Source organism: Oceanobacter sp. 3_MG-2023, from assembly GCF_030688925.1.
Classification (GTDB): domain Bacteria; phylum Pseudomonadota; class Gammaproteobacteria; order Pseudomonadales; family Oceanobacteraceae; genus Oceanobacter.
Window position 1 is genome coordinate 1 of record NZ_JAUYVX010000003.1, and the last position, 57671, is coordinate 57671.

Genomic DNA, 57671 nt, shown 5'->3' on the forward strand with positions numbered 1-57671 from the left:
CCCATAACACCCGCCCACAACACCAGACCACAACACCTGCCCAAAACACCAGCCCAAAACACCAGCCCAAAACACCAGCCCAAAACACCAGCCCAAAACACGGTAATACCAGACTTCTGGCAATCAAAGCCTTTGCCATTCCTGCCTATCTTATTGATTTATAAAGGGTAACAACCCTTATGACAGGATAGGATAAGGCATCGGAACAGCCGCTCCATTGTTCCTGTCAGGCTGACAAACAGACGCATAAACAAGATACCTGGGTGAAAACGATCACTGAGTTCTTGAAATGGCCATAAACTTTACTCAATGCCCTGAGACAAAGACCGCCGTTGCTTGGTATACCTCCCGCTCAACACCCAGCTGAATCACCGGACACCACCGGCAAGCAAGAGGACAACACGTGACCAGACACTCCATTTCCTGGCCTGGACTGAATCTGCAAATCCTGATCGCCGCCGTCGCAGGCCTGATCCTTGGCTACTGGCTGAATGGCATGGACGACGCATCTGCCCTGCGCAGTAACATCCTGTATGCCGCCAATGTGATGGGCAGACTGTTTATTGATTTGCTCAAAATGATCCTGATTCCGCTGATATTTACCTCCATTGTGGTTGGTGTGGCCAACCTGCAGGCCCATCGTCATGGTGGCCAGGTCTGGCGCTACACCCTGGGATTTTTTGCTCTCTCCATGGTCTGCGCCATGGTACTGGCGCTGGTCGTTACCGACTGGGTTCAACCCGGCAGTCATCTGCAACTCGCCATGTTTGCCGACAGCATGGAAAATTTTGAAGCCAAACAGTTAAGTGCCGGCGAATTTTTTGCCCAATTTCTCCATAGCCTGTTTATGAACCCGATGGCTGCCCTGGCGGATGGAAAAATCCTGCCCGTAGTGGTGTTTGCACTGTTACTGGGGATTGCACTGGTCAAATCCGGCGAGCAAAAAATGCACATTCTGGTGGTATTGCAAGAATTACTGGCGCTGTTAATGCGCATGATCCAATGGATCATGCTGCTGGCTCCATTCGGCGTGTTTGCCTTGTTAACCAAGCTGTTGGCCACCCAGGATCTGAGCCTGCTGGCCAGCATGGGCGAATTTATTGTCCTGGTGTTTGCGATTACCCTGATCCACGGTGCCGTAATCTTGCCTGGCCTGCTGTGGCTCTTTACCCGTCAATCACCACAGTGGTTATGGCGGGGAGCGCGCCCGGCCCTGATCACTGCTTTTGCCACCAGCTCCAGTGCTGCCACGCTGCCGATCAGTCTGCGCTGCAGCGAAGAAAATCTGGGCGTCAGCAAAGACGTGGCCGGATTTGTCTTGCCGGTTGGCGCCACCATGAACATGGACGGCACAGCCCTGTATGAGGCCGCTGCAGCACTGTTTATCGCCTATCTGATCGGCATCGACCTGTCAGTCGGCCAGCAGATCATTGTGATGCTGACGGCCATGATTGCTTCCATGGGCGCGCCAGGCATTCCCAGTGCCGGCATGGTTACCATGGTCATGGTGTTGCAATCTGTGGGGCTGCCAGCCGAAGCCATTGCCATATTGCTCCCCATCGATCGTATTCTCGATACTGTCCGCACCGCCGTGAATGTTGAGGGGGATATTGTTGCCAGTATTGTGGTGGATCAGGCGCTAAAAAACCGGAGTGATAACGCAGGTTAAGCTGTCGGAAAAACCGGTATCTCTGCTCAATTAGTTATCGTCACCGTCATGATGAAGCAACATCGGCATGACACCTTGGTAAGTTATGATCACCACTGGCTGACTTTGCTATGGTTAAACGCAGTGCCAAAATTCTGCTCGGCATTTTTTTTATCATCGCCGGTATCATTGTGACGCCTCTTCCCCTCCCTTTTGGCCTCGTCATGATCGTTATCGGCCTGTCATTACTCGTCAGCACTGTGCCACGCGTGCGGGAATGGCTACGCCAACAACGCCATCGTTATCGGGAATTTTCTGGCCGACTGAATGCCATCAAAAGCAAGTTGCCCGGCTTTGCCCGCAAGCTGATTGAAGACACCGATCCAGGGCCTCACTGACACAGCAGGCCGTTATCAGCTGTGATATTCTGCCGCCATGCTGAATCTCAAACGCGACCAAATCAATCCTCCGGATGAAAGCCTCGATACCCTGCAAGCACTGCTTTCCAGTCAATTGCAGGATGGCCAGTGTCACACCGAATACCAACTGATCCACTGGCTCAAACAGCCAGTGCCCGGCGTTTTCCAGCCGGATGCCCTGGCCGATTCCCTGACTCTGTTTCGTTGCCACTTTCTGGTGATGCATTGCTTGTATCGTTTACGCCTGGAATGGCTGGCACAACAGGCTGGCTGGCTGAATATCGAACCACTTGGCGTGCAATTACAGCCTTGGGATACTGAGCAGGCCAGCGATAACCAGCACGTCTGTGAAGCCGATCCGCTGGCCCGCTATTATCTTGATCTCACCCACCTCAGTACCGATCGCGATACCGTCGACAAGCTCTTGCGGGGCATCTGGCAGCAAACCCTGACACCTGATCAGCGCCGCAGCGACCTGCGCTTGCTGGAGTTACAGGAAGGTGCCAACGAATCGGATATCCGTCGGCAATATCGCCGTCTCGCCATGCGCCACCATCCGGACCGGGGTGGTGATGTCAGTCATTTCCAGGCGCTGCTGGCGGCGTATCAACGGCTGACGGTTTGACACTTTCTTCTAGAACCGCAACCAATATCCGTCTTGTTGGCCAGAACAGGCTATCTTCGGCAAGGGGTCACTAGCGACGGCGCAACCGCCAGAAGGTCTGGCACAGAAGAAACAATATCGGCAGTCACCAACACATCAGGATGCCAAGGAACGTCACTCGAATGCCGTAGTCACAAGGGGGACGAATTTGAAAAGGACTCGTCATTTCGCTGCATTCGTCGCCTTGCCCTGAACAACGGCAACACTCGCGCAGAGCCGTGCAGGATTAAATCGATGTCCCCACAATTCCATACCCCGCTTTCACAGAACAAGGGCGTTCCATGAAGTATCTCGTACTACTTGCCGGCCTGTTGATAACGATGGCAACCCGGGCAGAGCTGGTTATCTTGCAATACCATCACGTTTCCACCAGCACACCGGCTGCCACCAGTATCAGCCCGGCGGATTTCAAACGGCATTTGCTATTGTTGGCGTCACTGAACAAAACCATTGTCGATTTGCCAAGCGCCATTCAGACCTTGCGCCAAGGTGGCACTCTGCCGGACAACGCCGTTGCCATTACCTTTGATGATGCCTACGAATCTATTTATCACAACGCCTTCCCGTTACTGGCCCAACGTCGCTGGCCTTTCACTGTTTTTGTGAACCCGGGAACGATCGATGCAGAACACGAGGGGATCATGCCCTGGCAACAGTTGCGCGAGATGCAACAGCAAGGGGCGACCATTGCCAATCACACCCAGGACCACCCTTATCTGATTCAGCGCCCGGATAACCTGACGCTGGATGCATGGCTGACCCAGCAAGTCGATAACGCCGAACAACGAATCAAGCAGGAAATGGGGCAATCCAACCGCTTGCTGGCCTACCCTTATGGTGAGTATTCACTGGCAATCGCGGAGTGGCTCCAAGATCACGATTACCTGGCATTTGGGCAACATTCCGGGGCTGTATCCAGCCAATCATTCTGGCAAGCGATTCCACGCTACCCGGTCGCGGGTGCCTATGCCGACCCTGATACGCTCAATAACAAACTCCAGACCCTGGCATTACCCGTTGCCAGCAACTCTCTGGTCGACCCGGCACTGGGGAGCGATAACCCGCCAGAGCTGCGGCTAACCCTGCACTCCCAGGATCTTGATCCTGACCATTTGCGCTGTTTTGCCAGCGGTGAAGGCCAGATTGATCACCAGGTCGATGTCACTGGCACCACCATCACCCTGACAACCCAAGCCACCCAACCCATTACCCAGGGCCGCAGCCGCTACAACTGCACCGCCCCCAGCCTCAGCAAACCCAGCTATTTTTACTGGTATTCGCAATTATGGATCAATACGAACGTAGAAAACCGTTGAGGTGGTACTGATCCAATGTTTGCTCACGCAGGCGACAATCCGCCAGATGAAATGCCATCAGACGCCGAAAACCGGGGCCATGATCAAAATGCCGGATATGGCAAAGCTCATGTACCACCACCAGTTCAATCAGCGGTTCGGGCATATGAATCAGCGCCATATTCAGATTGATATACCCCTTGCGAGACAAGCTGCCCCAGCGGGTCCGCATTTTTTTCACCCGTAGCACCGGCCTCTCAACCCCATACTGCTGAAACCGGGGCCACCAGCAATCCAGCAGATCACTGAAGGTGCTACGCGCCTGCTGCTTGAGCCAGTCATCCATCAGCGCCTGCCGCTGCCCTGCGGGCATGGCAGGCACAAGCAGCTGGTCATCACACACTTGCGGGATGGCCACATCAGTCTCCACCAGCGTCAGGGTGCGCCCCAGGTACTTCAGCACACCTTCATTGCGACTCTGGTTTTCTTTCCACTCTCGACGACGCTGAATCAGCCAGGCTTGATGACCGTCGAGAAAACGGTTTACCTGGGCTTTACTGGCACCCAACGGAATACGCAGGTCGATTTCACCGGCCGGGTTCAGCACCAGTCGTAAACTTTTGCGTTTCATCGCCTGAATATGGAGTACAACATCCTCTCCATCCAGCGGAACAAGCAATTGTTGTTTGTAGCCTTTCATAAGCCTGCTAGCATTGGCTCCGACTTCAGGAGCACCCAAATGAATGATCTAAATAATATCCCAGCCATGACCGAGAACGAACTGGAAACTCTCGGGGTATTGCTGGAAGACGAAGCAGAACGCCAGGACAGTTTCGATTTTTTCGCCGTCCACGGCCTGATTACCTCGTTTTTGGCAGGGCCGATTGAGTTCGATATCCAGCGAGTCTGGGACTGTGCCTTTGACGAAAAACTGGGCTTCAGCAGCGCTGAAAAAGCCACCGTCACCGAGCTGCTTGGCAAAATGACTGCGGAAATCCAGGGCTGGCTCGATTCCGGCCAGGATTTCCCTGTACCTTGTGAGTTGACTCTGTCGGATGAAGAAGACGAGCCACCCATCGAAGGTTGGGCGATTGGTTTTATGACCGGTGTCATGCTGCACGAAGAGGACTGGTACCAGCGCGATGAAGAAAACGTCGCCGAGAGCCTGTTCCCGATCATGTACGCTTCTGGCCTGTTCGCAGACGAAGAAGAAATGGCCGACATCGATGATGACATCGAGCTGTCCGACCAGGTCTGTGGCGGTATTCCAGCAGCCGTCATCGACCTGTATCTGTTTTTCCATAGCCAGGGCTGAACCACAGGCAGCGTTATGCACCTGAGCCTGCCAGAACACAAAAAACCCGAAGCCTTTGCAGGCTTCGGGTTTTTCTTTGTCGCTTGGCAGCAGTCCGGCTCAGGTATTATCCCTGAGCCACACCTCAACCCGGCGATTTTTCATTTTCCCTTCTGCCCGATTCACAGAAGCAACCGGTAAATACTCACCATACCCAACCGAGAGTTCAGGATAAATGCCGTTACGCACCAGTTCACGACGTACCGCCATGGCCCTCAGTTTGGACAACAGCTTGGAGCGTTTCTCGGTGCGTTTCTTGTCACCAAAGCCGATCAGCATCACTTCGGCATCGTTGCGGCCTTTCTGCTGCAGATAATTAACCAGCCGCTCAATATCCTTCAGCGCTTTATTGTCCAGCGATGCGCTCCCGGCCCGAAAACGGAAATTAATCGTCAAACGCTTGGCGTCATTGGTTATTTCACGAAAATCAGACGGTAACTCACTATAGAACTCCGGCACGACTTCTTTCAGTTCCTGTGAAATAAAACCAGAATCCGCGACCACCTGCTGTGCTTCATTGAGCTGAACAAAGCTCATAAACTCAACGACATACGGATTTTCCGGCACATCATCCGTGTACATGAACAAACGCCGGGACAGGGCATAATCTTCAGTGGCAACGGTCAGCTTGTTGGGTTTCAGTGCCTTGGCGCTGCCATCCGATACGGCCAGCAATTTGGCAGCACGGACCGATGACAAACCGACAAAACCGATTCCGTTATCATCCGCAGAGACCTCATCAGACAATACCGCATTGGATTCAAAACGCTTGGCCGATGCAATCAACGGCGTATTACCCAGCACCATGGATTTAAAACTGTCCCAGGTACCCGAGTTTTCATCACGGGCATACACATGAATGGCGCCAGGACGGCCGCCCACCTGCGACCAGTCGGTATAGCCTCCGGAGAAAATCTCGGAGATTTCATCAACACTGAGTTCACTGACCGGATTGGATGGGTGCACCACAATCGCCAAACCATCAATGCCGATGATATGTTCTGCCGATGGCCTGCTCATATCAGCGATGTGTTTTAACAGGCTGGCTTCCTTGGCCTTGATCGGACGGGATGAGGCGGCAATTTCTGATGAACCACTCGCAATCCCCTTGAAGCCGGTACCGGAACCATGTGCGGCGACGTCTATCGTCAAACGGGTACCAAGATCAGGCAAAAAACCACTGACCACTTTTTCATTATTAAACCGGGTATTACGAATTTGAACGTCTGTCGCCCCTTTTTCTTCCAGGTATTTTTTAGCCAGATTAGGTCCAAGTTCATCACCAATGGTATTGGAGCCCTGGATACCAAACAGACGTACTTCACCATTTTTTGGCAGGCCAGTGAAAGGAGATAAAATCCCGGCATTGGCGCTTGAAAAACCCAGAATGGCAAGCAGAGTCAAACAAACACGAATCGTAGTCATAATTCTGATTTCTGGTCGAGAGTTCGGCGCGAGTCTATGAATATTAAGTGACACTTTAGTTACAAAGTTGCCAACCTGACAGATCATTGCATGATGATATCGGCAGGAAATTGCGCACTTCCCGATCTGGTGGGGTCTTTTGGGGTACAGCTGTTGGTGATTTGCGGCTTGTCCTATGGAATCAGGATTATGTCGCTGTTGCTCCGGGCCAGCCACCCGGACCAGCAGACGCGATCCAGCAGACCTGATGATGCATCAATCATCATCAGGTCATGATCAGTGTTGCCCGGCACATTGTGGCGACTCAGGTACAGCCGTCTGTGCCTGCCATTCCTGTGGCGAATACAAATGCAGCGCCAGAGCATGTACCGGATTTTGCAAAATATCAGCCACCAGGCCATACACCAGCTGATGCCGGGCCACCGGGCGCTTGCCCTCAAAAGCGTCGGATACCATCACCAGTTTGTAGTGGGACGTCGCCGCCGGGCCTGCGTGCATATGGCTTTCGTTCATCAATTCGAGATGAGATGGCGACAGTGATGCCATCTGCTCAACGATATACTCTTCTGGATACTCTTCAGGCTTCATAAAAACTCCGGTTACTCGCTCGGTAATGTCTGCGTATAATCCGCCGCCCCGAGGCATAACTCAAGCCCAGCCCTCTCTCCCGAGTGACCCGGAGCACTGCATGCACGAAAACGATAGTAACAACACCCAGAACCTGATCGACAGATATTATCAGGAAGAACAAGAGCGCCGTTTGCAAGAAAAAACCCAAGCTGAAATCAGCGTCAAGATCGAGCCAGCCGATCTTGCCATGCTGAATATGATTGCCCGTCGCTTCAACAAAAGCCGCGATGAAATCAGCCGCGACATCATGTCGACGGCGCTGATCGACCTGTTCAGCCATCTTGACGCTGGTGAACGCAAGTTACTGGCCCGCGATGCCGATGAGGCCACGCGCCAGCTGGCAGAAGAAATTGCCGAAGAAAACGGCGTAACCGACGTGGATATCCGTCAGGGGCAATGGACCACGCATGAGAAACACTTCGTCAAACTGGAGCGTAAACGTGCCCGCGAGCAAGAAAAGCAGCAAGAATTATTAGCCAATGCCGAGCAAGTTCTGGCACAACAGCCAGTCGATACGCTTTCTGCAGAGGGTACGAACCCCTCCGATGAAGCAGAAGCAACATCAGTGTTTGCAGAAGCCTAGCGATTCCAGGGCGGCGCTTTCAGCGCCGCGCTATCACTCTATTTGCGCCAGAGACGCAATTCACGAAATTCTCCGGGGCCTGCTTCCATCCACAGCACCTCGGCCTGATCTGAAAAAACAAACTTATTGCCAACCAGGAAACCGGCGCGACGACGACCAGAAACCGTTGCCGAGGCCTGACGGCCCTGACGTTTGGCACTTCGAGCGAAATCTTCTTGCAAGACATCCATACATTGTCTCCAACTTGACCAATTCCACAGGAATTTTTCGACCACAGTCAGGTTATCGAGCAAATATGACATTCAAATAACGCCCAATTGCTCTCGGGCGGTTGCTCTCACCGGGCCGATCGATACAATGTGCCGCCCTAATTTATTCAGGTCAACCGGATTACACACAATGGCAGTCCAATGGTTCCCAGGGCATATGAACAAAGCCCGCAAGAAGATCAGTGAAGCCATGCCGGATATCGATCTGGTGATCGAGGTCATGGATGCACGTTTGCCGTTCTCCAGCACCAATCCCATGGTGGACGAGCTGTGTCGCAACAAGCCCGTTATCAAGCTGCTGAACAAGCAGGACCTGGCCGATCCTGATATCACCCGGGCCTGGGTCGACTATTTCAGCCAACAGGAAAACACCCAGGCATTGCCATTGGTTGCCGAAGACAAGTCGCAACTCAAGCGGCTGTTGGCCTTGTGTCAAAAAATGGGCCGTGTGCGTTCCGGACGTAACCAGGCCATGCGCCTGATGGTGATGGGTATCCCCAACGTCGGTAAATCCACTCTGATCAATGGCCTCGCAGGACGCTATATTGCCCGTACCGGCAATGAGCCGGCAGTGACCAAGTCCAATCAGTTGATTGATTTGAAAAACGGCATGGTGCTCTCTGATACGCCGGGGATTCTCTGGCCCAAGTTTGAAAATGAAAACAGTGGTTATCGCCTGGCTGCCAGTGGTGCCGTCAAGGATACTGCCATCGAATATCAGGATATTGCCAACCACACGCTGGGATTTTTATTGCTGCAATACCCTGACCTGCTGATGCAACGCTACAAGCTCAAGGAAAAACCCGCGTCAGCAGCCGAGGCACTGGAACACATTGGTCGCAAGCGTGGTTGTTTACGTCCGGGTGGCGTGATTGATTTGCACAAGGCAGCAGAGCTGGTACTACACGAATTACGTTCCGGTAAATTGGGGCGTATTTCTCTCGAAACACCGGAGATGGTCGCCATCGAACAAGCCGCAATCGAAGCTCGCCAACGCGAAGAACAGGAACGGCAAGAAGAAGCACAACGCTTGCAGCAAGAGCAGCGCCAGCGTCGGCCCCGTCCGACATCCCATCCAGACGATGACGCGGAGTCGTAAGCCGTCACAAAGGAAAGGGGCTGGCGACTTGATCAATACCAAGCCAACCAAACCGATACAGCCGCGCCCGGCGCCGTGATTGATCGGCTCCCCGCCCGACTGAGCCAAGGGGCTAAAAGAGGTTCAACGGCAGTTTGAGATAGGACACACCGTTATCTTCTGCATCGGGCAGTGCCCCGGCGCGAATATTAATCTGCAACGATGGCAAAATCAGCCGTGGCATCGCCAACCCCGCATCTCTCGCGGTGCGCAAGGCCACAAATGCTGCCTGACTGATACCATCCCGAATATGAATATTGTGCTGGCGCTGCTCGGCGACCGTTGCCGAACTCATCGCTGGCCGTCCATCCGGGGGATAATCATGGCACAAATACAAGCGCACCCCATCGCCCAGGGCAAACAGTCGCTGGATCGAGTGATAAAGGGTATCGCTATCCCCTCCCGGAAAGTCACAGCGCGCCGTGCCGGTATCCGGTGCAAACAGCGTATCGCCGATAAAAGCCACCTGCTCATCCACCACATAACTGACGCAGGCGGGAGTATGCCCCGGAGTTGCCAACACCCGGATCTGGTGATCACCCAGTGTCAGGGTGTCGCCATCAGCAACCAGCACGTCAAACTGGTGCCCATCCGCAACAAACGTCGCAGGCTCATTGAATATCTTGCTGAACGTTCCCTGCACCTGCTTGATAGGCTGTCCAATCACAATACTGGCCCCTGTCTGGCGGCGCAGATAATCTGCCGCCGACAAATGATCAGCATGGGCATGGGTTTCCAGCACATATACCAGGCGGCTGTTTTTCTCTGCCAGACGGTCCAGCACCGCATCGATAAAACCGGTACCGGTTCGGCCGGATTTCTGATCAAAATCCATCACCGGATCGACAATCAGCGATAGCTGCTGCTCGGTGTCTTCCAACCAATGGGTATAAGTAGATGTATCCTGATGGTAGAAACTCTGGATTTGCATGGCAACCTCCGCCTTATCTTGATCATTTCAAAACAACCCAACTATATTAGAATATTCTTATTTAGCAATATTTAATATACACTGTATCAGGTGACTTCCAGCAGCCTGATGAGATTGCGGTTATGCCTTCTTCTTTCGACACTCAACGCCAACCCGCCGTCCGTCTGCTCAAGGCGCTCGCCAATGAACATCGGCTGGCCATTCTCTGTTTACTCAGACAGGGGGAAATTTCCGTGGCCGACCTCGGGCGTCAGCTGCCACTCAGTCAATCGGCCCTGTCGCAGCATCTTGCCTGGCTCCGGGGAGAGCATCTGGTGGTCAGCCGCCGCGAAGCCCAGTGCGTTTTTTATTGCCTTGCTGATCACAAGGTGGTTCGCGTTATTCGTTTGTTAAACGAGCTCTACGGAGAGAATACAAACCATGTTTAGTACTCTGCGCCACTACCAACGCGAGTGGTTCTCGGCGGATCTGACAGCGGGTCTGGTCGTTGCGATTTTACTGATTCCCCAGGGCATCGCCTATGCCTTTCTGGCGGGATTGCCGCCTCAGGCGGGTTTGTACGCTGCGCTGCTGCCCTTGTTTATTTATGCCGTGCTCGGCACCAGCCCCAGCCTTGCGGTTGGCCCAGCGGCCATTGTGTCCTTGATGACACTGGAAGCCCTGCAGCAGCTGTCGACGCCGGGCGGGGCTGAGTTCAGTCAGCTGGCTGCAGCTTTGGCGGCATTAACCGGGCTGTTTTTATTGCTGTTTTATCTGATTGGTCTGGGTCGCTGGACAACGTTTATCAGCCACTCGGTTATTTCCGGCTTTTCCAGCGCGGCTGCCATAGTCATTATTATTAACCAGAGCAAATCCCTGACCGGCATGTCAGTTCCCCGGCAGGACAGCCTGGCCGATACTCTTTGGTACGTACTGCAACATCTCGGGCAGGCCATTCCTGCAGTGGTTGTATTGTCTGTAGCAGCCATTCTGTTGCTCAAGTTATGGCCGCTTCTGTGCCGGGTATTGATTGCTGAACACTGGAAAATGTTACGTGAATTACTTGGCCGCAGCGGCCCTCTGGTACTGATTGTACTGGGCATTACGCTGGTGCCGGCGCTGCATTTACCCGCAGATATTGTAGGTGATATTCCTTCCGGTTTACCGGTATTGACGCTGCCTCAACAACTGACGATTGACCAATGGCAATCCTTGATTCCTTCTGCCTTGCTGATTGCGCTTATCGGTTATCTGGAAAGCCTGTCTGTGGCCACCGCCATGGCACGACGCGTCAAAACCTCCGGGCTGGATGCCAACCGCGAACTGTTGGCGCTAGGTATTGCCAACCTCGGGGCAGCTGTTTCACAAGCCTATCCGGTGGCGGGCGGATTTGGCCGCAGCATGGTGAATCAGGCGGCCGGTGCCCGCAGCCAATTGGCAGGGCTGATCACACTGGCCGGTATCGTGCTGGTACTGGTGGTCGCCACCAGCTGGTTCACGGTGCTGCCCAAGGCGTTACTGGGTGCCATTATTGTGGTCGCGGTATTACCGCTGATCAACTTTCAGGATGGCTTGCATGCCTGGCGCTTTCAGAAAAGTGACGGCGTGGTCTGGCTGATGACATTTCTGGCGGTGTTGGCGACCAATGCAGAAATCGGTATTTCCCTTGGTATTTTACTGTCTCTGATCTTGTATTTACGCCGTTCCAGTGAGCCTCATATCGCCGAAATCGGTCGTTATAAAAACAGTGATCACTTCCGTAATATCCAGCGCCATGATGTCAGCACCTCACCACATGTATTGATGATTCGGGTTGATGAAAACCTGTATTTTGCCAACAGTCATTACCTGAATACTTTTATTATTCGTCGCCTCGAACAGTCGCCGGACATTCACCACGTTGTACTGGTAGGCAGTGCCATCAACCATATCGATTTTAACGGTTACGAAGGTCTGCTGGAGCTGCACGAGCAGCTGCAATCACTCAATATCCTGTTGCATATGGCGGAGTTCAAAGGGCCGGTGATGGACCTGTTGGAAAACACCGACTGGCTGGAACGTATCCAGCCCGGACAAGTGTTTTTTACCGCCAGTGAAGCATTAAAGGAGCTGGGCCATGTCTGACCACACCAACTCACACTCTGAATCACACCCCGAGTCACATCCGGATCGGCTGCCACCATCGTTACCAGACCATCAGGTGAATAACCCGGCGCCCCCTGACCGTCCAATCTATACGGTCTCCAGTCATCGCTCTGGCCCCCGTTTTCGGGTGCGATACCGGGAGGGTACACCGCCAGCACCGGGGTGCCGATTGTGCTCTCCCGAGCGCCAGTCATAAAGCCAGTGCCAGAATGGGCTGTTGCCAATACACGCCTTAACTTTTGTGCTGAAATGTTTATCATCCCATCACACTCTTCTGCTGGCTGTTTTTTCCATGATGATACTGATCGCTGTCGTTGGCATTGCCATTATCGCCGCACTTTCTGTCTACGCCTGGCGCCTGACCCGTCAGGTCAAACGTATTGAGGCTGAACAACAGGCCGAAGCGGCTGCCGCAGAACAACAGCTGCGTGATTACCAGCACAGCCTGGTGCAGGATGTACGCTTTCTGGCGCGAGCAGTCTTGAGCGAACAATGTGATATCACCGAAGGGGTCTTACGCTTGCACCACACCATTAAAGGCCTCGATCCCACGGTCTGGCAGCATGAGAACCTGGCCGTATTACGTATGTTTCACGAGCAAGTGGCTGATATGCCGATCCTTGATGCCTATAAAAAACTCCCTCCCAAACAACAGTTCGCCATCGACAAGCGTCGCCTGACCCTGGAAGACGAACATAAAGCGGCGATTGAACATGCGCTGAAATGGCTGGTCGAATTCCGCTTTCCCGGTTTGACCTTGCTGCATTAAGACCGGGACGCTGCCATATACGCCATCATATCGGGGAAGTATTCCGCAGCCTGAAGCGGTTCCGCCGGTGGACGGCAATCCGGGATATAACGGTCAGATTGTGATGTGCGGACAGTGGCGCTGCAGCAGAACCATCGACCAGCCTTCAACCGCTCATGACATGACTGACAATACACCCATGGATATCCAACATAACGTCAAGGAGTCTGTATGACTTTTCGCACCGCACTGATAGCCCCGCTGTTGTTGACCTGCTTACCCGTCCTGGCCGACTGGCAAGTCGACAATGATTCAGTGGTCGCCTTCCAGACCACCAAGAATATTAACAAGGTAGAAAATCATCACTTCAAACACGTGTCCGGGGCCGTTAGCAGCACCGGCGCTGCCACTATCAATATCGACCTGAGCAGTGTTGCCACCGGTATCGATATTCGTGACAGCCGCATGCAATCCATGCTGTTTGATACCAGCCGGTTTGCCACTGCCGTGCTGCAGGCCACGGTTCCTGCCAAGGTCATGACCTCGCTGGAACAGGGCAAACCAACACGCTTTACTCTGTCTGGCTCCCTGTCGTTACACGGCAAACAGGCGACGGTCACTACCGAGGTACTTGCTACTCCCGCAGCGGATGCCTCTTTGGTTGTCAGCAGCCTGGCGCCTGTCTTGATTGATGCCGCCGAGTTCGGGCTTGAGGGCGGTATCGAAGCATTACGCAATATCGCCAAACTGACATCCATTACCCAGGTCGTACCGGTAGAATTCACTCTGATCCTGAAGCCGCAGTAACCCGCCTGGCCGACCGTGTCAGGCGTATCGCTTACTGTTTGTACGCCTGACTTCAGCAACCGTGGCGCGCGATCCAAACACGCAGCCACACCGGATGAAATTTGTTAAACTATCATCCTTCTGTTTCTATTATTGCTGGTAACTGTCTTTGATTCTGGTTTTTGACTCTGGTGTTGGTGGCCTTGGTGTTGTCAGGGAGATACACCAGTTACGCCCCGACCTGACAGTGCACTATCTGATGGATACGGCAGCCTTCCCTTACGGCATCCAGAATGATCAAATCCTGACCCGGCGGATTATCGCCTTGTGTCAGCAAGCAGTGGCAGCCCTGCCGGTCAAGTTGCTGGTTATCGCCTGTAATACCGCCAGCACGTTGGCACTCGATTCATTACGGGCAGTACTGGATATTCCGGTAGTGGGTGTGGTTCCAGCCATCAAGACAGCGGCAGAGCAATCAGCCAATGGCGTGATCGGTTTGCTGGCAACACCGGCCACCATCAGTCGCTCTTATACCGACAAGCTGATAAACGATTTTGCCGCTCATTGTGATGTCAGGCGGCTGGGCAGTCGCCAACTGGTTGAATGGGCTGAAAGCCTGGTTCGTGCACCGGATCAATATCATCAAGGCTTGTCAGAGCGCATCCAACAACACCTGTCAGGCTGGATAGAACAAACACCCAGGCCCAGTCATATTGTGCTGGGCTGTACTCATTTCCCGCTGCTACGGCCGTATCTGAGTAAGCTTTGGCCAACGATTATCTGGGTTGACTCCGGTGCAGCCATTGCTCGACGAGTCAATCACTTACTCGGAGCCGCCCCTGCTGATGCCAGGCTCGGACAGCTCTATCTGTATCAAACGAATGGCATCGCCGACGCCCGATATTTGAGCCAGTTCTGGTCCGCTGCCGCGTTGCCAGAGAGTATCAACCCTGATTGGGTAAAACTGAATTTGCCAGAAACCACTGGCAATACAGTCAACATAAGCTGTACAAGCAACCCTCTTGTATGAGTATTTTTTAATTTGAGTATAGTGCTCAGGTATTTTGGAAATCTGGATAAAACATGTCAAAACTCGAACACCTTTACAGTGAGGTTCTAACCGACCTGGGAGAGGACATCACCCGTGAAGGCTTGCTGGATACGCCCAAGCGCGCAGCCAAAGCCATGCAATTTCTGACCAGTGGTTATAACGCCAGTCTCGAAGAAGTAATCAACGGCGCGGTGTTCACCAGTGATAATGACGAGATGGTCGCGGTACAGGGCATCGAGTTTTACTCATTGTGTGAACACCATATGCTGCCCTTTATCGGACGCTGTCATATCGGCTATCTACCCAACGGCAAGGTACTCGGCCTATCCAAGTTTGCCCGAATAGTAGACCTCTTTGCCCGTCGCCTGCAGATCCAGGAAAACATGACCAAACAGATTGCTGAAGCCGTCGAAGAAGTGACTGGCTGCCGTGGTGTTGGCGTCATTCTGGAAGCACAACATATGTGTATGATGATGCGCGGTGTGCAAAAACAGAATTCATCCATGCGCACATCTGTTATGAAAGGGGACTTTCGCAGCAATCCGGCCACCCGTAGCGAGTTTATGCGTTTGGTCGGGATGTAACCCGATGACTTCGTGAGCTGCCAGTCTTTTTATACAGGGTATAAAATACCTGGCACTCCGACAGACTGCTGATCAGATCTGAACGCGCTGCTCCGTAACGCTGCCCGACTCTTTACCAGAGTCCAGATGCTGGTCAGACAGCTTCATACCCACCCAACACCAGCAACCTCCCCCATAGCCATTCCCGCACCCTCTGTCATATCCGTAGACCTGCATACTTTCTGATAACCATCAGACAGCCATTTAGTAGCCGTCTAACAGCCGCTGATTGCTACTTCCAGAAACACATTATTCGGCTTTCTGTACCCAGCCAATGACCACGGTGTCACCCTCTGTAACAGCTACCAATAAAGCCATGTCTCTCCCCTATTTATCATTGCGATCCAGTATTACTGAGCGTAGATTCAAGGAAGGAAAAGGAGAAAAGAACCAACAAAAGAGGTAATGGATTATGAAAAATACCTGGTTAGTCACCACCTTGGTGTCGTTGCTTTCAGCGACCAGTCTGACGACTCATGCCCTGACGACTCCGCTTCCAGAGCGGTTACTGTCATTAAATGGCCACCATACCCTGCAACTGGCTGATTCATTATCCCGGGATTATTTTTATATCCGTGATGCCTATACCAGCGCTCTCTATCATGCCCCTTCCCGCACCGGTATACAGCGCCTTGAACTGACGGTTCAATCCGAGCGAATCAGCGGTCGTGGGGTTGGCTTGTCACTGTACGATACCATTGCCATCACGTCGGAATGGGAACAGATGGCCACACTGGAAGCACGCCTGAATGCGCTGGTCAAAATGATGGATACCCGTCTGATACAGGGTGACCGTATTGTTATTGAGTACACCCCCGGCCGTGGCTCGGAAGTAATGGTCAAGAATGAATATATGGGCATTATCCGTGGACAGGACTGGTTTCAGGCGCTGATCCAGGCCTCGATGGCACCCGCTGTTCCCGCTGTTCTTGTTGATGCTCCTGCGTTGCAAGTACAGCCACCACAAACCAGTAACAGTATCTCAGCGGTGTTTTTGTAGGGGGCTTTTTGTAAGTCTGGTTTCGAGTGTTGACCTTGATTATGTGACACGTCAACACATCGCAACCAGCAGATATAAAAAAAGCGGCTTGCGCCGCTTTTTTTATATCAAACCCGAGTAATCAGAACTTGTAACCAGCACCAACAAAGTAAACCAGCGGATCAATTTCTACATCAAGGCCATCAGCTGCACCGCCTTTGATTTTTGTATCGATATCCATTTTCCAAGCTGCAGCATTCACCAGCCAATGATCATTCAGGGCATAGTCAACACCTACGGAGTAAGTCAAACCCCAGCTGGTTTCCAGCCCTTTGGTACCAAGACCCGCATCATCTTCTTCATCAAAGAAGAAGGTATGGTTAACACCCAGGCCCACATAGGGTTGCAGTTTGGAATCGGCTCCCATTGGGTAATACTGTACAGAAACAGTAGGTGGCAAGTGTTTGGTTGTCGCAATCGTAGCGCCATCAATAGCACCACCATCACCTTCGACTTCGTGTTCAAAAGGCGTCGCTGCCAGCAGTTCCACACCGATCTGGGAGGTCACCATATAAACACCGGTCAAACCCAATTGGGTATCTGACAAGACATCCAGTTCACTGCCTGCAACAAGACCACTGCTATCGGCATTACCGTCTTTCGGAGAAACCGTCACAGCACCCGCCTTGACGATAATGTCACCCGCTTCGTAGGCCATAGCCGGGATAGCAGATACTGCAACAACAGTAGCCAGCAGAGTTTTGATCAGTTTCATTTTGCACTCCTTGATTCCGTGCTTTTGGTAGATGAGTGCAGGGTACCCGGCTTGATCTGCACAATTTTGATGCAAATCAAGCATTTAATGCCCCAAAATAAAGACACCTGACAATCTTGTGATAGGTCAATTTGTGTCAACCCTACAAGCTGTCCAACAGTGCTATGGCATGCTTCTTTCATTCAAAGGCAGCAAAAAAACGTTAGCTGAGATACAGTTAGCCATCCCTGATATTATTGTCACCGGATTCAGGCTGAAGTGTGACTACCATCGTGAGTGACACTGCCGTCTGACATGATCAGACCCTCTTCATTGAGGCTGATCCACTGGCCATCGTTTTCCTGTCCACCATTGTGAACAACATCCGGAGAAAATCATGGAGTTGACGTTTGATTGAGCAGTTTTCTGCGGCATTCGCTACCCGGATCGGAAGACGATTGCTTTCATACTTGCTATTGGCCAATTTCCTTATCGCCACCTTGTCTTATGGCTGGATGCTGATCGACGACTACCAGCATGGTACGCAACGCCTGCAAAATAACCTGGTCAAGCTGGAGGACAGTTATCACGACAGTCTTGTCATCAGCCTCTGGAATTTCAATTCCGAGCAGCTGCGCACACAGCTGAAAGGCATGCTCAACTTTGACGGCGTTGAGTACATCATGGTTGACAGTACCGACTTTGGTTACGTCGAAACTGGCCTCAAGCCAAACAAGGTTGATATTCGCCACCAATTCAATCTCTATTACGAAGATCAGGACAATAACCGCACCTTTCTGGCAACCCTGACCATTCTGGGCAGTTATGCACAGCTCTACCAACAACTGGAAACCCGCGCATTGAATATGCTGCTGGTACTGCTCTGCCAGACCATTACCATATCCCTGGTATTACTGCTGCTGATCCACCATCTGATTACCCGTCATATTCGCTCATTGTCAGAGTGGGCCAATGCCTTTTCCATTCAAACACCCGACCACCCAGTCACACTTGAGCACCGCACCACCAATACCATGCACAAGCAAGATGAGCTGGACGCCCTGGCCTCTGCCATCGAGAAAATGCGTCTGTCATTACTCAATGACATGCACCTGCGTGACCAGGCCAGAATGGAATTGGAAGATACCCACAATCACCTCAATATGGCGATTGAGAACACCACCATGGGCTTCTGCCGCTATCTGGTTCGTGAAGATCACATGGAAACCAACCGCAACTTTTGTTACCAGCTACGAACCGATCAAGAAACCCTGAACGGTATGGAAAACCCGTTACATGCTATTTTGGAACGTATGAATTCAGACACCAGTGCAGAGCAACGGGAACGTATTTACCAGTTACTGCAAGGACGGATCAAACGGGTCCAGGGCAAATTTTCCATTCTCAAATTCAATGGTCAGGAAGGTGTATTCGATATCAGCTTTCAGGCCATCCGTTTTCATAACAACCGCCCGAACGAAGTGCTGATCTGCAGCGTTGACCACACCAGTGAATATTATGCTCACAAGCAATTGCAAGATCTGAATCTGCGTATGGAAGCCTCTTTACGCCAGCAACAAGACGAATTCCAGCATATGGCAATGGTGCAAAGCAGCGACCTTGAACGCTTGCAGCGGGAATGTGATCACTTGCGCCATCAGGTAACCAACCGGCAACGACCCTCATTACTGGCACTGGTTGCTCCCACGCTGGAACAAGCCTCCCAGGCGACAGAGCCAGATCTGGCGATACCACTGGCGCTGGCAACGCGATCATTTAATGTATTGACCGGGCCAGCCAAACAATCGGTAGATCTGGTGCAGTTTATCCAGCATCACTTGTCACAATCCCGATTATCTGTCGCCCTGACCACACCGCTCTCGCTGATTATCGACGTCAAACTGGTACTGATTGAATTCCTGCTCGATCACTTGCTGGTCATGCCTGCCAAAGATAACGCCATCGATCCAGCCCTGACGCTCTCATTACAAGAGCAGGCCCTGACCCTGACGGTGGTACTTGGCAGTCATGCCGATAAACCCCTGCCACTACTCTGGACCCCGTTGTTACGGAATATTTGTGAAGAAATCGTCAATATGGAAGTCAATGGCCACATTCTCTGGAGCGATGACCAGAGCTCGGTGACGGCTGTTATTAAATTACAACTGGAAGACCTTTGATCTGTTACTCAGGCAGCCAGCCGTCAGCAACACATGAATTCTGTTGCTGAACAGCGCTGCAAAACGTACATTCCATTTCCCCATTTCCAGATAAGAGGCAGCTGTGTCCTACCCACATTTTATTGCTGTTGATGCCAGTTCCTACGAAGAAGAAGCACATCCTATTGCGATTGCCTGGTCAATGGCCGATGGCATGATCAAAACCACCCTGCTCCAGCCCGATGATGGTTGGGATGACTGGGATTACGCCCTCGAGGACATTCACGGCATCAGCCAGGATACGCTCTATCAGCGCGGCGAAACCACCTGGGCCGTCGTGCGAGAGCTGGAAAACGATCTGGAACAAACCTTCCTGATGACCGACGATCCCGAGCGCATAGAACCCTTGCTGGCCAAAATCTACGAGGCCTGCAACCGTGAACTCAGTATCGAAGTCGGTAATCATGGTGAAGACATCACCGATCAAGCCGCTCTGGCAGAAGCCACAGAACAGCTGTTTCATCACCAGCTCACCTGTGATGAACGGGTGCTGATCATGCTGCAACTATGGGCTCAACAACATGGCATGATTGAAAAGTTACCGGTACAGGATCTGGAAGAAGACTGACACAGACGTGTCAGTTCTGGTAAGCCGTATCGATCAACCGCACCGCGAGCCACCGTTATCTGGTGAATCGCAAGGCACGGTCAATCAAGTGACCACTCAGCCTATGATGATTGTTAACGCCGGAAAGACGTTAACAATGGGTCGATATTTGTAACAGCTTAATGAACGCAACACTCCTGTGCAGCAAGCGTCTTTTCCTGCTCTGGCAGGCTTTCTACCAAGCCGTCAATATCATCCGCCAGCAAGCCATTCTGGTTGATTTTGCCTTCCCACTGCTGACGCAGGGTCTGTGCAACCCGCACCATTTCTCGTAATGATGGCTCCACTTCTTCCCAGCGGCGGGTTTTCAAACCACAGTCCGGGTTGACCCACAGATGACGTAAAGGAACCACTCTTGCCGCCGCTCGCAGTATCGAGGCCATGGCACCGGCATAAGGTACATTCGGGCTATGGATGTCATAAACCCCCGGGCCAATACCATTGTGATACGGATGCTGTGCCAGACCATCCAGTAATTTACTCGCTGACCGGGCGGTTTCCAGCGTGATCACATCCGCATCCATGGCTTCAATCGCAGGCAGGATGTCATCAAAATCGGCGTAACACATATGGGTATGAATCTGGGTGTCGGCCGCCACATCGGTAGTGGCATAACGGAAACTGTTCACCGCCCAGGCCAGATAGCCAGCCCGATCAGCCTGTTTCAACGGCAGAGCCTCACGTAATGCCGGTTCATCCACCTGAATCATGCCAATACCCGCCGACTCCAGTTCGGCAATCTCAGTCCGCAACGCCGCAGCCAATTGATAAGCAGTTTGTGACAAGGGCTGGTCGTCCCGTACAAAGGACCATTTCAGCAGGGTCACAGGGCCGGTCAACATGCCTTTTACCGGGCGAGAGCTCAGACTGGCAGCATAACGGCTCCACTCGACCGTCATTGCTTGCGGGCGTTCGATATCCCCAAAAATCAACGGTGGCTTGACGCAACGAGAGCCATAACTCTGCACCCAGCCATGACTGGATACCGCAACACCCTCCAGCAGCTCACCAAAGTATTCCACCATGTCGTTACGTTCTGCTTCGCCATGCACCAATACATCCAGACCAATATTTTCCTGGATACGGATGCAGTACTCCACCTCAGCCAGCAAACCCGAATGATACTCAGCAGGGCTGATCTCTCCCTGACGAAAACGGCGGCGCAGCTGACGGATTTCCGTTGTTTGAGGGAAAGACCCAATCGTGGTGGTTGGTAACAACGGCAACTGCCAGCGCACCTGTTGGCGCTCAGCCCGCTGCTCATATGGCAAATCGCGTTGCCACTCCTGGCTGGCTGCCGTTTGTGCAACCAGCTTGACTGCCGGCTTGTGCACAATGGCCGATTCGCGACGACCAGTAATTCGGGCCGCTTGCTGGAGCCAGACAGCGCTGCTCAGGGTAGCCTCCGTGTTCAAGGCATCGGCTAACAACCGTCCTTCTCCCAGCTTCTGCTGGGCAAAAGCCAACCAGGGCAGTACTGCCGGAGTGATGCGGCCGCTAGCAGACTCCTCTTTCACATCATAAGGAACGTGCAACAAGGAACAGGACGTTGATACCCAAAGACGGTCATCCAGCCGTGTTGTGATCGGTTTTAACAATTGATAACAGGCATCCAGATCGGTACGCCAAATATTACGCCCGGAAATCGCACCAACCGACAACACCTTGTAAGGCCCAAGCTGGTCGACCAGGGTATCGAGATTTTCAGTTCCAGCCACCTGATCGATATGTAACCCTTGTACTGGCAACGACAAGGCCAGTGCCCGGTTACTGTCGAGGCCACCAAAATAGCTTGCCAGCAATACATTCACGCCACTAAAACGCAGGCTATGGTAAGCCGGTTCAAAGGCCTGACGCCAATCGTCCGGTAGATCCAGCGCCAGAATCGGCTCATCCAGCTGCACCCAGTCGATGTCTTGCTCACGTAACAAGCGGAACAACTCGCTGTATACCGGCAACAGTTTTGGCAGCAGAGCCAGACGGTCCACTTCCTTTTCACTTTTGGCCAGGAAGAGATACGTCAACGGACCAATAATGACCGGCTTAACGTTATTCGACCGTGATTTGGCTGCTGCGATCTCTTCCAGCAACCATTCAGGCTGCAGATTAAACGTATCGTCGGCGTGGCATTCCGGTACCAGATAATGGTAATTGGTATCGAACCACTTGGTCATCTCAGCGGCATGGCAAGGTGTGCCAGAGGGAGCGCGACCCCGCGCAGCCAGAAACATCTGATCAATCAGGTTATCGGTGGTTTTGACCCGTTCTGGTAAATGCCCCAGCAGAACCGAGGTATTCAGTACCTGATCGTACAAGGCAAAATCACCAACGGTCAGAAAATCAACACCAGCGTCCAATTGACGTTGCCAGTTGGACTCACGAATCTCCGCCGCCAGCGTCAACAACTCTGGCTGACTGATATCGCCCGCCCAATAGCTTTCCAAACCACGTTTGAGCTGACGTTGATCGCCAATACGAGGAAACCCAAGAATATGAAACTTTGTCATGCTTTTTCTCTACATCATGAAATTATCACGCATTGTTGCAAACTTCATACATGAGAAAAAACGAAAAATATTGTACTTACATTGAGAAATATTAATTCAAAAGACAATGATGGCCAGTCGCAAAGCAAGATCCACACAGTGCTCAAAACCTGGAGCCGTCAGGTCAGGTCAGAGAGGAAGAGAGGAAGAGAGGAAGAGAACAGAAAAGCACTCACCGTGCACACCACCAGCATGCACGGTAAATATATCCATAAGCCGAAGAAAATTACGCCACCCGACGCTCTTGCTTCTGCAAACTATCCATGGTGCCGACCAGCAACGCCAACAACATCGCCACCACAACAACAGCGATCAATACCGCCAACACACCAGGGTTCAGCGTCGCCTGATACTTCAAGAGTGACAATTCACTCGCAGGGGTCGCAATATAACTGATGTGCATCGCCGCCATACCGGTGTAGTGCATGCCACAGACAGCCACCGCCATAATGATGGAACTGATGCTTCTCATCATAAAGGTATGGATATTAAACGACAGCCAGAATGCGCAAATCGCAGCCCCAACCGCAATCAGAACCGAGGCACCCACCAAGGCAGGGTCATAAATCATGTCACCTGGCATAACCATCGCTTCCATACCGGTGTAATGCATTGAAGCGACACCCAACCCGGTAACCAACCCGGCACCCAGCAATCGAGGCAAACTGTCCGGATTACGCCCGACAATAAGCAACCCCAGACCAACAACAACAACAGCCAATAGCAGGGATACCAGCGTCATACCCAGCTCATACCCATAATTGGCATCGGTGTCGAAAGCCAACATGCCAACAAAATGCATCGCCCAGACACCACCACCACCCAAGGCAAGAGCCGCTCCCACCACCCAGAACAGCACGCTTTCCTTTTGTGATGTAATCATGCCCTGCACAAGTCTTAGTGCTGTATATGATCCCAATACAGAAATGCAGAACGAGAGCAAAACCATTGCCCAGTTGTATTCAGAAGCCATTAATATCACCTCAAAAGCAGATAAGCGTACGCATTTTCCAGCGCACACTGATCCCATATAAAAATGTGGAAAAACACAGCCAAACCATCCTCTGGCCGCATTTAAATTGATAGAATTATCATCAATGAATAACTTCTGCATAAAGTCTGAACAAGGAGTACAAACAAGCAAAAGATCATAATCATCTGATGGATAGCTGGTAATATAGTCTATTTTTGATACAAATCAACTTTTATGACGTGAAATATCCGAAAAACCAAGAGTTTTCTATTGACTTTATTGTAAATTAACAAAAAGTTACATATAATTAACAAATAATGGCTTACAATAATTAGTTAAAAATAAAACTTATACAAAAACAATATATGCTGAAAAACCATCAATAATCCACAACAACAACAACAGGAATGCATTAAACCAACCTGGTTAAAAATCATTTAATAAGTGTTATATCAATATAAAAATCAATCATTCCGAAAAACAGAAAACCAATCGGCCGCCCACGACAACATCCGAATAAACAATAACGCTGTGAAATGGCACGCTTCGGCCACCCCAAGCGAGCCGTGCAGGATTAAATAGATATCCCCTAAAGCGAAGCCGCCAGAATACTCGCCGTACGGATTGCCCGCTTGGCATCCAGCTCACCGGCAAACTCAGCCCCGCCCACCAGATGAACACCGCAGGAACCATCCACCAACAGGGCTTGCAAATCATGGTAAAGCTGATTCACCGATTCCTGCCCGGTACACACCACAACATGATCCACTTCCAACACACGTTCTTCGGTCTCCTCTCCCTTCACGATGCGGATATGCAACCCCTGATCGTCAATACGGTCGTACTGCACCCCGGCAATCATTTCGACCTGCTTCATTTTCATCGTCGCCCGGTGTACCCAGCCCGTGGTTTTGTTCAGACCCTTGCCCAGCGCGGATGACTTGCGTTGCAGCAGGTAGACCTGACGCGGTGACGCTTCAACATCAGGAGTCACCAGACCACCCCGCACCTGACTGCGAACATCCACTCCCCACTCCGAGCGCCAGTGTTCGGCATTTAATGTCGTTGACTCTCCTTCCTGAGTCAGATATTCAGCCACATCAAAACCAATTCCCCCGGCCCCCATAATGGCCACCCGAGCGCCAACTGTTGCTGCATTACTCAACAACTGCTGGTACGTCATCACACTGGCATGGTCGATACCATCAACCTGAGGTAGACGAGGTTCAACACCAGTGGCCACCACCACTTCATCAAAACCGGACTGACGTAACCCGTCGGCACTGACACGTGTCGAAAGACGCAAATCAATGCCCAATTTGGTAATCATGGTCTGGTAATAACGAATGGTTTCCTGAAATTCTTCTTTACCCGGAATACGCGATGCCAGATTAAACTGCCCGCCGATAAAGTCCCGCCCTTCAAACAGCGTTACTTGATGGCCACGCTGGGCCGCCACCACCGCACACGCCAATCCCGCCGGGCCGGCCCCAACAACCGCCACCCGCTTCACCGTCGTGGCAGGTTGCCAGACCAGTTCCGTTTCATGACAAGCCCGTGGATTCACCAAACAGCTGGCGCGTTTATTGGCAAAGGTATGATCCAGACACGCCTGATTACAGGCAATACAGGTATTGATCTCATCTTCACGGCCCTGCTCGGCTTTAATAACCCATTCCGGGTCCGCCAGAAACGGTCGCGCCATGGCCACCATATCCGCCTGACCTTGCGCCACAATGGCCTCTGCCGTGGCTGGCATATTGATACGGTTGGACGCCACCACCGGAATCGATACCGCCTGCTTGACCTGCGCAGTCGCCTCGACAAAAGCCCCCCGAGGCACCGACGTTACAATGGTCGGTACCCGGGCTTCATGCCAGCCAATCCCGGTATTAAGCAGGTTCACCCCGGCTTTCTCCAACTCGAGAGCCAATTCGATAATCTCTTCTGCAGTAGAGCCACCATCCACCAGATCCAGCATCGACAGCCGGAACATCACAATAAAATGGTCCCCGGCCTGCGCCCGGATTTCACGGATCACTTCCAGCGCAAAGCGCATGCGGTTGTGATAACTACCGCCCCACTCATCCGTACGCTGGTTGGTACGCTGATTCAGCATCTGGGTAATAAAATAACCTTCCGACCCCATCACTTCGACGCCGTCATAACCCGCTTGCTGAGCCAGACTGGCCGCCCGACCAAAGTGTTTGATCGTGGTACGGATCTGGCTGGCGCTCAGTTCACGCGGTTTAAAAGGAGTAATCGGCGACTGAATGGCACTGGGAGCCACACTGAATGGCGTATAGCCATAACGCCCGGCATGGAGGATTTGCATCAGAATCTTGCCATTATGCCGATGCACCGCCGCCGTTACCTTGCGGTGAAACGGCACCTGCCAGGAACTGATCAACTTGGAACCAAACGGCAACAAATCACCCGCCCGGTTAGGAGCAAAACCACCGGTCACAATCAGCCCAACGCCGCCTTTGGCCCGCTCTTCAAAATACGCTGCCAACTCAGAGAAGTGCCAGGGCCGGTCTTCCAGACCCGTGTGCATGGACCCCATCACTACCCGGTTTTTAAGTTGTGTAAAACCAAGATCAAGGGGCTGAAAAAGATGAGGATAGCGGCTCATGGATGCATGCTCTGATTATTATCGTTACCTTCAGTGTAGTGGCTGGCAGCCAGCAAACAATAACCAGACAGAGCAAATAAGAAACCCAATGGAACATTAATCCCTTAATACCAATAGACTTATGACATCAAGCAGGTGGCCATCATCATCAGGGGTTAGATGGAGGAATTATGAGGTTATACAAAGCCACCCACTCTCAGCATATTCAGTTCGGTGGCTTTTTGAGCTTCGTAACGCCCCAGCTCCAGGACGCAGGCGACGATGTCGACCCATTGTTATTGCTTGGATTGGTCATCGACAACTGGTTACTGTCGATCAGGGCAATGGGGCGCTGAAACAGTCCGCCAGTTGGCAGTGATACACCAGATCAGAGAGGCTTTCGGCCAGTTCGGTGTCGATATAGCTGTCGTGCGGCAAGGCCAGTAAGTCGGTATCCAGCGCTTGCAACACCGGCTCCGGGGTAATAAAGCATAAAATCCAGCGCCACGGCGTGGTTTTCCATGGCGCTGCGGAAGAAGCGGTCGTGGGGATTATGTGGCTTATGGGGAGGCCCGGTCATGGGCGCAGGCCGACTCGGATGTGCAGGTGCGCGCAAGTATAGCGGATATCGGGTTGCGCTCACCCATCGGCTACCACGCCGAGCGCAGGAGCTGCTTACGTTTCCCCTAACGAACCAGAACCCACAGCCCCGCCACAATAAAGAAAATGGCCGTCACATAACGAACAGTATTCATTGGCAACCGCTGCAACAAGGCCTGACCAAACCAAATCACAGGCACATTGGCGATCAACATACCCAGTGTGGTTCCGAGTGTCACCGGTAAGGGTTGTTGCCATTCCGCTGCGAGTAATACCGTCGCGATCTGGGTTTTATCCCCCAGCTCTGCCAGCGAAAACAGTATCAGCGTAGCAACAAATGCACCCAGGGCCAGAAAGCGGGATTCATCTTCATCGTCTTTGTCGGGTATCAGAATCCACAATCCCATCACCACAAAACTGCCAGACAACAGACCGTCGACCCAGCCATTGCTTAGCCATATTGCCAGGCCATCCCCCAGCCAACTCCCAAACCAGGCCGACAAGCCATGATTTACCAGAGTCGCCAGAATAATCGCCAGTACAATGGCCCATTTATTACGGAATTTGAGTGTCAGAAACAGCGTCAGCAGTTGGGTTTTATCGCCGATTTCAGCCAGTGCAACCGCGACAGAAGAGGATAAAAAAGCCGAGGAAAACAGCTCGGAAAAGAAAAACGACTCGGGCGTTGTGATCATCTAACGTTACCGGGCGGCAAGACACCAAAGACAAATCCTGGCAGCCACCCATGGAACCAGTATTCGTCTCAGGTCTTGTCCAGCACAGTGTACTTCCGGTGCCATGAGCATGAGGCTCAAGTATGTTGACACAGGATACGAACGTGATTGTTTGTAACAAACAACTAACGCCCGTCAGACTACTCCCCCAAGAGAGGGCTGCAATCTAACGCGGAAGGCCGATATTGTCAAAAATATGGGCGAGTCCGGCTTAGTAGCCCATGGTGCGGGATGCACGCTGGCGAGAGTGCTCTGGCTCTGGCAACGCATTAACAAACATATCTATGCAATCGAGGGTTTTCAGTACCGCCAGCAAGTTGGATAAGCTGACACTGTCGGTGCCACCTTCCAGTCGTTTGATCGTCGAACGGCTGACCCTTGCTTCACGCGCTAATTGCTCCTGACTGAGGTTGACCATCAACCTGGCTGCCCGCACCCGCACACCCACTTCGGCCAACAGGTCCGGCATATCCAACTCTTGAAAGTTCATAACAAAACGCGCCCTTAATCTCTGTAATGCCCTGGCTCACCGCCCATGGCAATCACGGTTAAATACAGCCGAATACATCAGGAAACCAGCAGGTTTCTCTGTTCGTCTGTCTGATTCATATAATGTAGGTATAGCTGAAACCTGAAGATTCTCCAGAAAATCGCAGGGCGCAGTACAAATCGTGCTATTGAACAAACGCCAAGGTAAACTCACGGCCCGATATTCAGCTGCTGGAACCTCCATGGCCATCAAGGCAACCATTTGTAAAATCGAGCTGGCTGTATCCGATATGGATCGCCACCATTACCAGACGTACAACCTGACCGTGGCGCAGCACCCTTCTGAGACACTGACCCGTTTAATGACCCGCATTGCGGTATTTGCTTTGAATGCCAGCGATACGCTGGAATTTACCCGTGGACTCAGCACGGATGACGAACCGGAGCTGTGGGAAAAAGACTACAGTGATCAAACCCTGCTCTGGATTGAATTGGGACAGCCAGACGAAAAACGCATCCGAAAAGCCTGCCAGAAAGCCCAGCAAGTGCGTATTTATGAATACCATGGTCGTACCGCCCTGCCCTGGTGGGACAGCCTCAAAAATAGCTGCGCCCGCTTTGACAACCTCAGCGTTTACAACCTCGATGCCGATGCTATCGCACAACTGACTTCACTCTACGACCGCACCATGCGCCTGCAAGCCAGTATCCAGGACGCTACCCTGTGGCTCGGTAACGACCAGGGCAGTATCGAAATACAACCACAGCGATTACATCCGCACGATAGCTGACTGTTACGAGCCAGCGCATCGCGGGAATGGATGTCCCCACTAGCTACCAACGCTGTTCATCAACCAGCCGATCAACAGTACCTGCGGCACCGTGATCAACGGCAAAAACAGCGCGATCTTCCAGCTCCGTGTCGTGTCTTTAAGCGACATGATCTCGGTGTAATCCGTTGCAGCACCCGCCATCAGAAAGGTAAAACTGTTACCTGGTGCTGCAGCACGTGTCACCAGATCGGCAGCGATTGGGCTGGAGCCTTCCGAGCACACTTCAATCACGGTGGCCGCCAGCAAGGTCATAAACATCCCGGCGGCCGTTGCGCCAAACCAGGTATTAAAGCTTTCTTCCGGCACAAAGGCCCGCACCAGCGCAACCAGCACCACGCCCAGAAATACCCAGCGCAACACCGACCGCGATTCTTTTAATCCTTGCCAGAACATGGCTGCCAGGCCTGGCAAGCTCCAGTCTTCATCGCGCCAGACCTGCTTCAATATGGCTTTGGCATTTACTGGCTGTGGCTCTTGATGGTGGGGATTGGCAGGTAACACCCCCTTCACGACCAGCCGATCAAATATCAACCCGCTGATCCAGGCAATCACTAACGACGCGGCGATAAAGGTTAATGTCCACTGCAGGCCGATCAGGCCAACCAGAATGAGCGTCAGGGTTAGTGAGTTCCATGGGCTGGCAATCAAAAATGCCATTACCTGACCAATACTGGCGCCGCGCTCATACAACTTCATACCAATCATCAAAATGCCGTGATTACAGAGATCGAGCATCAGCCCGGCCAGAGTGGCGCGAAAAATACCCTGCTGCGTCCCCGCCTGTCCCAGTACCGACATCACCAGCTCACGCGGAATCCGCCCGAGCAGACCAACAAAGACAGATGCCGAAATAATCCCCCACCACATGGCGTTGACCATTTCGAACGAGGTGTGCATCAGGGTGGATACCCAGGTTAATCCGACATCGCCCAGTGACAACCAGCCCAGATAACCGGCAACGACAAACAGGCCGCTGCCCCACAATACCCAGTCAAACGAGGCACTCGGGGCACAGCAATCGGCGCCATCAGTCGATTCATCACCGCCGCCACAGCAACTGGAAGATGTGGCCCTGGCCGCTGTTGCAGCCGCCGCAGGTACAAACACAACAGGGCCAGCCGCCACTGCCGAGGCACCACCACAGCAACTGCCTGCCGATACTGCAGCAGGTTCGGTATTGGCTACACCCGATTCACTTAAACAAGATGACTTGCTACTGTCACTGCTACCGCAACAGCGCCCGGATTCACTCATTGTCGACTCCACCATGCCATATATTCAAATGACTATTATTCGCAGCCTGTATAGTGCCGAAAAAGTTAGCCTGAACACAATACTTTCGTCGGGGATACAGCAAGGGAATGGATTTGAACAGAACATACACGTTCCGCCAGAGCAGCGGCAAATCGATAATTGCCGCGGTGCTTTGATTCTGATGTGGCTGGCCACTGGCCAGCCACCAACAACCAACAACCAACAACTGACAATAACTACAAACTGACCACGACCGCATCAGCGCTGCGTTTGGCCTTGTTGCGAGCTTGTTCCTCTGACTCAGCCCGAGCCAACGCCACACCGAGACGTCGCTTGCCCTGTACTTCCGGTTTGCCAAACAGACGCAGCTGGGTATCGGCTTCCATCATGGCGGTAAACAGGTTGCCGTATTGCATCGTACCTGACTGCCCCTCCACCAGCACTACCGCTGATGCCGACGGCCCGAACTGGCGAATCGACGGAATCGGCAATCCGAGAATCGCCCGAGCGTGCAAGGCAAACTCTGACAGGTCTTGTGAAATCAGCGTTACCAGCCCGGTATCGTGTGGGCGTGGTGAGACCTCACTGAAAATCACCTCGTCACCTTTCACAAACAATTCAACGCCATACAGCCCCCAACCACCCAGCTCACTGGTCACCGTGGTCGCAATGGCTTGCGCCTGTTGTAACGCGGCAGCGGTCATTTGCTGTGGCTGCCAGGATTCCTGATAGTCGCCGTCTTGCTGGCGATGCCCAATCGGCTCACAGAAACTGGTCAATGTACCGCCGGCACCATCACTATGACGGATAGTTAACAATGTGATTTCAAAGTCAAAATCGACAAAGCCTTCAACAATCACCTTGCCCTGCCCGGCACGCCCACCTTCCTGGGCATAACGCCAGGCCGCAGCCAGCTCGTCGGCCGCACGGACAAAACTTTGTCCTTTACCTGAGGAGCTCATGATGGGCTTGATCAGACAGGGTAAACCGATCGTTTCCACCGCGGCGTAAAATTCACTTTCTGAAGCAGCAAAACGATAACTTGATGTGGGCACCCCCAAGGTTTCTGCCGCCAGACAACGGATACCTTCCCGGTTCATGGTCAGCTGGGTTGCCCGCGCCGTCGGCACTACGTGAAAACCTTCGCTTTCCAGTTCGGCCAGGGTTGCCGTTGCAATGGCTTCGATTTCCGGCACGATCAGAGCCGGTTGCTCCTGCTGGATCACCGCACGCAAGGCCTGACCATCAAGCATATTGATCACATGACAGCGATCTGCAACCTGCATCGCCGGCGCATTGGCGTAACGATCAACGGCAATCACTTCACAACCCAGGCGCTGCAGTTCAATCACCACTTCCTTGCCGAGCTCGCCCGAGCCACACAACAGCACCCGGGTTGCTGTCGCAGAAAAAGGAGTACCGATAACCGGTGGATTCAGGGCAGCAGTCACATCAGACATAATCAGATTCTCTAGCAGATTATCAGGCAAACAGGCCAGCAAGAGAGCTGCCACAGCAGCCGTCACTCATGGCAATAAAAAACAAACCAAACAACAATGAATAAAATCGACACATCAGGTGCCGTATGCAAAAGACTCAGGAAGGGGGCGTGATAACAAATACGTTGCCGGATGCTTGCTCTCGCTGTTGACACAGGGCCAGCACATCACGCTTTTCAGGATTGGTCATTCGTCCCCAGTGACTGATTTCCAGTCCGGTACGATAACAGCCCTGACAAATGTCCTGGTTATCCAGCACACATACGTGCACACAAGGGGATTTGACCGGTAAATCAGTTCCGGCAGATGGCGTCGTATCCGTAGACAAGTACGGCCTCCAGCAGCAGTCAGCAAAACGTGAATGCTACCTGCTGGGCCAGATCAGAACAAGACGATTGAATTACACGTCTTCAGGATCTTCTGCGGTGGCGGGCGCCACGCTCCCCAAAGCGATGTTCGAGGAGAAATAACGGTTCATCATTTCAGCGGTGATATAGGCCGTCAGCCCCCAGATCTGGAAACGCTCATACATCCAGGTAGGCATACGGATCCCTTCACGATGAAAATAATCAGAGGGCGGTTGATTAAAAAAGGTCAGCGGCACATGGAACAAGCAATCCAGCTCACGAGGGTCGGCTGTCAATGCCACATCATGTGGGATAACGGCCAATACCGGTGTCACCAGAAAGCCGAACTTGGAGACTACCTGATCCAGTATACCCACCACTTTGACATGCTCTGGAGCCAGCCCGACTTCTTCGTGAGCTTCACGCAGTGCCGTCGCGATCAGATCAGTATCTACCTCATCCCGTTTGCCTCCAGGAAAAGCCACTTCACCCTGATGGGTTGGCATGCCCTGTGCGCGACGGGTTAATAATAATGATGGCTGATGGGGGTGATCGGTAACAGCAACCAGAACCGCTGCTTCACGCAGACCGGCACGGGAGAAGTGTCGGGGTTCATGGTCCTGCCACTCCTGGGATAATCGTAAAAAAAGGTCGTATTGATTCATGTTTAACAGTTTAGTAGGGCGATCTTGTAATCGCCAAAAAAAGAGCCAGAAATTATTCCAGCACCGGACAACCGGCTAAAGCAGATTATATGCCAAAACATTCCTCATGATGAGTAAATATAGTCATTTTTTAAAAAATCAACTAGACGTCAGTCCAAACCGATGGGCACCTGATCACTCAGTATCCCGCTCCTTTACTGCGGCAGAGATACCGGACAGAGATACCGGACAACCACCGCAGCGGGATGCGCGGTTTCCGCAGCCGGGCAGGAATGAACAAGGTATACTCACGGCAAGTGTCTGATTGACCGGCCAGACCATCACCAGAGCATCGGCAAATCACAATGAGGGCGGGATGAAATACTGCAGCGAGTGCGCCAATATCATCGAGCGACGCATCCCCGAAGGGGACAACCATGAACGCGATGTATGCAGCGTTTGCGATACCATATTCTACAGCAACCCCCGGATTGTCGCTGGCACATTACCTGTGTATCAAGGCAAGATTTTGCTCTGCAAACGCGCTATTGAACCCCGATTGGGCTACTGGACCTTGCCCGGTGGTTTTATGGAAAACGACGAAGGTACCGAGCAGGCAGCCTTGCGGGAAACCTGGGAAGAAGCCTACGCCAAGGTCAATATCACGTCGCTGTTCAGCATGATTTCCGTCACCCATATCAGTCAGGTGCATCTGTTTTTTCTGGCAGATTTACCTACGCCCGAGTTTTCATCCGGCCCGGAAAGTCTGGAAGTTGCCCTGTTCGCTCCCGAAGATATTCCCTGGCAGTCGCTGGCATTCGCTACCGTCGAACAGACATTACGACGCTATCTCGACAATCCACATCCAGCTCAACCACACATTTTTAATATCAGCCGCAACCGACTGAGCAGCGAGCCGGAGTAATCCGGCACCTTGGCGCAAGAATCAGGGTAATTCAGACTCATCCACCAGCCTGACCAGATCAAATGCCGGCTCTTCGTACGGGTGTGCCAGCCGCAAGGCTGCCAGCACCGCCCGGACAGAATCGTCGGCAGAGACCAGTTCAACCCGGTATTCATCAACCCGGGTCAGCTGCCCGGACTGGCCGAGATAAGGGTTAGCCGCAGTGGACGGACAAAATTGTCCTGTTCCCAGCACTTGCCAGCAACATTGGCTGTATTCCCCCAACTGGCCACCACCAGCGGCAAAGACCGCTTGCTTCACCGATGCCAGATGGCTGACTGGCACGTAAAACCCCACTTTGTACATATACTTCTCCTGTCGGTTTCAACTCAGCTATCGGTCAGTTGCTCCAACCCCGTCAAGATGATGAGTGCCTGTTCACGGCTGTCGCCACAAAAATCGGCTTCCGCCTGAAACTGCTCGCACACCTGCGGCCGTTCCGGTGAAGCAAAGATACGGCAGAGATTATCATCTGCCAGCTGAATACAACGTTCCCCTGCCCGTTTGCCATCAGGCATACCGGGGATCGGCGCACTGATCGACGGTGCGATACAGCAAGCTCCACAACCAAGTCGACATTCCAAATACCATGCTCCTATCAACAACGATCAACAATCAAACCAACACATTACCAGGCCACTCAACCAGGCCACGCAAGCTCATACCATCCGGAAACGATACGCCACACTGACTCCCATACCAGAGGTCGAAGCAATTCACACAACGCAACAAAGCGCGGTAGCAACACCCGGCATGGCCGTTTCATACCCTTGCCATCCAGCGCCCTGTGGTTTAGCCTTCCGGCACTATTTATGTATCCAGGACGTCAATCCATGAAGGCTATTGCTTTTCGCCCGGTTTGTACGCTAGCGCTGCTGGCTTCCAGTCAACTGGCCTTTGCAGCAGACAGCAGTGAGGACGACCACACCAACTTTCGGGTTGGTCTGGCAGCCACTACGCTGGATATTGATCCTGGGGCGGATTACTTCACGGATGCTGGCGACACAGGCATGTCGCTGTTTGCTGAATACCCCCAGTCGGATCACACCGCCACACGTTTTTTAGTCTACCGCATACATCAGGATGGCAAGGATGTTACCGGCTTTGAGACCCAATTAATGTGGGGGTGGGGTTTGTCCCAACCCGGCTTTCGCCTTTATACCGGCCCGGCCTGGCACCGTGAAAAGATTGCCTTGCAGGGTAACAACGGCCGCCGAACCGGTGTATTTAATGGTTGGGGCTGGCAAATCGGTACCGGCTATCAGCTCGGGGCTGTCACGCTCGATATTGCCGGTACTTTCCGTGACGACCAGGATTATCGCAACCAGAATCGACGCACAGGCGCTTCCGGGCAACGCCCGAACGTCTGGCTGACCAGTGCCCTGATCAGCTATCGCTTTTAATTCAGATCCGTTTACTTGAAGCGCTTGGCCCCAGGCGCTTGCCATTTGGGAATGTTATGACCAACCCTGTCACCGTCCGCTATATGTCCCGCTCCGAAATTGAAAGCCTGATGTACAGCCTGACGGCTGATTCCGATAATGAGCAGGCCCAGTTGTTTGAGGCCATTACTCGCCGGTTACTGGAAATTCTGGAGTCAGAGAATCGCTAGCGAGCCTCTGATTCCATCCAATACCTACTCTTTGCCTTTGCCTTTGACACCCAGTCGCTGTTCCAGCTGCTGACACAGTATTTTCAGTGCCTTGATTCTGGCAAAACGTTTGCTGTTGGCTTCAATCAGGTGCCATGGTGCAACCTCGGTACTGGTGCGCTCCACCATATCATTTACTGCCTGCTCATAATCAACCCAGCGCTCCCGGTTACGGTAGTCTTCGTCAGTAATCTTATGGCGCTTGTAGCTGATGGTTTCGCGTTCCTTGAAACGCTTGAGCTGTTCGTCCGCATCGATATGCAGCCAGAATTTCACCACGACCGTTCCGTGCTCAACCAGCTGTGATTCAAAATCATTGATCTCACTGTAGGCCCGCAACCATTCAGATCGGCTGGCCAGGCCCTCTACCCGTTCAACCAGTACTCGCCCATACCAGCTGCGATCGTACATGGTTACTCGTCCATCACGGGGAATATGGCGCCAGAATCGCCAGAGATAATGATGGGCGTTTTCTTCATCCGTTGGAGCCGCAATCGGTATGATCTGATAATTACGGGCATCCAGCGCAGGGACAATACGGCGAATCAGACCACCCTTGCCTGCGGCATCCCATCCTTCCAGCACAATCACCATGGAGACCTGCTGCTCATAGGCTCGCCGTGCCAGTAACGACAACTTGCCTTGCCAGTGCTCCAGCTTCTGACGATAGGTGCTTTTGTCGAGTGACTGATCCATATCCAGATTCCCCAGCAGGGTTTTCTGACGGTGAATCAGTGCCACAGTCTCGCTGTTTTCGTCGTCCTGGGCGGCATCGCTATGGGCATGTAACGTCAGATGCTGCTGTATCCGCTCCAGCAAATGGTTGGCCACCGTGATATCGCGATAGTTGGGGTCCGCGCTTTCAATCACCACCCAGGGGGCTTCGGCGGTGCTGGTCTGGCGCAGGGTATGTTCTGCCGTTGAGCGAAAGTCGTCATACAGGGCCAGGTGAAGCTTGTCTTTTTCAGTAACACGCCAGGCCGTTGCCGGGTCCGATGCCAGTTGCTGCAAGCGCAATTGCTGCTGGTCTTTCGACAAATGCAGCCAGAGCTTGATAACCAGTGCGCCATCCTCAACCAACATACGCTCAAAGATGCGAATGTGCGCCAGATAACCATCCAGCTCAATGTCGTTCAGAGTCTTGTCGACCCGCAAGGCAATCGGGTCGCTGTACCAGGAGCCGATATACAGCCCGATACGACCCTTCTGCGGCAGAGCCTGCCAGAAGCGCCAGTAATCCGGACGTTCGCGCTCATCCTGGGTTTTATCATCAAATGCCAGCGTGCGCAGATAACGAGGATCCAGCCATTCGTTCAGACGATTGACCAACACCCCCTTGCCGGCACCATCACTGCCGGAGACCAGCACAATAACCGGAAAATCGGCCTGGCTCAGTGTCCGCTGCATTTCCAGTAACTGGGTGCGTAATTCCGGAACCCGTTTATCAAATTCCTCACGAGACAGTGCCTGCCCCAGTTCTGCAACCTCAAACATAGTCTCTCCATTCCAGTGTCTATCGAGCGAATAGTGTGCGCGCAATCCAGGCAAGCACAATGTCTTATTTTTGCAGCATTCAGCAGAACTGCAATGATCAGCATCAGCAGCCGATAACGACGATGAACCCGGGTTGGCGCTGGTTACAGTGATATTTTCAGCGCGAAAAAATCATTGCAAAGCAGAACAGGACGACCGCAGAACGAGACAGCCAGGCATAAAAAAGCCCCGGTTGGGCCAAATCCAACCGAGGCAATCTTCTTCCTGAGCACAGAAGACGTGAAGCTTATTCGTCAGAACCCAACACACCAAAGATTTGCAGCAGGCTGACGAACAAGTTGTACAAAGAGACATACAAAGAAACGGTTGCCATGATGTAGTTGGTTTCACCACCATGCAGAATATTACTGGTTTCGTAAGCAATCAGGCCGCTCATCAGAATGACAAACATGCCAGAGACCGCCAGTGACAAGGCCGGTAACTCAAACAGGAAAGCACCCAATGCCAGCACAAACGCCATGATAATACCGACCATCAGGGTTTTGCCCCAACCGGACAGGTCTTTACCAGTCGACAGCACCCAGCCAGACATACCAAAGAAAATCAGACCGGTTGTACCCAGTGCACTCATGATAATGCCGCTACCACCAGGAATGCTGGCGTACATCGACAGAATAGGTCCCAGGGTGTAACCCATAAACCCGGTCAGGGCGAACACAGACAAGATACCGACCGCGCTTTCCTTGGTTTTGTGTACCAGGAACAGCAAACCAAAATAACCAACCAGCGTCAGAATAAAGCCAGGGTGTGGCCAGCCCATCGACATGGAGGTACCCGCCACCGCCGCACTGAACAACAGCGTCATGGACAGCAGCATATAGGTATTACGCAGAACCTTGCGGCCAGCAGCCTGATCCTGAAAATCTTCCATCGGTACAGCGGTAGCGTCAGCTCGCGATGGTTTGGTGTAATAATCTGGACGACTCATACAGTTTCTCCTGATGAATACTAGTTAGAGCGTGTTTGGAGCGGTTTTCATTGTAGAAAGCATTGTACGGAGCAGCAATAAAAAATAATATTCGAATTATCTTTTACTCATTGCTCGGTTTTTTCGATCTATGCACCGCATAAACTACAAGCATTTACAGTACTTTCATAGTGTTGCGACAGAAGGCAGCATTCAGCTGGCAGCGATACGGCTGAGCGTCACTCCTCAAACCATCAGCGGCCAGTTAAAAATACTGGAAGATGACCTCGGCGTCGCCCTGTTTGCCAAGTCTGGCCGTGGCCTGGAATTGACCGACGCCGGTCGGGTGGCACTGGATTACAGCCGACAAATATTCCAGCTCGGGGATGAGTTACAAGAAGTGATGAATCTTGGCATCACCGAACGGCCTTCCGAATTTCGAGTGGGTATTGTCGATGCGTTACCCAAATCCATCGCTCACCGGCTGCTGAGCCCGGCCATGTTGTTGCCCGGCACCATGCGGATTGTCTGCCATGAAGAACAAATGTCGTCGCTATTGGGAGAATTGGCGGTACACCGGCTGGATTTGATATTGGCCGACAGCCCAATTCCTCCGGGTATGAACATCCGCTGCTTTAACCACCTGCTCGGTCGCAGCCGACTAGCCTGCTTCGCCACCCCGGAGCTGGTACAACAGCAGCAAGGTAAACGGACTTTTCCCGATATGCTGAACGAAGCCCCGGTTCTGCTACCCACCGACACCGCCTCCGGCTTACGTACCGACCTGCTGAGCTGGTTTAACCATACCGGTATCGCCGTCAGAATTGCCGGAGAATTTGACGACTCGGCACTGTTAAAAGCCTTTGGTAGCCAGGGCCATGGCTACTTTTTTGCACCCGATGTCATTCGCGAAGAAATTTGCGCCAAATACCAGGTGCGCTGCGTCGGCACAGTCAAAGAACTGATGCAGGAGTTTTATGCAATTTCAGCGGAACGCCGTATCAGTCATCAGGCGGTCGCTGCCATCACCCGACAAACACCGCTCGGTGAAATCGGCTGAGATACCAGAATAATCAATACTCTACTCTGCTACCAGAACTTCCGCCCGCCAGTTTCCTGTCTCACCGCCCAGAGTGTGGGCCAGGCGTGGCAACAGCGCTTCCATCCGTGCTTTCAGGGTATAAGGCGGGTTGATCAGAATCATGCCGGAAGCGGTCATGCCCCGCTCCTCGGTATCCGCCGCAATGCCCAGTTCAAACAACTGGATATTACGTATCCTCGAAGACTGGAATGCCCGTTCCAACTGGTCGATACGGTGCCGTTCCACAACCGGATACCACAACGCATAGGTTGCCGTTGCCATGCGGCGGTACGCTGCGACCAGGGTCTCAACCACAGTGTGATAATCGGTTTTGATTTCATACGGTGGGTCCATCAATACCAGACCGCGCTTGATATGGGTCGGTAACAGCGCGATCAACCCTGCGAATCCGTCTTCTCCCCGTACCTGAACACGGCGATCCCGTCGCATCATTTGTTCCAGAATAGCCAGATCCTGAGGATGTAGTTCATACAGGAATGCCCGGTCCTGCGGCCGTAAATAATGCTGCCCAAACCAGGGAGAACCCGGATAGACAGGTTCTTCTGCAGCTTGCTGGCACTGACCGACCGCGTCCAGATAAGCACCCAGCTCAGGCCAGTCGGCTGCCGCCAAGCGGCCAATTCCAGTGCGATATTCTTCATTTTTTATCGCTTCGACTGATTCCAGCAAATAAACACCAGCCGCTGCATGGGTATCGATATAAACAAACGGCTTGTCCTTGCGCTGCAGATACTCCAGCACTTCAACCTGAATCAGATGTTTGAGTACATCGGCAAAATTACCCGCATGAAACGAATGGCGATAACTGAGCATAAACACTCCGGTTGGTTAACAATCACTGCGTCCTGCTCCGTTACAAGCAAACGCCATAGTCATAAAACAAGAATGCCGCGGCCTCCATAAGAAACCGCGGCATTTAGCAGATCAGACCCCGATCAAGGACGGTCGTCGACCTCTTCTTCTGTTTCCGGTGGAATCAGATCTTCACGGCTGAGTTTCATCAACACCAGAATATTCACCGCGACATAGATCGACGAATAAGTACCCACCAACACACCGATCATCAGTGCCAGGGCAAAGTTATGAATCAGCTCGCCCCCGACTACCAGCAACGCCAGCAGTACCAATGCCGTCGTGATCGATGTCATCAGCGTCCGGTCCAGCGTCTGGTTCAGGGATTCGTTCATGATACCCAGAGCATCACTGCGGCGCAGAATGCGGAAATTTTCCCGAATCCGGTCAGCCACCACAATGGTATCGTTCAAGGAATAACCAATCACCGCCAGCACTGCTGCCAGTACCGTCAGGTCAAACTCCCACTGGAACAGCGAGAACAGCCCCAGAATGATCATCACATCATGGAACAGGGCAAATACTGCCCCCACCGAGAATTTGAACTGAAAGCGGGCCGCAACGTAAATCATTACAACCGTCAGAGCCAGCAGTAATGCCAGCCCGCCCTGATCGCGCAATTCTTCACCGACATTAGCCCCCACAAACTCACTGCGCTTCAGGGTCAGGGAATTACCCTCTGCGGAAGCCTGCAGTATATCCAGCACCTCGTTACCGAGATTGTCCCGGAAGGCTTCTGACATCCGCACCAGAATGTCGGTCTCAGAACCAAAGTTCTGCACCGTCACACCACTGTAGCCGGCCTCATCCAGTGCCGCGGAAATATCATCCAGCGGCTGAGGCGTTGCATACTGGACTTCCAGCAAGGTACCGCCGGTAAAATCCAGGCCAAAGTTCAAGCCCTGTACTGACAATGAACCAATCGATACCACCAGCAACAAGCCGGACAGCACCATGGCTCCCATACGCAAGCGCATAAAATCGAAGGATTTTTTCATCAGACCTTACCTCCGATAGACAGGGACTCAAGACGGCGGCCACCATAAATAGCGTTGGCCAGTGCCCGCGTCAGCATGATAGCGGTAAACATGGAAGTGATGATCCCGAACGACAGGGTTACGGCAAAACCTTTCACCGGCCCGGTACCTGCGGCAAACAGAATGACCGCCACAATCAGCGTGGTCAGGTTGGCATCAAGAATTGTTACAAAAGCCCGGTTATAGCCTTCATGAATGGCTTGCTGCGGTGATCGTCCAGCCCGTAATTCTTCACGAATACGAGAGAAAATCAGCACATTGGCATCCACCGCCATACCCACCGTCAAGACGATACCGGCAATCCCCGGCAAGGTCAGCGTCGCACCGACAATGCTCATCATGGCAATCAATACGACTACGTTTGCCATCAGCGCCACATTGGCAATCATGCCAAACGCCCGGTAGTACACCACCATCAGTACCAGCACCATAGCCAGGCCAAGAATGACCGAGTTAACACCCATCTCGATATTTTCTTTACCCAGGCTTGGGCCAACCGTGCGTTCTTCAACGAAGTACATCGGTGCCGCCAGTGCCCCTGCCCGTAACAGCAAGGCCAGTTCAGAAGCTTCGGCAGACTCCAGGCCGGTAATCCGGAAACTGGAACCCAGCGTGCTCTGAATGGTTGCCAGAGAAATAATTGATTTCTCGACCACCTGGATGGTTTTTGTCATTTCGACACCATCGACCATTTCATAACTGGTTTGTGGCTTGCGCTCAACAAACAGCACGGCCATACGGCGCTTGATCGACTTGCGAGTCACCTGGGTCATGATCGCGCCACCCTTGGAGTCCAGGTCGATATTCACTTGCGGGAAGCCGTTTTCATCAAAGGATGACTGTGCATTGGTCACATGATCACCCGTGGCAATCACGGTCTTTTCCAAACGCGCAGTACGGAACTGATCCGTGCGGAACAAATATTCTTCTGTTGTAAACCGGTTGGCACCCGGATCGGCTTCAAGACGGAACTCCAGGTTGGCAGCCTTGCCAAGAATTTTCTTCGCTTCGGCAGTATCCTGAACACCCGGCAACTCCACCACAATACGGTTACGACCCTGACGTTGTACCAGTGGCTCGGCAACCCCCAGCTCATTCACCCGATTACGTAATGTGGTCAGGTTTTGCTTGAGGGCGTAATCTTCCATTTCCTTGATTTTCTGTTCGCTGATGGTCAGTTCCAGACCATACTGATCAGCAACTTTGATTTCTTCGCGCCAGAATTCCGGGTACTCACGAATCAGAAAGCTGTTTGCCTCATCCCGAACAGCGACATCCACAAACTGCAGTACCAGCTTGTCGCCATTCACCAGCACCCGGCGATACTTGATCCCCTCTTCGCGCAAACGGGTGCGTAATTCTTCACGATAATTTTTTACACGGCTCGCCAGGTAGTCATCCATGTCCACTTCCATCAGGAAATGCACACCGCCACTCAGATCCAGCCCCAGTGTCATCGGGCCAGCCCCCAGCGACAGCAACCAGTCAGGGGTTGTCGGAGCCAGGTTCAGCGCCACGATATAGTCATCACCCAGTTCCCGTTGTACCAGGTCCTTGGCAGCCAACTGCTGACCCGAACTGCCAATCCGGAACAACGCACTGCTGCCATTCACTTCATCGCCCAGTACATCAACACTGTTGTCTGCCAGGATAGTACGGACTCGGGACATCAGGCTGGCGGACATTTCGGCACCGGCACGGGTAGGTGTGACCTGTACAGCCGGGTCCGGCGGATACAGGTTAGGTGCGGCATAAACCGCCGCAAGCGCCAATACCACCAGTATCAGCAAGTTTTTCCAGAGGGGATACTTATTGAGCATAATCTGCCCTTATGAAAACTCGATTCGGATGTGCCAGCAGTTGTAACACCACCACTGACAGCATCAGGAAAGATCAGCCCAAAACGTCTTTGATCGTGCCTTTTGGCAGCACCATGGTGACGGCTACTTTTTGTACCGGCAATTCAATGCCGTTCGCCACTTCCATGACCACAAAATCTTCTGTGACCTTGGTTACTTTACCCAGCATGCCACCAGCCATAACCACTTCATCGCCCTTGGTCAGGTTGGTAATCAGGTTTTTGTGTTCTTTCTGACGCTTGCTTTGTGGACGCCATAGCAAGAAGTAGAAAATCAGCAGGAAACCACCCAGGAACACCAGCTGACCAGTAATACCCATTGGTGCTTCCGCACCTTCTGCCATCGCAAACCCGGAAAAGGTCAACGCCATCACAGCAAACAAAGCTTTCATGAAATACATTCTCCAAAAACAACCGACGCTCCCAACAGGGTAAAGCGACATGATTTTTATGATGTGCGCAATTCCGGGCTGACAAATCCTGAGCCTGCGCATGAAGATACCCGCCAGTATCCAAACCGGTCAGCCAGTTTGCGATATGGGGCTAAAAGCCGTACACCACAAGTCTGACCACCAGGATTATTTTTCCAGCGCTGGCGTTGTGCCACCACGTTTGGCGTAGAAATCATCAACAAAGGCCGCAAATGTACCTTCTTCGAGGGAGCGGCGCAAACCGTCCATCAATGTCTGGTAATAATGAAGATTATGAATACTGTTTAACGTAGCCCCTTGTATTTCCCTACATTTATCAAGGTGATACAGATAAGCGCGGCTATAATTCCGACAGGTGTAGCACTGGCATTCCGGATCAATCGGACCGGTATCATTACGATTGGCAGCGTTCCGCAATTTCACCACACCAAACGACGCAAACAGATGACCATTACGGGCATTACGGGTTGGCATCACGCAATCAAACATATCCACACCACGACGCACCCCTTCGACCAGGTCTTCCGGCTTGCCAACGCCCATCAAATAGCGTGGTTTGTCCTGTGGCATTTTGGGGGCAATATGGGCCAGCACCCGCATCATATCGGGTTTGGGTTCCCCGACACTCAGGCCACCAATGGCATAACCGTCGAAATCAATGTCGAGCAAGCCTTGCAAGGATTCATCCCGCAACGATTCGTACATGCCACCCTGAATAATGCCAAACAGGGCCGACGGATTATCACCATGGGCTGCCTTGGAGCGTTTTGCCCAACGTAATGACAACCGCATGGAATCCGCTGCTTCCTGTTCCGTGGCAGGGTACGGCGTGCATTCGTCAAAAATCATCACAATGTCGGAGCCAAGATCACGCTGCACTGCCATCGAGCTTTCCGGTGTCATCAAGACGCGATCGCCATTCACCGGCGACTGGAAGGTCACACCTTCTTCCGTGATTTTGCGCATATCGCCGAGGCTGAACACCTGAAAACCGCCTGAGTCCGTCAGGATCGGTTTTTTCCAGCCCATAAAACCATGCAGACCACCATGCTGCTTGATCACTTCCGTGCCGGGACGCAACATCAAGTGAAACGTATTACCCAGAATAATTTCGGCACCGAGGTCTTCGACCTGATCTGGATTCAACCCCTTGACCGAGCCATAAGTGCCAACCGGCATAAACGCTGGAGTCTGGATATCCCCCCGAGGAAATGACACGGTGCCACGGCGGGCGTGACTGTGCTCATCGGAGGCGTGCAGGGTAAAGCTCATGGCGCACTGGCGCGCTGGGGTCTCGGATGTCATTCAGACTCCTGTGGGGCAATAGAATCAGCGGGAAAATGGGTAGCAGCGATCGCTTGCGATGTATTCTGAGCCGCCACGAATGGTCGCGACAGAAACATGGCATCACCATAGCTGTAAAAACGATAACCGGCAGTCACGGCATGCCGATAGGCGTCGAGTGTGTGTTGCTGTCCGGCAAACGCCGATACCAGCATAATAAGTGTGGATTCTGGCAAGTGAAAATTGGTGACGATTGCATCCACCGAACGGAACTGATAACCAGGATAGATAAAGATCCGGCTATCGCCATAAAACGGCGCTATTTCTCCGCTTTGGCTGGCACTTTCCAGACTGCGCACCGAAGTCGTACCGACCGCAATCACTCGCTTGCCAGCTGCTCGCGTCGCCTTCACCGCTGCCACGACATGCTCATCAACTTCGATGTACTCGGCGTGCATCTGGTGTTCCAGTACATTATCTACCTTGACCGGCTGAAAAGTACCCGCCCCGACATGCAGCGTAACAAACGCCAACTGCACGCCTTTCTCACGCAAGGCGGCCAGCATTGGCTCATCAAAATGTAACCCGGCCGTCGGAGCCGCTACCGCTCCAGGCTTTTCGGCATACACGGTCTGGTAACGCTGGCGGTCAAAATCATTGTCTTCCCGCTCCATATAATGGGGTAACGGAATATGCCCGGCCCGTTCCAGTAATGCCAACAAGGTCTCGTCGGTAACAAAGTGCAGATGGAACAGATTGGCTTCCCGACCGATTACCTCCACAACGCACCCGGCAATCAACAGCGTCTGGCCAGGTTTGGGGGAGCGTGATGCCCGGACATGGGCCAGCACGTTTGTACCTTCGAGCAGACGCTCGACAAGCACTTCGACTTTACCGCCCGAGCTTTTTTCACCAAAAAGCCGCGCCGGAATCACCTGGGTATTGTTAAAGACCAGTAGATCACCCGCTTCCACCTGCTCCAACAGGTCGGTAAAACAGGCATCGGTGGTCTGACCACTGACACCATCAAGCATCAGCAAACGGGATCCACTGCGTTGCTCGGTCGGATAACGAGCAATCAGCTCGTCCGGGAGTTCAAAACTGAAATCGCTGGTTTTCATGATGTCTATCGATTGCAAGAAAGAGGGATTGCCCGCCGCTGCACGCTATAATGCACTTTCGTTCGGGCAATAATGACCTCAAGGTTACCCAACAAGTCCGGCTAAGTTAAGAAATAACTTAAAATAATATTTGACAGAAAAATTTTCGACTGTAATATACGCGGCCACTGACAACTACTAAGCCAGAGTGGCGAAATTGGTAGACGCAGGGGATTCAAAATCCCCCGCCCTAGCGGGTGTGCCGGTTCGAGTCCGGCCTCTGGTACCAGAATGATTGTAGTTGTCAGCGGATTGTAAAATCCAAGCCCAGGTGGTGGAATTGGTAGACACGCTGTGTTCAGGTCGCAGTGAGCTATGCTCGTGGGAGTTCGAGTCTCCCCCTGGGCACCATTATTTTTCAGTAATGACCCTGTCGTTACCCTGTAAAAATAACGGTGCAGCAAGATGCAGGAAACACTGGCCGGAACAGTAACTCCGGGACTGGACATAACCAGTCAATAAAAATGCCCAGGTGGTGGAATTGGTAGACACGCTGTGTTCAGGTCGCAGTGAGCTATGCTCGTGGGAGTTCGAGTCTCCCCCTGGGCACCATCCTTTGTCCGAATCCGGACTGTCTTGATTTTCTTCTTTGCTTATTGTCCTTGTTTTTTATTGTCTGTTTTCCAGTGTTTGTCTACGCCTGGCTACCCCACGCCTGTCACACATCACTCCTCGACAATAAACGCCGACACAATACCATTAATGGCCCCAGGCAACGGACTCAAGTCAGCTCTTTGATGGCGGCGGTAATACCTTCAACCGTCAGCGGATACATTCGATTTTCCATCAGCTGCTGAATCATTCCGAGTGAGCCATAAGGCCCCCACCATCGTTGTGGCGTTGGATTCAGCCAAACGACATGGGGAAACCGCTGAGTAATACGTTGCAGCCAGACCGCACCGGCTTCGTCATTGTAGTGTTCGACGCTACCGCCCACATGGGTTACTTCGTAAGGGGCCATGCTGGCATCACCAACAAAGATAACCTTGTAATCACTGCCGTATTTATGCAGTACATCCCAGGTGCTGATACGTTCCTGATGGCGACGGTTATTGTTACGCCAGACGGATTCGTACACGCAATTATGAAAATAGAACCCCTCCATATGCTTGAACTCAGCACGGGCTGCAGAGAACAGTTCTTCGCACGCACGAATGTGTTCATCCATGGAACCGCCGACATCAAAAAAGAGCAGCACCTTGACGGCGTTATGACGTTCGGGCACCAGTTTCAGATCCAGATAACCCGCATTCTGGGCTGTCGAACGAATAGTGTCGTCGAGGTCAAGCTGGTCAGCGGCTCCCTGGCGGGCAAACTGGCGTAAACGACGCAGAGCCACTTTGATATTACGAATGCCGAGTTCAATGCTGTCGTCGAGATTGCGATAGTTGCGTTCTTCCCACACTTTAACGGCTTTGCGATGGCGGCTTTCGCCCTGCTCGATACGTATGCCTTCAGGGTTATAGCCGAATGCACCAAAGGCCGAGGTACCACCGGTGCCGATGTTCTTGCTGCCGCCCTGATGACGTTTGGTCTGATTTTCCAGTCGCTCCCGCAGGGCCTCAAGGATTTTATCGAGGCTGCCCAGCCCTTGCACTTCGGCTTTCTGGGCTTCGGTCATCACCCGCTCCAGCTCCTTGCGCAGCCAGTCATCGGGCAAGTCCAGTTCCTCCAGTGCTCCAGAGAAGGATTCCAGGCCACTGAAATAGGCAGCAAAGGCACGGTCAAAACGATCGTAGTATTTTTCGTCTTTGACCAGACAAAGCCGGGCCAGTGCATAGAACTCGTCAGCATCGGCAAACACCAGCCCTTGCTGCAACGCCCGCAACAGATCAAGGTATTCCCGCACCGAAGCCGGAACACCGGCGGCACGAACGGTCTGGAAAAAATCAATCAGCACAATCAGCTCCGGCGGCGGCTCATAAAGGCGAGTTTTTCTAACAGTTGTACGTCTTGTTCATTTTTCACCAGCGCGCCGTGTAGCGGTGGGATTGCCTGAGTTCCCTGTTTGTTTTGCAGGGCATCCAGACCAATGTCGTCGGCCAGCAGGAGTTTGAGCCAGTCGATCATTTCAGAGGTTGACGGCTTTTTCTTCAAGCCTGGTACCTGACGCAGGTCGAAGAATACATCCAGTGCCGTCTGCACCAACTCCTGTTTGATGTTGTCAAAATGCACATCGACGATACGCTGCATGGTGTCGCGGTCAGGGAAGTCGATATAGTGGAAGAAACAACGCCGCAAAAAAGCATCGGGCAGTTCTTTTTCGTTATTACTGGTAATCAGAATAATCGGCCGGTGTTTGGCAACGATTTTTTCCTGGGTTTCGTAAACAAAAAATTCCATTTTATCGAGTTCCAGCAGCAGGTCGTTGGGGAATTCGATATCGGCCTTGTCGATTTCGTCAATCAGTAACACCACCGGCTTGTCGGCGGCAAAAGCTTCCCAGAGCTTGCCCTTGACGATGTAGTTCCGAATGTCGTGCACCTGATCGGAACCCAGTTGGGAATCCCGTAGCCGCGACACCGCATCGTATTCATACAGGCCCTGATGCGCCCGGGTAGTGCTTTTGATGTGCCATTGAATCAGTTCGGTGCCCAGGGCATCGGCCAACTGCTCCGCCAGCATGGTTTTGCCGGTGCCCGGCTCACCTTTAAGCAGCAAGGGTTTTTGCAGTGTGATCGCGGCGTTGACCGCCATTTGCAGCTGTGGGGTAGCAATATAGTCGCTTGTCCCTTTAAAGCGGCTACTCGTGGGACTAGAATGTACATCAGTCATGCGAACTCTCCGGGGTTTCAGACATCGCAGTATAAAACACCTGCCTCTATTAAAAAGTCTCGCTATCACTCATGAAAATTATCAACCCTGCTGTGAATACCCCTGATCAGCATCCAACAAGCACTGGCCTGGATAGTTTTCAGAACAATTTCATATGGTTAAAACATCACAAAGCAAAAAACCGTTACCTGCAATAGGGCCAGATCACCCTATCACTATGATTGTGCCTAATGTCCAACGATGACGCTGTCATAAAAATGTCATAATTGTCGGGGAGTATCCTCGATTTGTTTGTACCCGCATAAAACCAACCGGATGAGCCATCTCTGTATGAACGATACGACTGCAAACGCGTCATCACCTGAGCTGAGCAACAGCCAGCTCTCTCCGAGCAGCCACTGGCTGAACTGGCTTAAAATTGCCGGTCTTGTTTATTTATTGCTAGTTTCTGTCTCCATTATTGGAGGTGGCTTCAAACTGGCGGCCGGAGAACACGCCAAAGAACTGTTCGATTTTGCCAGCAACCCGCTGACCGGCCTGATCGTTGGTACCATTGCAACCGCCTTGATTCAGTCATCCAGTACCGTCACGTCTATTATCGTTGGCCTGGTTGCCGGCGGCTTGCCAGTCAGCATCGCTATTCCCATGGTGATGGGCGCCAATATTGGTACAACAATCACCAACACCATCGTAAGCCTGGGTCATGTCCGCAAGGGTGATGAATTCCGCCGCGCCTTTGCCGCTGCCACCGTGCACGATTTTTTCAATCTGGTGTCGGTCGTGATATTCCTGCCACTGGAAATCATGTTTGGAGTACTGGAAAAGATGGGAGGGTTTCTCGCTTCCCTGATGGTTGGAGCCGACTCCCTGTCGATGCATGGCTTTAACTTCGTCAAACCGCTGGTCAAACCTCCGGTGACCTTTATCCAGCAACAACTGACCTCCCTGGCACCTGATACCGCCTCTGGCATCCTGATGGTGGTTCTGGGTATTGCGACCATTTTTGTGGTGATCACCCTGATTGGCAAACTGTTGCGCTCCTTGCTGGTTGGTAAGGCCAAGGCGATTTTACACTCTGCTGTTGGTCGTGGCCCGGTATCCGGTATTGCTTCCGGCACCCTGATGACCATTCTGGTGCAATCCAGCTCAACCACCACCAGCCTGATTGTGCCGCTGGCCGGCAGTGGTGTTTTCAGCCTGCGCCAAATCTACCCGTTTACTCTCGGTGCCAATATTGGTACCTGTATTACTGCTCTGCTGGCAGCAACCGCTATTACTGGAGTCAATGCTATTTTTGCGCTGCAAATTGCCTTGGTTCATCTGCTTTATAATGTTTCCGCTGTTATACTGATTTACGGTATTCCCTTATTGCGTAACATTCCATTGTGGGCTGCGGAACACTTGTCCATTGCTGCCTCTGCCAACAAAATCTATGTTGGTGTCTATATTTTGGGAATATTTTTTGTAACACCTCTGGTGCTGATTGGTGGCTGCCAGTTACTGGGTATTTAATCGGCATTTAAAAGAGTTGGCTATGAGCGAAAACAAACAAGAATTACAGCGTAAAATTGAAAAAATGGAACTGCGTCTGGCGGAGCTAAAAACCCGCCTTGCTGCAGTGGAATTGGCAGAACAGCACGAAGCCGTTGATCATCTTGATGAGTATCTGCAAGCAGTGGATCACGAATACGACAGCCTGCGCGCTTTCTGGCCTGTCGTGGTGCAAGAGTTTCGTACCCTGCTGGGAAAGAAACCCTGAGCCATTGGTAAGCGCTGCCCTTTCAGGCAGCGCCCAGGGTGTCCCCACTCACGCCCAACCAGTCAACACAGCCATCATCCGCTGCCTGGCTCTCATATAGTGGCCAGTGGCCGCTGACAGACGTGTCAGTCGTTTTCAAAGGCCGACAGGTCCAATACCTCTGCCGCCGCCCTGAAGGCTTCCTGAGTCGCTGGCGCTCCGCAATATGGCAAGCTGTGCAGCAACACTTCACGAATTTCCTGCGGCGTACAGCCGTTATTCAACGCCCCACGAATATGGCCTTTTAACTCAGCCGGCGACTTTAACGCCGTGAGCATGGCAATCGTAACCAGCGAACGTACATTACGCGGCAAACCATCACGCTGCCAGGTTGACCCCCAGGCATGTTCGTTAATCCAATCCTGCAAAGGCTCCGTCAGCGCTGTGGTATTTTGCTGCGCCCGCTGGACAAAATCTGCCCCCATAACTTCGGTCCGTACCTTGAGACCATTCGCCTTGCTCTGTTCCGACATAAACATTCTCCTGTCAGTCTTAAAACGGTGATAAGTACCAGAGCGTCAGATTATCAGGAAAGAAGATTCCCAGAACAATAAGGCCAGAAGATCAGAAGATCAGACCTCACACCAGTACGACATGAATTGCCGCACCGGAGCAGGTGGCCACGGATCGCCCTGGCGGGCGACCCGAGTGAGGTCAGGCAGACATAACGGGCACCCTACACCGCAGGTGGTACGCTTTGGTGAACGCGCTGATGCCGCTCCCGGATTTTTTCCGGGTTCAGTAACATGCTGGCCAGTGCAGGTAGCAATACCAGAGCACCGAGCATGTTCCAGAGGAACATAAAGGTCAGCAGGATGCCCATATCAGCCTGGAATTTGATCGGCGACAGCATCCAGGTAGCCACACCGATCGCCAGCGTCACGCCGGTAAAGCTGACCGCCTTGCCGGTAGAACGCAGGGTTTCCAGATAGGCATCCTTCAGCGACAGGCCAGAAATCAGCAGCGCCTCCAGTCGGTTGTAAATATAGATGCCATAGTCAACGCCAATCCCTACTCCCAGAGCAATCACCGGCAACGTGGCGACCTTGACGCCAATTCCCAGCCAGGTCATCAATGCTTGCCCCAGTATCGAAGTCAGCGCCAATGGCAGCAGGATACAGGCGACCGCAGTCAACGAGCGGAATGTCAGCAGACACAAACTAAACACCACCACATACACAAAAATCAGCATGGTATCTTGCGCATCGGCGATCACCTGATTGGTGGCGGCTTCGATCCCGGCATTACCGGAGGCCAGCTGCAGGCGCATAGGCACTGCATCTATCTTGCCTTCGGCAATGGCATCCTGGATGGCGTCGGCCCGCATGCCGAAGTACATCTCGTCCACTTGATCGTCGTATTCTGACTTGAAGGCTTCCACCGCATCCACCACGGTTTGTAACGTCTCCGCCTTGTGGTCGTTCAGATAGATAATCACCGGAGCCATGGAGCAGTCGGCATTCAGCAGCCCACCCGGTGCCCGCTGGATGGAGGTATTCAGAATGGTTTGGTTGCGCGACAGGGCGTACCAGTTAAGGTTGCCTTCATTCATCGCCTTGGTCACCAGCTTGGAGACCGTGACCAGCGACAAGGCAGACTGTACGCCGGGAACGTTTTCCATACGCCACATAAACCGGTCGAGCACATCCATCACCTTGAAGGTGTTACACATCTCGATCGGGGTTTCGGCCATCACCACCATCACGTCCGAACTGGTGGAATAGCTGGCTACCATAAAGTCGTTATCGAGGTTGTAGCGCGAGTCTGCCCGCAGTTCCGGCGCGCCCTTGTCCAGGTCGCCAATTTCCAGATCCTGGCTGTAATACACGCCAAACGCACCCAGCACCACGGCCAGCGACAGCACCGTAACGGCGTAGCGTTTATCGGTAAAACGACCCAGCCATTGCCAGATCACCGGATTGGCTTTTTCGGCCTTTTGCGCCTGGGCAATACCGGCGGGACTGATGCCAATGTACGACATCACAATCGGCACCAGTACCAGGTTGGTCACGATGATCATGGCAACCCCGACCGAGGCCGCAATGGCCAGTTCCTGAATCACGCCGATATCGATAAACAGCAAGGTCAGAAAACCCATCGCATCACTGAGCAGCGCCAACATGCCCGGCACATACAAACCGCGAAAGGCCTGACGTGCCGACGACATCTTGTCCAGCCCCTGGCCGGAATGAATGGCAATGCCATTGATCAGCTGCACGCCGTGACTGATACCGATGGCGAACACCAGAAACGGCACCAGCACCGAATACAGGTCGATACTGAACCCCAGCAGCGCCAGTGCTCCCAGCTGCCATACCACCGCAATCAGCGAAGCGGCAATCGGCACCAGCGTGCCTTTGGGGCAACGGGAATACAGATACAACAACACTGTCGTCATCAGCATCGCTGCCAGAAAGAAGTAGCCAATGGACACGGCACCATCAAGCAAGTCACCCAGTTTTTTGGGCGTGCCGGTGATGTAAATGCGAATGCTGTCGGACTGGTAGTGATCGCGAATCCGCTCTTCGAGCTGGTGCGACAGCGCCTGATAGCCAAGCTTTTCTCCCGTTTCCGGGTCACGCTCCAGCAGCGGAACATCGATCACCGTAGACACAAAATCGTTGGCGACCAGACGGCCCACTTGCCCTGATTTGAGAATATTCTGGCGTACTTGTTCGATACTGGCCGGACTGCCGTCATAATTGGCGGGAATCACCGGGCCACCCTGAAAGCCTTCTTCGGTCACTTCGGTCCAGCGGGTATTGGGGGTCCACAACGACTGCATGCCGGAGCGGTCAACACCAGTCACAAAAAAGACATCGTCGTTGATTTTACTCAGCGTTTGCAGATAGGCATCGTCAAAAATATCGCCCTCGACGGCGGCCACGGCAATCTTGATATTGGCCATGCCGCTTTTCATATCATCTTTATGCACCAGATAATTCTGGATATAGGGGTGCTGCAGCGGAATGTATTTTTCGATGCTGGAGTCCAGCCGGATCTGGGTCAGGCCAAAGGCAAACACCAGCGTCAGCAATGTCAGTACCATCAACACCAGCGAGCGATTGTTAAACAACACTCGCTCTAACAAGGGCTCTGTCTCTGGCGACAGAATAAAGTGTTCCGGCTCGGTCGAATAATGATGTTTCTGGGTCATGATTACTGCGCCTCCACAATTCGGGCAGCGCTGATCAGCTCACCACGACGATTAATACGCTGTATACCCACTTCACCCACCAGCACAAACCCCTCTTCGACGGCGGCCAATGCGGCAACCCCCTTGCGGCCTGCCAGGTTGATGATTTGAGTAGCCTGATTATCCAGTAATATCACGGTGCCTGAATTACCGACCAGTACCCGGCTACCGTTATCCATAGCCAGGCCCTGAAACAGGGTCTGTTCATTATCTAGCGCTAATTCGCGCCAGTGTGCCCCGGCATCGGTTGATTGAAACAGATGGCCTCGTAACCCCATCAAGGTCAGCTGATTAGCGCTGCTGATCATGCCAAACAGTGAGCCATCATAAGGGGACTCCAGTGCTTGCCAGCTGTCACCGTTATCCGTGGATGTCAGGATCAATCCCATTTCGCCAACAATAAATAATTGTCCATACGCAGCCTGGGTCAGGCTGTTCAGGTGGGAACGTTCTGTTAATGGCAAGCGCGAGGTAAATTCGCTCCAGCTGTCACCGCCGTTATGGGTTTCAAACGCCATCCCGTAAGCCCCGACGGCCAGACCATGCTTATCATCAAGAAACAGCACGTCCAGTAACGGCTTGGTTGAGCCAATCGACACATCGTACTCAGCATCTTCAACCGCAAACATGGCGGTTTCCAGCACGATTTCGGCTTCCTCAAGTGCCTCTTCGTCGCGCTCGTCAGTCTCTTCAAGGCTGGCCAGCGCTGCTTCCGCCTGACTTAACAAACGCTCAGAGGCTTCAACCATGGCGTCGTTGGCAACAAAACCATCCAGCTGCTTGCGCCAGTTCAGGCCGCCATCCTCGGTTGCCAATATAATGCCGTCATGGCCGACAGCCCAGCCATGGCGCGCATCGGCAAAACTCACAGCGGTCAGAGTCACGCTGACAGGCACTTGTGCCTGTTGCCAGCTCGCTCCCTGATCATCGGAATACAGGATATGACCAAAAGCCCCCACTGCCACCAGCCGCCCACCGGCCTGGGTGATATCAAGCAGTAAGGCAGTATGGGCTTTTGCGCTGGTTTGCGCGGGGGTTTGCAAGGGATCGACCCATTGTGCCAATGCGGTCGTTGTCACCAGAGACAGGGTGACCATAAAGCAATATGCCTTGATCAGACGCATCAAGAACTCCGTTATTATTATGATGTTGATGGGACAGGCAAGCAGCTCTTTATGTGAACAAAAGGAACAACTCTATATCCTAATATTTGGATAATCGCATGCCTTGAAGAGTTTGCCAATACAGTAGCGCATTCAATAACAGTCCAGACCAGCCCGAATCCGGGCTGATTGATGCCTGGCGTAGCGGCCCTAGTGCCAACAAGAATAGTCGCGAATGCGGTCGTTCGCCGGGTTCACCCACCCGGATGGCAAGTCAATCGGCGTCGACCCTGATTACCTCAACCGGCAGATCAAATCGCCGGACGTCGTCCTGACCGGATTCCAACCCGGTGATGCTATAGCGGCCACTCGAAAGGTCATGAATCACAGTCGCCGCCGACAGTACCCCCGGCAGCTCATAGAAACTTTTCAGCAGCCCCAGCCCGACCCGTTGTAACTGGCCATCGGCCCCATAAAAATCCGCCAGAGCAATCTGCCAACTGTCTTCATCTATATAATAGACCCGTTTGCGATAACGGTTACTGGCACCTTTTTTCAAGGTACCGTCCACCACCCAGACACGATGCTTTTCAAACCGCAAGGCGGAGCTGGCCAAATGCCCCGGCCCTAGCAAGGTGTCATCACCCAGGGTTTCAAAACGGTAATTGTTGTAAGGGATATACAGCTCGCGTTTACCCAACAGCAACCAGTGATATGACTGCGATGAACCACTGAACAAGGCAATGTCTTCTGTCCCCCGCAGGGTCGGGTCCCAGCCATCCGGCCAGGCACCTTGCTGACGACGATAGCCATACTCTCGCCCTTCTTTTACCTTCAATTGATCCGAGACCCGTAACAGCCCGGCTCCGATAGCGCTCCACTGGCGCTGGAACAAGGTCATGTTTTTGCGTTCGGTATGACCAGTACGCCGGTCCGGTTCACACTGTGACAGAGGCAAGAAACAACGCGATCGCTGCCAGTAATACGGGTAGTTTTCTTGCACCCGCCAACGGATAGCTTGCCGGTGCTGGCCAGATACCTGTATCTCACGCCATTGCGCCTGGAGCTGCTCCCCTTGCCAGCGAGCGGCATGGTTCCAGATGGCTTGCACACCATTGTCCGGTATCGGGAACGGAATGCCGCCCCAGGCATAATAAAACCCGGGGCCATCCCGACTGGTTTCGGTCCGAATAACGTTTTGGTAGGTTTGTTCGTACACCATATCCGGTGCAGCCGCGGTACGGCGAGAAGGATAAACCGGCAGATAAAAACTGTCGGGATAACGTTCCAACAGAGCCTGCAGGCCCGGAGTTACAAAAGAACGATAGTCTGGCAGGTTGCCTGCCGCGATCCGAAACAACGCGGATTCTCCGGCAAAAGGGTCAATATGAGGTTGCCCTGCCCGCTGATAACCCAGCGGTGGCATGCGCAAGCCTCCCCGCCAGTCCGGGATATCGGTGCCGTTACCGGCTCGAGTGGCTCCCAGCGGGGTTAACTGATCCGACAGGCTGCCGGCACGTTCCAGCCGCATGGCCAATGCGGCATCGTCCAGCTCGGCAGCGAGATAATCCGCAGGATAACTGACCTCAAGCGCCTGGACTCCCGGCGTCAGCCACCCCCATAACGGCCATGTTAATAACCACCAGCGCCACAAACAGGACATCCTCCAGCATCACTCAGACAACAACGCAGCGCCTGGCGGGTCAGGCCAGGCTTTTGCTCACGATTTCATACACATCACGGGACAGGTCTGGTTGCGCCGCAACCCGTTCCAGCTGTTCTTTCATCTGTTCCGACAGTGCCGGTACCAAGCGTCGCCATTTGGTTAATGGTGTCAGCAAGCGTGAGGCAATCTGGGGGTTGGTGGCATTCAGACGAATAACGGCATCCGCCAGCAAGCGATAACCACTGCCATCCTGAGCATGGAAGTGACACAGCGCCTGATTGGCAAAAGCACCAATCACAGAGCGAATCTTGTTCGGGTTACGCCAGTCAAAGGCTTCGTGCTCCAGCAACTGCTGGATACGACTGAGTGTACCAAGATCGGCAGAACCAGCTTGTACCGATAACCACTGGTTCACCACCAGCGCATCGTTTTGCCATTGCTGGTAGAACGCTTCCAGGCTCTGTTGTGCCAGCTCGTCATCACCACTGCAAATCAGGGCCTGCAACGCCGCCATCTGATCGGTCATATTGTCGCTACTGCCAAACTGCGCCAATGCCTGACGAACTCCGGCATCGGACGCTACGCTCCAGTAACTCAGCGCCAGGTTTTTCAGCGTGCGGGCGGCCATTTGTTGTGGTTCTGGCTGATATTCGGCATGACTGAGCAGACGTTGATAGCAGGCAGCAAACTGTTCGTTCAGCGCCATCGCCATCGCCAGACGCACCCGTTGACGGCCAAGGTGAATCGCATGAGGGTCAACCTGATCGCTGAACTCAGCAATATAGGCTTCTGACGGCAAGGTCAGCAGGTAGCTGACCATGGCTGGATCAAGAGTATCGTCAGACAGCAGTTCGGCCATCACCTGACGAGCATCCTCCGGCAGTTCAAATTCATCCAGACGGGCCTGGTCGATCCAGCCCAGCATCAGACGCTGACCGGCGTCCCAGCGGTTGAACCCATCACTGTCATGCTGCAGGCGGAACAACAAGTCTTGCGCACTTTGTTCAAACTCGACCTTGACCGGTGCCGAGAAGTCACGGAATAACGACAGTACCGGCTGGCTCTCCAGCCCGGAGAACACAAAGGTTTGCTCGGCTTCGGTCAAGTGCAGCACCTGGCTGGCTGCAGTCCAGGTTTCCATACCCGCGGCGTTCACCGAGGGGGTCACCTGTACCGGCAAATCCTGCCCCCTGGCATCAAGCAGACCCAGCTGTACCGGAATCCACATCGGCTGTTTGTTGGTTTGTCCCGGGGTGTCTGGGCATTGCTGACGCAAGGTCAGGTACAAGGCCTGCTCGTCGGCACGATAGTCAACCTCCGCGCTAACCACTGGCGTACCCGCTTGCTTGTACCAACGCTTGAATAAAGTCAGATCAATACCGTTGGCATCTTCCATGGCAGCAACAAAATCATGGATAGTGACGGCCTGACCATCATGGCGCTCGAAATACAGATCCGACCCTTTGCGGAAACCATCGGCTCCGAGAATCTTGTGGATCATACCCACCACTTCTGCGCCTTTTTCGTAGATGGTTACGGTATAAAAGTTGGCA

General features: G+C 52.8%; 56 protein-coding genes and 3 tRNA genes (1 of these 59 running past the window's edge). 26 read left to right on the plus strand and 33 right to left on the minus strand.

Translation table 11 applies throughout. The features are described from left to right. The first annotated feature begins 403 nt into the window (after positions 1-403). The 4 genes from Q8W32_RS03365 (at position 404) to Q8W32_RS03380 (ending at position 4047) form a co-directional block, all read left to right on the plus strand. The gene (locus tag Q8W32_RS03365; protein ID WP_303434036.1) at positions 404-1669 is read left to right on the plus strand and encodes a dicarboxylate/amino acid:cation symporter; all 1266 of its coding nucleotides are present in this window, start codon (positions 404-406) and stop codon (positions 1667-1669) included. Between the two features lie 110 nt (positions 1670-1779). Next, on the plus strand, positions 1780-2046 hold the full coding sequence (locus Q8W32_RS03370; protein ID WP_303434037.1) for a PGPGW domain-containing protein: 267 nt from the start codon (positions 1780-1782) through the stop codon (positions 2044-2046). 37 nt (positions 2047-2083) lie between these two features. Further along, entirely contained in the window at positions 2084-2692 is a 609-nt protein-coding gene (locus Q8W32_RS03375; RefSeq protein ID WP_303434038.1) for a DNA-J related domain-containing protein, read from the plus strand. A 320-nt stretch (positions 2693-3012) separates the two neighbouring features. After that, positions 3013-4047 (plus strand): polysaccharide deacetylase family protein, encoded by a 1035-nt coding sequence (locus Q8W32_RS03380; protein WP_305413707.1) that lies wholly within the window; start codon positions 3013-3015, stop codon positions 4045-4047. On the opposite strand, the gene Q8W32_RS03385 is transcribed toward Q8W32_RS03380, so the two are convergent. Further along, on the minus strand, positions 4022-4726 hold the full coding sequence (locus Q8W32_RS03385; protein WP_305413708.1) for a M48 family metallopeptidase: 705 nt from the start codon (positions 4724-4726) through the stop codon (positions 4022-4024). The genes Q8W32_RS03380 and Q8W32_RS03385 overlap by 26 nt on opposite strands. 39 nt (positions 4727-4765) lie before the next feature. Between Q8W32_RS03385 and Q8W32_RS03390 the strand changes: the two genes are divergently transcribed. Then, positions 4766-5341, plus strand: coding sequence for a YecA family protein (locus Q8W32_RS03390; protein WP_303434597.1), 576 nt, complete (start codon positions 4766-4768; stop codon positions 5339-5341). 99 nt (positions 5342-5440) lie between these two features. Here Q8W32_RS03390 and Q8W32_RS03395 read toward each other — a convergent pair whose 3' ends face one another. Together Q8W32_RS03395 and Q8W32_RS03400 are read right to left on the minus strand one after the other, a co-directional pair. Then, complete coding sequence (locus Q8W32_RS03395; RefSeq protein WP_303434598.1) at positions 5441-6805, minus strand: phosphate ABC transporter substrate-binding/OmpA family protein; 1365 nt, start codon at positions 6803-6805, stop codon at positions 5441-5443. A 276-nt stretch (positions 6806-7081) separates the two neighbouring features. Continuing rightward, entirely contained in the window at positions 7082-7393 is a 312-nt protein-coding gene (locus tag Q8W32_RS03400; protein WP_305413709.1) for a BolA family transcriptional regulator, read from the minus strand. Positions 7394-7493: 100 nt separating this feature from the next. Between Q8W32_RS03400 and Q8W32_RS03405 the strand changes: the two genes are divergently transcribed. Next, positions 7494-8018, plus strand: a complete 525-nt coding sequence (locus Q8W32_RS03405; RefSeq protein ID WP_303434600.1) for a hypothetical protein — start codon at positions 7494-7496, stop codon at positions 8016-8018. Between the two features lie 38 nt (positions 8019-8056). On the opposite strand, the gene Q8W32_RS03410 is transcribed toward Q8W32_RS03405, so the two are convergent. Further along, positions 8057-8248, minus strand: coding sequence for a hypothetical protein (locus Q8W32_RS03410; protein ID WP_303434601.1), 192 nt, complete (start codon positions 8246-8248; stop codon positions 8057-8059). 169 nt (positions 8249-8417) lie between these two features. Between Q8W32_RS03410 and ylqF the strand changes: the two genes are divergently transcribed. After that, complete coding sequence (gene ylqF / locus Q8W32_RS03415; RefSeq protein WP_305413710.1) at positions 8418-9386, plus strand: ribosome biogenesis GTPase YlqF; 969 nt, start codon at positions 8418-8420, stop codon at positions 9384-9386. Between the two features lie 112 nt (positions 9387-9498). Here the strand turns inward: ylqF and Q8W32_RS03420 are convergent, their stop codons facing one another. After that, entirely contained in the window at positions 9499-10356 is an 858-nt protein-coding gene (locus Q8W32_RS03420; protein WP_305413711.1) for an MBL fold metallo-hydrolase, read from the minus strand. 122 nt (positions 10357-10478) lie between these two features. Here Q8W32_RS03420 and Q8W32_RS03425 point away from each other — a divergent pair, with 122 nt between their 5' ends. The 7 genes from Q8W32_RS03425 to Q8W32_RS03455 all read left to right on the plus strand — a co-directional run bounded on the left by Q8W32_RS03425 (position 10479) and on the right by Q8W32_RS03455 (position 16688). After that, positions 10479-10784, plus strand: a complete 306-nt coding sequence (locus Q8W32_RS03425; RefSeq protein ID WP_303434604.1) for a helix-turn-helix transcriptional regulator — start codon at positions 10479-10481, stop codon at positions 10782-10784. Beyond that, positions 10777-12459 carry a SulP family inorganic anion transporter gene (locus Q8W32_RS03430; RefSeq protein WP_305413712.1) on the plus strand — a complete coding sequence of 561 codons (1683 nt, stop codon included), beginning with the start codon at positions 10777-10779 and terminating at the stop codon, positions 12457-12459. The genes Q8W32_RS03425 and Q8W32_RS03430 overlap by 8 nt, the downstream gene beginning before the upstream one ends. A gap of 313 nt (positions 12460-12772) precedes the next feature. Next, on the plus strand, positions 12773-13249 hold the full coding sequence (locus tag Q8W32_RS03435) for a DUF2489 domain-containing protein (protein WP_305413713.1): 477 nt from the start codon (positions 12773-12775) through the stop codon (positions 13247-13249). A 210-nt stretch (positions 13250-13459) separates the two neighbouring features. Then, positions 13460-14035 carry a YceI family protein gene (locus Q8W32_RS03440; protein WP_305413714.1) on the plus strand — a complete coding sequence of 192 codons (576 nt, stop codon included), beginning with the start codon at positions 13460-13462 and terminating at the stop codon, positions 14033-14035. Positions 14036-14183: 148 nt separating this feature from the next. Then, entirely contained in the window at positions 14184-15044 is an 861-nt protein-coding gene (murI, locus tag Q8W32_RS03445) for a glutamate racemase (protein ID WP_305413715.1), read from the plus strand. Positions 15045-15097: 53 nt separating this feature from the next. Then, positions 15098-15649, plus strand: coding sequence for a GTP cyclohydrolase I FolE (gene folE, locus Q8W32_RS03450; RefSeq protein WP_303434609.1), 552 nt, complete (start codon positions 15098-15100; stop codon positions 15647-15649). Positions 15650-16100: 451 nt separating this feature from the next. Further along, a complete protein-coding gene (locus tag Q8W32_RS03455) occupies positions 16101-16688 on the plus strand; it encodes a chalcone isomerase family protein (RefSeq protein WP_303434610.1) in 588 nt (195 codons plus the stop codon). A gap of 121 nt (positions 16689-16809) precedes the next feature. On the opposite strand, the gene Q8W32_RS03460 is transcribed toward Q8W32_RS03455, so the two are convergent. Beyond that, positions 16810-17442 (minus strand): OmpW family protein, encoded by a 633-nt coding sequence (locus tag Q8W32_RS03460; RefSeq protein WP_305413716.1) that lies wholly within the window; start codon positions 17440-17442, stop codon positions 16810-16812. 389 nt (positions 17443-17831) lie between these two features. On the opposite strand from Q8W32_RS03460, the gene Q8W32_RS03465 reads away from it, so the two are divergent. After that, on the plus strand, positions 17832-19601 hold the full coding sequence (locus Q8W32_RS03465) for a hypothetical protein (protein WP_305413717.1): 1770 nt from the start codon (positions 17832-17834) through the stop codon (positions 19599-19601). A 103-nt stretch (positions 19602-19704) separates the two neighbouring features. Continuing rightward, a complete protein-coding gene (locus tag Q8W32_RS03470) occupies positions 19705-20208 on the plus strand; it encodes a hypothetical protein (protein ID WP_303434613.1) in 504 nt (167 codons plus the stop codon). Between the two features lie 158 nt (positions 20209-20366). Here Q8W32_RS03470 and metE read toward each other — a convergent pair whose 3' ends face one another. From metE to Q8W32_RS03500, 6 genes are all read right to left on the minus strand, one after another. After that, positions 20367-22754, minus strand: coding sequence for a 5-methyltetrahydropteroyltriglutamate--homocysteine S-methyltransferase (gene metE / locus Q8W32_RS03475; protein ID WP_305413718.1), 2388 nt, complete (start codon positions 22752-22754; stop codon positions 20367-20369). 265 nt (positions 22755-23019) lie between these two features. Then, positions 23020-23676 carry an MHYT domain-containing protein gene (locus tag Q8W32_RS03480; RefSeq protein WP_305413719.1) on the minus strand — a complete coding sequence of 219 codons (657 nt, stop codon included), beginning with the start codon at positions 23674-23676 and terminating at the stop codon, positions 23020-23022. A 679-nt stretch (positions 23677-24355) separates the two neighbouring features. Continuing rightward, on the minus strand, positions 24356-26401 hold the full coding sequence (locus tag Q8W32_RS03485) for an NADPH-dependent 2,4-dienoyl-CoA reductase (RefSeq protein ID WP_305413720.1): 2046 nt from the start codon (positions 26399-26401) through the stop codon (positions 24356-24358). A gap of 315 nt (positions 26402-26716) precedes the next feature. Beyond that, positions 26717-26944, minus strand: coding sequence for an Rpn family recombination-promoting nuclease/putative transposase (locus tag Q8W32_RS03490; RefSeq protein WP_370693666.1), 228 nt, complete (start codon positions 26942-26944; stop codon positions 26717-26719). Between the two features lie 122 nt (positions 26945-27066). Then, entirely contained in the window at positions 27067-27675 is a 609-nt protein-coding gene (locus tag Q8W32_RS03495; RefSeq protein ID WP_305413721.1) for a TMEM165/GDT1 family protein, read from the minus strand. Positions 27676-27925: 250 nt separating this feature from the next. Next, entirely contained in the window at positions 27926-28204 is a 279-nt protein-coding gene (locus Q8W32_RS03500) for a helix-turn-helix domain-containing protein (RefSeq protein ID WP_305413722.1), read from the minus strand. 241 nt (positions 28205-28445) lie between these two features. Here Q8W32_RS03500 and Q8W32_RS03505 point away from each other — a divergent pair, with 241 nt between their 5' ends. After that, the gene (locus tag Q8W32_RS03505; protein WP_305413723.1) at positions 28446-28994 is read left to right on the plus strand and encodes a YaeQ family protein; all 549 of its coding nucleotides are present in this window, start codon (positions 28446-28448) and stop codon (positions 28992-28994) included. Positions 28995-29033: 39 nt separating this feature from the next. Here Q8W32_RS03505 and Q8W32_RS03510 read toward each other — a convergent pair whose 3' ends face one another. The 4 genes from Q8W32_RS03510 to Q8W32_RS03525 form a co-directional block, all read right to left on the minus strand. Beyond that, positions 29034-30290: a permease gene (locus tag Q8W32_RS03510; RefSeq protein WP_305413725.1), complete on the minus strand. Its 1257-nt coding sequence runs from the start codon at positions 30288-30290 to the stop codon at positions 29034-29036. 236 nt (positions 30291-30526) lie between these two features. After that, a complete protein-coding gene (gene purT, locus Q8W32_RS03515; RefSeq protein ID WP_305413727.1) occupies positions 30527-31750 on the minus strand; it encodes a formate-dependent phosphoribosylglycinamide formyltransferase in 1224 nt (407 codons plus the stop codon). A gap of 136 nt (positions 31751-31886) precedes the next feature. Further along, positions 31887-32117, minus strand: a complete 231-nt coding sequence (locus Q8W32_RS03520) for a DUF1289 domain-containing protein (protein WP_305413729.1) — start codon at positions 32115-32117, stop codon at positions 31887-31889. A gap of 72 nt (positions 32118-32189) precedes the next feature. Next, complete coding sequence (locus tag Q8W32_RS03525) at positions 32190-32801, minus strand: CoA pyrophosphatase (RefSeq protein WP_303434623.1); 612 nt, start codon at positions 32799-32801, stop codon at positions 32190-32192. A 355-nt stretch (positions 32802-33156) separates the two neighbouring features. Between Q8W32_RS03525 and Q8W32_RS03530 the strand changes: the two genes are divergently transcribed. Beyond that, positions 33157-33705: an NUDIX hydrolase gene (locus Q8W32_RS03530; RefSeq protein ID WP_303434624.1), complete on the plus strand. Its 549-nt coding sequence runs from the start codon at positions 33157-33159 to the stop codon at positions 33703-33705. Between the two features lie 21 nt (positions 33706-33726). Here the strand turns inward: Q8W32_RS03530 and Q8W32_RS03535 are convergent, their stop codons facing one another. Together Q8W32_RS03535 and Q8W32_RS03540 are read right to left on the minus strand one after the other, a co-directional pair. Next, complete coding sequence (locus Q8W32_RS03535) at positions 33727-34050, minus strand: NGG1p interacting factor NIF3 (RefSeq protein ID WP_303434625.1); 324 nt, start codon at positions 34048-34050, stop codon at positions 33727-33729. A 23-nt stretch (positions 34051-34073) separates the two neighbouring features. Continuing rightward, on the minus strand, positions 34074-34328 hold the full coding sequence (locus tag Q8W32_RS03540; RefSeq protein ID WP_305413731.1) for a YkgJ family cysteine cluster protein: 255 nt from the start codon (positions 34326-34328) through the stop codon (positions 34074-34076). 249 nt (positions 34329-34577) lie between these two features. Between Q8W32_RS03540 and Q8W32_RS03545 the strand changes: the two genes are divergently transcribed. Together Q8W32_RS03545 and Q8W32_RS03550 are read left to right on the plus strand one after the other, a co-directional pair. Next, the gene (locus Q8W32_RS03545) at positions 34578-35147 is read left to right on the plus strand and encodes a hypothetical protein (RefSeq protein WP_303434627.1); all 570 of its coding nucleotides are present in this window, start codon (positions 34578-34580) and stop codon (positions 35145-35147) included. 56 nt (positions 35148-35203) lie between these two features. Next, positions 35204-35356 carry a cell developmental protein SirA gene (locus Q8W32_RS03550; protein ID WP_303434628.1) on the plus strand — a complete coding sequence of 51 codons (153 nt, stop codon included), beginning with the start codon at positions 35204-35206 and terminating at the stop codon, positions 35354-35356. 24 nt (positions 35357-35380) lie between these two features. Here the strand turns inward: Q8W32_RS03550 and pap are convergent, their stop codons facing one another. Both pap and Q8W32_RS03560 read right to left on the minus strand, forming a co-directional pair. Next, entirely contained in the window at positions 35381-36889 is a 1509-nt protein-coding gene (gene pap, locus Q8W32_RS03555; protein ID WP_303434629.1) for a polyphosphate:AMP phosphotransferase, read from the minus strand. 286 nt (positions 36890-37175) lie between these two features. Then, on the minus strand, positions 37176-37877 hold the full coding sequence (locus Q8W32_RS03560; RefSeq protein WP_368501406.1) for a Bax inhibitor-1/YccA family protein: 702 nt from the start codon (positions 37875-37877) through the stop codon (positions 37176-37178). A 130-nt stretch (positions 37878-38007) separates the two neighbouring features. Here Q8W32_RS03560 and nhaR point away from each other — a divergent pair, with 130 nt between their 5' ends. Beyond that, a complete protein-coding gene (gene nhaR, locus Q8W32_RS03565) occupies positions 38008-38916 on the plus strand; it encodes a transcriptional activator NhaR (protein ID WP_303434630.1) in 909 nt (302 codons plus the stop codon). Between the two features lie 21 nt (positions 38917-38937). Here the strand turns inward: nhaR and Q8W32_RS03570 are convergent, their stop codons facing one another. The 6 genes from Q8W32_RS03570 to queA all read right to left on the minus strand — a co-directional run bounded on the left by Q8W32_RS03570 (position 38938) and on the right by queA (position 45541). Beyond that, positions 38938-39771, minus strand: a complete 834-nt coding sequence (locus Q8W32_RS03570) for a 23S rRNA (adenine(2030)-N(6))-methyltransferase RlmJ (RefSeq protein WP_305413733.1) — start codon at positions 39769-39771, stop codon at positions 38938-38940. 122 nt (positions 39772-39893) lie between these two features. Beyond that, a complete protein-coding gene (gene secF, locus Q8W32_RS03575) occupies positions 39894-40808 on the minus strand; it encodes a protein translocase subunit SecF (RefSeq protein ID WP_305413735.1) in 915 nt (304 codons plus the stop codon). After that, entirely contained in the window at positions 40808-42667 is a 1860-nt protein-coding gene (gene secD / locus Q8W32_RS03580) for a protein translocase subunit SecD (RefSeq protein ID WP_303434633.1), read from the minus strand. Before secD ends, secF begins: the two co-directional genes overlap by 1 nt. A 73-nt stretch (positions 42668-42740) precedes the next feature. Beyond that, positions 42741-43097: a preprotein translocase subunit YajC gene (gene yajC / locus Q8W32_RS03585; protein ID WP_303434634.1), complete on the minus strand. Its 357-nt coding sequence runs from the start codon at positions 43095-43097 to the stop codon at positions 42741-42743. Positions 43098-43283: 186 nt separating this feature from the next. Continuing rightward, positions 43284-44408, minus strand: coding sequence for a tRNA guanosine(34) transglycosylase Tgt (tgt, locus tag Q8W32_RS03590; RefSeq protein ID WP_305413897.1), 1125 nt, complete (start codon positions 44406-44408; stop codon positions 43284-43286). A gap of 29 nt (positions 44409-44437) precedes the next feature. Then, complete coding sequence (gene queA / locus Q8W32_RS03595) at positions 44438-45541, minus strand: tRNA preQ1(34) S-adenosylmethionine ribosyltransferase-isomerase QueA (protein WP_303434635.1); 1104 nt, start codon at positions 45539-45541, stop codon at positions 44438-44440. Positions 45542-45722: 181 nt separating this feature from the next. Here queA and Q8W32_RS03600 point away from each other — a divergent pair. The 3 genes from Q8W32_RS03600 (at position 45723) to Q8W32_RS03610 (ending at position 46132) form a co-directional block, all read left to right on the plus strand. Further along, positions 45723-45809, plus strand: a tRNA-Leu gene (locus Q8W32_RS03600). A 36-nt stretch (positions 45810-45845) separates the two neighbouring features. Beyond that, positions 45846-45931: transfer RNA gene (locus Q8W32_RS03605), tRNA-Leu, on the plus strand. Positions 45932-46046: 115 nt separating this feature from the next. Beyond that, a tRNA-Leu gene (locus Q8W32_RS03610) sits at positions 46047-46132 on the plus strand. A gap of 169 nt (positions 46133-46301) precedes the next feature. Here Q8W32_RS03610 and Q8W32_RS03615 read toward each other — a convergent pair. Further along, positions 46302-47480, minus strand: a complete 1179-nt coding sequence (locus tag Q8W32_RS03615) for a VWA domain-containing protein (RefSeq protein WP_305413738.1) — start codon at positions 47478-47480, stop codon at positions 46302-46304. 2 nt (positions 47481-47482) lie between these two features. Next, on the minus strand, positions 47483-48355 hold the full coding sequence (locus tag Q8W32_RS03620) for a MoxR family ATPase (protein ID WP_303434640.1): 873 nt from the start codon (positions 48353-48355) through the stop codon (positions 47483-47485). 330 nt (positions 48356-48685) lie between these two features. Between Q8W32_RS03620 and Q8W32_RS03625 the strand changes: the two genes are divergently transcribed. Further along, complete coding sequence (locus Q8W32_RS03625) at positions 48686-49867, plus strand: Na/Pi symporter (protein ID WP_303434641.1); 1182 nt, start codon at positions 48686-48688, stop codon at positions 49865-49867. Between the two features lie 22 nt (positions 49868-49889). Beyond that, the gene (locus tag Q8W32_RS03630; protein WP_303434642.1) at positions 49890-50114 is read left to right on the plus strand and encodes a hypothetical protein; all 225 of its coding nucleotides are present in this window, start codon (positions 49890-49892) and stop codon (positions 50112-50114) included. Positions 50115-50239: 125 nt separating this feature from the next. On the opposite strand, the gene Q8W32_RS03635 is transcribed toward Q8W32_RS03630, so the two are convergent. The 5 genes from Q8W32_RS03635 to pepN form a co-directional block, all read right to left on the minus strand. Beyond that, a complete protein-coding gene (locus Q8W32_RS03635; protein ID WP_303434643.1) occupies positions 50240-50626 on the minus strand; it encodes a carboxymuconolactone decarboxylase family protein in 387 nt (128 codons plus the stop codon). A 203-nt stretch (positions 50627-50829) separates the two neighbouring features. Further along, a complete protein-coding gene (locus Q8W32_RS03640) occupies positions 50830-53310 on the minus strand; it encodes an RND family transporter (protein WP_305413742.1) in 2481 nt (826 codons plus the stop codon). A 2-nt stretch (positions 53311-53312) separates the two neighbouring features. Then, positions 53313-54473 (minus strand): YCF48-related protein, encoded by a 1161-nt coding sequence (locus tag Q8W32_RS03645; RefSeq protein ID WP_305413744.1) that lies wholly within the window; start codon positions 54471-54473, stop codon positions 53313-53315. 253 nt (positions 54474-54726) lie between these two features. Beyond that, positions 54727-56106: a DUF1329 domain-containing protein gene (locus Q8W32_RS03650; RefSeq protein ID WP_305413745.1), complete on the minus strand. Its 1380-nt coding sequence runs from the start codon at positions 56104-56106 to the stop codon at positions 54727-54729. A 49-nt stretch (positions 56107-56155) separates the two neighbouring features. Then, a protein-coding gene (pepN, locus tag Q8W32_RS03655; protein WP_305413746.1) for an aminopeptidase N crosses the window boundary here: on the minus strand, positions 56156-57671 show its 3' portion. It continues 1130 nt past the right edge of the window; only the last 1516 of its 2646 coding nucleotides appear in the window; its start codon lies beyond the right edge, outside the window; it ends in the stop codon at positions 56156-56158.

Bases quoted from the DNA above. Each gene is read 5' to 3' on its own strand.
- Q8W32_RS03370 (WP_303434037.1), top strand. From the start codon at position 1,780: ATGGTTAAACGCAGTGCCAAAATTCTGCTCGGCATTTTTTTTATCATC.
- Q8W32_RS03375 (WP_303434038.1), top strand. From the start codon at position 2,084: ATGCTGAATCTCAAACGCGACCAAATCAATCCTCCGGATGAAAGCCTC.
- Q8W32_RS03380 (WP_305413707.1), top strand. From the start codon at position 3,013: ATGAAGTATCTCGTACTACTTGCCGGCCTGTTGATAACGATGGCAACC.
- Q8W32_RS03385 (WP_305413708.1), bottom strand. From the start codon at position 4,726: ATGAAAGGCTACAAACAACAATTGCTTGTTCCGCTGGATGGAGAGGAT.
- Q8W32_RS03390 (WP_303434597.1), top strand. From the start codon at position 4,766: ATGAATGATCTAAATAATATCCCAGCCATGACCGAGAACGAACTGGAA.
- Q8W32_RS03395 (WP_303434598.1), bottom strand. From the start codon at position 6,805: ATGACTACGATTCGTGTTTGTTTGACTCTGCTTGCCATTCTGGGTTTT.
- Q8W32_RS03400 (WP_305413709.1), bottom strand. From the start codon at position 7,393: ATGAAGCCTGAAGAGTATCCAGAAGAGTATATCGTTGAGCAGATGGCA.
- Q8W32_RS03405 (WP_303434600.1), top strand. From the start codon at position 7,494: ATGCACGAAAACGATAGTAACAACACCCAGAACCTGATCGACAGATAT.
- Q8W32_RS03410 (WP_303434601.1), bottom strand. From the start codon at position 8,248: ATGGATGTCTTGCAAGAAGATTTCGCTCGAAGTGCCAAACGTCAGGGC.
- ylqF (WP_305413710.1), top strand. From the start codon at position 8,418: ATGGCAGTCCAATGGTTCCCAGGGCATATGAACAAAGCCCGCAAGAAG.
- Q8W32_RS03420 (WP_305413711.1), bottom strand. From the start codon at position 10,356: ATGCAAATCCAGAGTTTCTACCATCAGGATACATCTACTTATACCCAT.
- Q8W32_RS03425 (WP_303434604.1), top strand. From the start codon at position 10,479: ATGCCTTCTTCTTTCGACACTCAACGCCAACCCGCCGTCCGTCTGCTC.
- Q8W32_RS03430 (WP_305413712.1), top strand. From the start codon at position 10,777: ATGTTTAGTACTCTGCGCCACTACCAACGCGAGTGGTTCTCGGCGGAT.
- Q8W32_RS03435 (WP_305413713.1), top strand. From the start codon at position 12,773: ATGATGATACTGATCGCTGTCGTTGGCATTGCCATTATCGCCGCACTT.
- Q8W32_RS03440 (WP_305413714.1), top strand. From the start codon at position 13,460: ATGACTTTTCGCACCGCACTGATAGCCCCGCTGTTGTTGACCTGCTTA.
- folE (WP_303434609.1), top strand. From the start codon at position 15,098: ATGTCAAAACTCGAACACCTTTACAGTGAGGTTCTAACCGACCTGGGA.
- Q8W32_RS03455 (WP_303434610.1), top strand. From the start codon at position 16,101: ATGAAAAATACCTGGTTAGTCACCACCTTGGTGTCGTTGCTTTCAGCG.
- Q8W32_RS03460 (WP_305413716.1), bottom strand. From the start codon at position 17,442: ATGAAACTGATCAAAACTCTGCTGGCTACTGTTGTTGCAGTATCTGCT.
- metE (WP_305413718.1), bottom strand. From the start codon at position 22,754: ATGACAAAGTTTCATATTCTTGGGTTTCCTCGTATTGGCGATCAACGT.
- Q8W32_RS03480 (WP_305413719.1), bottom strand. From the start codon at position 23,676: ATGATTACATCACAAAAGGAAAGCGTGCTGTTCTGGGTGGTGGGAGCG.
- Q8W32_RS03485 (WP_305413720.1), bottom strand. From the start codon at position 26,401: ATGAGCCGCTATCCTCATCTTTTTCAGCCCCTTGATCTTGGTTTTACA.
- Q8W32_RS03495 (WP_305413721.1), bottom strand. From the start codon at position 27,675: ATGATCACAACGCCCGAGTCGTTTTTCTTTTCCGAGCTGTTTTCCTCG.
- Q8W32_RS03500 (WP_305413722.1), bottom strand. From the start codon at position 28,204: ATGAACTTTCAAGAGTTGGATATGCCGGACCTGTTGGCCGAAGTGGGT.
- Q8W32_RS03505 (WP_305413723.1), top strand. From the start codon at position 28,446: ATGGCCATCAAGGCAACCATTTGTAAAATCGAGCTGGCTGTATCCGAT.
- Q8W32_RS03510 (WP_305413725.1), bottom strand. From the start codon at position 30,290: ATGAGTGAATCCGGGCGCTGTTGCGGTAGCAGTGACAGTAGCAAGTCA.
- purT (WP_305413727.1), bottom strand. From the start codon at position 31,750: ATGTCTGATGTGACTGCTGCCCTGAATCCACCGGTTATCGGTACTCCT.
- Q8W32_RS03525 (WP_303434623.1), bottom strand. From the start codon at position 32,801: ATGAATCAATACGACCTTTTTTTACGATTATCCCAGGAGTGGCAGGAC.
- Q8W32_RS03530 (WP_303434624.1), top strand. From the start codon at position 33,157: ATGAAATACTGCAGCGAGTGCGCCAATATCATCGAGCGACGCATCCCC.
- Q8W32_RS03535 (WP_303434625.1), bottom strand. From the start codon at position 34,050: ATGTACAAAGTGGGGTTTTACGTGCCAGTCAGCCATCTGGCATCGGTG.
- Q8W32_RS03545 (WP_303434627.1), top strand. From the start codon at position 34,578: ATGAAGGCTATTGCTTTTCGCCCGGTTTGTACGCTAGCGCTGCTGGCT.
- Q8W32_RS03550 (WP_303434628.1), top strand. From the start codon at position 35,204: ATGACCAACCCTGTCACCGTCCGCTATATGTCCCGCTCCGAAATTGAA.
- pap (WP_303434629.1), bottom strand. From the start codon at position 36,889: ATGTTTGAGGTTGCAGAACTGGGGCAGGCACTGTCTCGTGAGGAATTT.
- Q8W32_RS03560 (WP_368501406.1), bottom strand. From the start codon at position 37,877: ATGAGTCGTCCAGATTATTACACCAAACCATCGCGAGCTGACGCTACC.
- nhaR (WP_303434630.1), top strand. From the start codon at position 38,008: ATGCACCGCATAAACTACAAGCATTTACAGTACTTTCATAGTGTTGCG.
- Q8W32_RS03570 (WP_305413733.1), bottom strand. From the start codon at position 39,771: ATGCTCAGTTATCGCCATTCGTTTCATGCGGGTAATTTTGCCGATGTA.
- secF (WP_305413735.1), bottom strand. From the start codon at position 40,808: ATGAAAAAATCCTTCGATTTTATGCGCTTGCGTATGGGAGCCATGGTG.
- secD (WP_303434633.1), bottom strand. From the start codon at position 42,667: ATGCTCAATAAGTATCCCCTCTGGAAAAACTTGCTGATACTGGTGGTA.
- yajC (WP_303434634.1), bottom strand. From the start codon at position 43,097: ATGAAAGCTTTGTTTGCTGTGATGGCGTTGACCTTTTCCGGGTTTGCG.
- tgt (WP_305413897.1), bottom strand. From the start codon at position 44,408: ATGAGCTTTACCCTGCACGCCTCCGATGAGCACAGTCACGCCCGCCGT.
- queA (WP_303434635.1), bottom strand. From the start codon at position 45,541: ATGAAAACCAGCGATTTCAGTTTTGAACTCCCGGACGAGCTGATTGCT.
- Q8W32_RS03620 (WP_303434640.1), bottom strand. From the start codon at position 48,355: ATGACTGATGTACATTCTAGTCCCACGAGTAGCCGCTTTAAAGGGACA.
- Q8W32_RS03625 (WP_303434641.1), top strand. From the start codon at position 48,686: ATGAACGATACGACTGCAAACGCGTCATCACCTGAGCTGAGCAACAGC.
- Q8W32_RS03630 (WP_303434642.1), top strand. From the start codon at position 49,890: ATGAGCGAAAACAAACAAGAATTACAGCGTAAAATTGAAAAAATGGAA.
- Q8W32_RS03635 (WP_303434643.1), bottom strand. From the start codon at position 50,626: ATGTCGGAACAGAGCAAGGCGAATGGTCTCAAGGTACGGACCGAAGTT.
- Q8W32_RS03640 (WP_305413742.1), bottom strand. From the start codon at position 53,310: ATGACCCAGAAACATCATTATTCGACCGAGCCGGAACACTTTATTCTG.
- Q8W32_RS03645 (WP_305413744.1), bottom strand. From the start codon at position 54,473: ATGCGTCTGATCAAGGCATATTGCTTTATGGTCACCCTGTCTCTGGTG.